We start from the raw sequence: 54375 nt of genomic DNA on the forward strand, positions 1-54375 counted from the left end.
GTAGTAGGTAGACACCACTCCCCACACACCCCCCCGTACCCGACCCGCCGTTACGGCAAGCAGCAGGGGGGTGCCGTCCCGATGGGAAGCGAGCCGGGCAGGGCGCCACAGCGCTGCGGCTTTCCTGCGCTCCGAGCGACGCCGTATACGCGCGTCGCCGTATCCGGGCGACGCGCCGTACGGAGGCGCTGCACGGATGCGCCGCACGGAGGAGCGGTACGTAATGGTGCGCGCCGTACGCGACGGCGCGCTCCGGTCGGGGGCCGCGGCCCGGGCCGGTCTACGGCTCGAACTTGTACCCCAGACCCCGCACCGTCACCAGATACCGCGGCGCGCCCGGGTCCGGCTCGATCTTCGCGCGCAGCCGCTTGACGTGGACATCGAGCGTCTTGGTGTCGCCCACATAGTCCGCGCCCCAGACCCGGTCGATGAGCTGCATGCGGGTCAGCACCCGGCCCGCGTTGCGCAGCAGCATCTCCAGCAGGTCGAACTCCTTGAGCGGCAGATCGACCTTGCCGCCGGAGACCGTCACCACATGCCGGTCCACATCCATCCGGACCGGGCCCGCCTCCAGCGCGGCCGGCGTGACCTCCTCCGGCTCGCCCCTGCGGCGCAGCACCGCGCGGATACGGGCGACCAGCTCCCGCGAGGAGAAGGGCTTGGTCACATAGTCGTCGGCCCCTATTTCCAGGCCGACGACCTTGTCGATCTCGCTGTCCTTGGCGGTGACCATGATCACCGGGACATTTGATCTGCCGCGGAGCTGGCGGCAGACCTCGGTGCCCGGCAGACCGGGCAGCATCAGGTCGAGCAGGACGAGGTCGGCGCCGTTGCGTTCGAACTCGTCGAGCCCCGCGGGCCCGGTGGTCGCGATCGCGACCTCGAAGCCTTCCTTGCGGAGCATGTAGGAAAGGGCGTCGCTGAAGGATTCCTCATCCTCGACGACGAGCACTCGGGTCACGGAAGGACCTCCGGGGCAGGAATCACGGTCGGGGGATCAGCCAGCTCAAGGCTGGGGTCGCTGTCGCTGTCGGTATCGGTGTCTGTGTCTCTGTCGTACGGAGACCGGTCGTCTTCCGGAAGCCGGTCGTGTTCCGGATCGTGCTCCGGAAGCCGGTCGTCCTCGTCCGGGCTGGTGGACCGCCTCCGGTCCCGTACGGCTCCCGCCTCGGGCAGCCGCAGGGTGAAGGTGGAGCCCTGGCCCTCCGAACTCCATACGGTGACCTCCCCGCCGTGCGAGGCGGCCACATGTTTGACGATGGCGAGGCCGAGCCCCGTACCACCGGTTGCCCGGGAGCGAGCCGGGTCGACACGGTAGAACCGTTCGAAGATCCGCTCCCGGTCCTTCTCCGAGATACCTATGCCCTGATCGGTCACGGCTATCTCGATCAGGTCCCCGCCGGTGGCGGAGACGCGGTGCGCGGCGATACCGACGCGCGTGCGGGCCGGAGAGTAGTTGACGGCGTTCTCGACGAGATTGCCGAGGGCCGCGGCGAGCTGGCCGCGATTGCCCCACACATGGAGGTGGACGGTGCCGCCCGCCGCCATGGTGATCTGTTTGGTGGACGCCGCGTGCCGGGACCGGTCGATGGCCTCGGCGACGAGTTCGTCCACACGTACGGGCTCGGCGTCCTCCAGCGGGTCGTCGTTCTGCACCCGCGAGAGGTCGATCAGCTCCTGTACGAGATTGGTGAGCCGGGTCGCCTCGATCTGCATCCGCCCGGCGAAGCGGGTGACCGCCTCGGGATCGTCGGAGGCGTCCATGACAGCCTCGGAGAGCAGCGAGAGCGCCCCGGTGGGGGTCTTCAGCTCGTGGCTGACATTCGCCACGAAATCCCGTCGTACGGCTTCGATACGACGGGCCTCGGTGAGGTCCTCGACCAGGAGCAGCACCAGCCGGGAGCCGAGCGGGGCCACCCGGGCGGAGACCGCGAGCGCCTCGCCCCGGCCCGTACCGCGCCTCGGAAGGTCCAGTTCCACTTGCCTTATCTCGCCGTCCCGCCGGGTGTCACGCGCCATGTGCAGCATGGGCTCGACGGCGAGCTTTCCGCCCCTGACCAGGCCCAGCGCGTACGCCGCCGAGCTGGCCTTGACCACGGAGTCGCTCTCGTCGAGGACAACCGCGGAGGAGCGCAGCACGGAGAGCACGGTGTCCACGCCGGGGGGCAGCACGGCGTCGGTGTGCAGGGACGTACGGGTGGGCCGTGCCTGGTCGCGTTCGCTCCAGCGAAACGCCAGCATGGCGATCACGCCGGTGCAGACACCGGCGATCGCTGCCAATGCGGCGACCGCCGCGTTCACGTCCATGCGACCAGCGTATGCGGGCCCCCGGACACTCTCCCAGCCGTCCGGGTGTCTCCTCCGACACTCGTCGCCCAGAGTTCATGGAGGGGATAGTGCCGGTTCATTTGCGGGGGAGGCGCCCGACGCGTTCCGGCCGGAGCGTGGGACCGTGGGGGCCGCGGCTTCCGGTCACAGCCCCCGGCTCAGCGGCCCCGGCTACGGGCGGGGGCGTACGGGTCGGGGGGCGCCTGGACGCCACGAATGCCGAGGCACACCGAGGCGGGGAAGGGTAGCCGAGGAACGTCAAGGCGAAGCCGGGAAAAAACACCAAGAGAGGGACAACCCCATGCGGGACGCGTACCACGAGGAACTGGATTCGATCGGCGAGGACCTGGTCGAGATGGCCCGGCTGGTCGGTTCCGCCATCGGCCGTGCCACCACGGCCATGCTCGACGCCGATCTCAAGCTCGCCGAGAGCGTGATCGCCGCCGACCAGCGCGTCGACGACCTGCAGCACGACCTTGAGGCCAGGGCGATCGCGCTGCTGGCGCGGCAGCAGCCGGTCGCGACCGATCTGCGGATCGTCGTCACCTCGCTGCGGATGAGCGCCGACCTGGAGCGCTCGGGCGACCTGGCGCAGCACGTCGCCAAGCTGGCCCGCCTCCGCTTCCCCACCTCGCCCGTGCCGCACGACCTGCACGCGACTCTGCTGGAGATGGGGCAGCTCGCGCAGCGTCTGATGGCGAAGACGGCCGAGGTCATCATCACCAAGGACGTCGATCTGGCGCTCCAGCTCGAACAGGACGACGACGAGATGGACCTGCTGCACCGGACCCTGTTCCAGCACCTGATGGACGACCGGTGGAAGCACGGCATCGAGACGGCGGTCGATGTGACGCTGCTCGGCCGCTACTACGAGCGCTTCGCGGACCACGCGGTGGCGGTCGCGAACCGGGTGGTCTACCTGGTGACGGGCGAGCACGCGGACGAGATCCAGCAGGCGGAGACTCCGGTGGAGGGGGCGTAGGCGGAGGGGCGTAGGGGGAGGGCATGGCCCGGCCGTTAGGGGAGGGCCGCGGGACGTCGCCCTTGTCGCCCTTGTCGTTTTCGCGGAGGTCGCGGAGGCGCGCACGGCGGTGTTTGCGCGCATGCGCCGGAGATGCGCCGTTGATACGCCCGCCGGGGAGGGCTTGCAATGGGCAGAGGCGTCATCCGCGCACGCCTTTGAGGAGGATCCCATGGCCGATTCCCCTACGACCGACCCCCGTCCGGAAGCCCCGGCCGGAGCCATCCACCTGCCCATGCTCGGGGCCTGCGGCTGCGGCTCGGGCTGCGGCTGCGGCTGCCAGTCGGGCGGCTCGTGCCAGTGCGGCGGCGGCTGCGGCTAGTCGCGTACGGCACGCACAGAAGAGATGGGTGAGACGAGGGGCCCTGTCCGGGAAATGCGGGCAGGGCCCTTTCGTATGCGAGGTTCGTATATGAGGCGGGGGGCCAGCGGGGGCCGCTGGCCCTGCCGCCTCGCCTCTTCGACGGCCAGACGTGCCTTGGCGATGTGCCTTGGCCGCGCGGGCTTACTTCTTCTTGCCCTGGTTCTTGACTGCCTCGATGGCGGCTGCCGCCGCGTCCGGGTCGAGGTAGGTGCCGCCCGGGGTGAGGGGGTGGAAGTCGGGGTCGAGGTCGTAGACGAGGGGGATGCCCGTGGGGATGTTCAGGGACGCGATGTCGGCGTCGGAGATGCCGTCGAGGTGCTTGACCAGGGCGCGCAGGCTGTTGCCGTGGGCGGCGATCAGGACCGTACGGCCGGTCAGCAGGTCCGGGACGATCGCGTCGTACCAGTACGGAAGCATCCGTTCGACGACGTCCTTGAGGCACTCGGTGCGCGGGCGCAGCTCGCTCGGGATCGAGGCGTAGCGCGGGTCGTCGCTCTGCGAGAACTCCGTACCGTCCTCAAGCGCGGGCGGCGGCGTGTCGTACGAGCGGCGCCACAGCATGAACTGCTCCTCGCCGAACTCGGCGAGCGTCTGCGCCTTGTCCTTGCCCTGGAGCGCGCCGTAGTGGCGCTCGTTCAGCCGCCAGGAACGGTGGACCGGGATCCAGTGACGGTCCGCGGCCTCCAGCGCGAACTGCGCGGTGCGGATGGCGCGCTTCTGGAGGGAGGTGTGCAGTACGTCGGGCAGCAGGCCGGCGTCCTTGAGCAGCTCACCGCCGCGGACTGCCTCCTTCTCGCCCTTGTCGGTGAGATTGACGTCCACCCAGCCGGTGAACAGGTTCTTGGCGTTCCATTCGCTCTCGCCGTGGCGGAGGAGGATCAGCTTGTACGGTGCGTCGGCCATGGGGCCGAGCCTAATGGACGGGCCTGGGACGGCTGGAGGCCCTGTCCACTTACCAGGCCGTATACAGCGTGTGTACGTTGTCCCTCGGCGCCGGCCTCGTCCTTGCCGCCGGGCCCTCGGCGAAGGCGCGGAGCACGTTCTCGGTGGTACGGGTGACGAACGCGCCGGTGCGTGCGTCCATACCATGGTTGCGCCCGTTCTCCCGCGTCCCCGCCATCAGCCCCTCCACCCACCGCATCGTCCCGGTGGCGAAGACGCCCGCACCGCTGGGCACGGTGTAGTACGCGGAGTCGGAGTGGCTCTTCCGGCCGTTGCAGACGAGCGGGGAGTGGGCGACGATCTCGATCGGCGCGGGCGCGGGGGCGGGGGCGGGGCCGGGGGCCTCTGGGGTGACGCGGTCGTACTCCACTCCGACGAGATGCGCGAAGGAGTCGCCGCGCCTCACCCCCGTACCGTCGAAGACCCAGTGGTCCGGACCGTGCACGACATAGGGGGCATCGGTGGGGAAGCCCTCGTACAGGACGCCGGTCAAGGAGGATTCGGGGTCGGCGCCGGGCGGCTGGCGGAAGTCGGTCGTCGCCATGGAGCGGTGGTCGACGAGGTACGGGTCGTCGCGGTAGTCGGTCTTGTAGCAGACGACGGTGCGGAGGGCGGGGCTGGGGATGGTGGCGGGGCTGGTGGCGGTGGGGGTGGGGGTGGCGGGGCTGGCTTCGGCGGCGGGGCGGGCCGTATCTTCCAGCCTGACCCTGCGGAAGCAGGTGTTCGCGCCCAGAAACGCCAGATTCGTCCCGGCGTCGCGCGCCCGGGTCACGTGCCGCCGCTGCTCGGGCGTCCAGTACTCGTCGTGGCCCAGGGCGACGACGGCCGTGGCGCCCTTCAGCGCTGAGGGGTCGGCATGGACGTCGATACCAGTGATGTACGCCATCGGCAGACCGAGCCGTTCCGCCAGGACCACCACCGCCCGCTCGTACACCATGAACTTGTCCGCGCCGTTCTTGTCGTACGGCCGATCGAAACTGACCGCGAGTGAACGGGTCCGGTACGCGCCGTCCTCGCCCTGGTAGAGGCTGCGGCCGCCCCACAGGTTGTACGCCTGCCAGGTGGCGGGGGCGTGCATCAGGACGGTTCTGCCGCGCGTGCTCGCCGAGCGGATGATCAGCGGGACGTAGCGCTGGTAGCCGTGACCGGGGCCGGGGCCGTTTTCCGCGTCGAGCCTGAGCAGGTACGCGCCCTCCGGCCAGCCGTCGGTGCGGACAGTGAGGGTACGGTCCCAGTCCGCCCGTACCGTACGGGTCGCGGCGATCACGCGCGGGCCAGGCTGGACACGGCCCGCCACCCGGTCCGAACGCCACACCCGCCGGGCCTGCGCGCCGCCGTACCAGCCGATGCGGTACGCCGAGACCCGGAAGCCGGGCGCGGTGGTCGAGACGTGCAGTCCGAACTCCTCGCCGGGCAGGACGCTGACCTTGTCGGCGAAGCCTTGGACGGCGTCGGGCGGGCCGGTGGCGTGGATACGCCAGTCGGGGGTGCCGGGGCGGTGGCGTTCGCGGTCGATGGACTCGATTGCGGAGGTGGGGGTGGAGGTGGTGTCGGGTTTGTTGCGTCGAGGGGAGTCGCAGGCGGTGAGGGTCGCGGCGGCCCCGGCGGCAGCGCCTGCCAGGAAGTGCCGGCGGCCCAGCCCGCCCGGATGCTGTGTGTCATCGTTCATCGAACGATCTTGAGTCGGCGGAGGGGCCAAGGCGACTGGTGGGGGGCCGAATGCGGGTGCGGGGCGGGTGCGAATGCGGGTGCGGGGCGGGTGCGAATGCGGGTGCGGGGCGGGTGCGAATGCGGGTGCGGGGCACGTGCGGCGTGAGCGACACTCCGGGTGTGTCCCTCACTAGATCGCTTGCGGGTAGCAGTGAGATACGTGCTTATCTCATCGACCAGTTGAACTTGGCGTTGCGCCGTCCCGGGATGTTCGGGAGGGGCGAAGGGCCGTTGCGGATGCTGATAGATCACTTGCTGTTCGTGGAGAACCAGCCCGACGCGTGGGCCGAGCAGCAACGGGCCTGGGAAGCTCGCGGGGCGATGACCAACATCGGTGTGGCAGGCGCGTTCTGCGATCTGATCCCCGGTTCGGGTCCGGGAAACCCTGACCAGCACTGCGTCGCCTCGGTCTACGCCGAGTTCGCCCACCGCCGCGGCTGGCTCGGGCCCGATCGGCTTCTGCCGGCTGACGAGCACCACGCGCTGCGGACCGGCGTACGTCGGTGGGCGGAGACGGACCGCGTATGGGCGGACGTCGTGGACGAGTTCGGCCCCCCGTCCATCCTGTTCGGAGGGACCAGCCCCCTGTACAGCAAGACGCTCGGTTACCTGAGCGAAGACCCTGCCGAACCGATGGTGTTCTTCCATCTCTGGAACGGCGGCGCCCCGGAAGCCGAGTCCTCGTGGCCACCTGAGCGTGAGGAACCCGTTCTGCTTGCTGTCCGTTTCGGAGGCGGGGCGGGTGGGGCGGAGGACGGGCCGTTCGGTGAGAGCTTTGTCTTTACGCCAGAGGGGCAGCGAAGGAAGGGGCTTCGCTGAGCCAGTACTACGAGATGGGCGACCGGACTCTATGGAACCCGTCCAGCGGTGTCTCCCGGCTGTTCCTACGCCAAGTGGCCCTGTACGAGGCCGAATTGGGCGTCCCGTCCGGCTTCGGGCCGATGGAGGCCGACGTATCCCGGATCGACCCGGCCGGCTTCACGGCCTTCGTCGACGCGTTGCTGGTACGTCACAGCAAGACGCGCAACGCCGTTATGAACACGCTGTCCGAGGGGTTTGTGGTGACGGTGCTGGTGCTGGCACAGAAGGCGGGCATTGAGATGGCCGCGCTTTCGGGGGCTGGTGGAAAGTCGTGGGCGGTTGGGTTGCTTGAGAGGGCGCGGGAGATGCAGCGGCATATGGCTGATGGGATGTGACGGTGGGGTGCGGGCTGGGGTTCGTGCCGAGGGGTAGTCGGGGTGGGCCGGGGCCGTGGGGTGCGGGTGGGGCCGCCCCTCCTGGTTTGAGTTTCGCGGGGTCGTGTCGGGTGTCAAGGGCGCTCCTGCGTCGCGTCGGCTTCGCCGATTGCGCTGCGCTTAACCCTTGACACCCGCCCCGCCCCCGCAAGTGCGAGTGAGTGGGAGGGGCGGCCCGGGGGAGGGGTCCCCGGAGGAGCACTCCGGTGGTTTTTGTTCTTTGCCGGGTGGCCGGTTGGTGGGTGGTCTGCGCGGCAGTGGAATGGGGCTTCTGGGGCTGGCTCAGCGTCCGGCCGCCGGTGGGTGGCTGAGGTGCAAGCTGGTGTCTGAGGTTCGTTGCCGGGTGGCACCCCTAGCCCTGGGCCCAGCGTATTGTGCCTGGTCAGGGCGTGGTGGGTGGCTGGGGCTCCGGGCGGGTGGCCGTCTCTTGTGCCGCATGGACGCGAGAGGGAGAGCGGTGCGCGGTCAGGGCCGGTGGGCAGTCCTAGGGCCTGCGGGGGTGACCGTGGCCATGGCTCGGGCGATGGCGTCGGCGAAGGAATCTTTCGCGCCGGAGGCCAGCCAGGAGTGCTGGGCGGCCACGAGGCAACCGAATGCCGCGGCGGTCAGGGCGCGGGGCGTCGGGTCGTCGGTGGCGTAGGGCGTGCCCGTCGTTTCGGCGCGTTCGAGCAGCTCTGTGCGGCGAGCAGCGAGCGGCCCTCTTCGTTTGCACGATCCTGCCAAGCTTGGCGGTCGCGCGAAGGCGGTGTTTGACTGGGCGGGTGGACGCGCTACGGCAGATTCGCGACGTGGTCGCTCGTCACGCCGGAGAAGGCCGGGCGGCGACGGCGTTGCCGCGGGTCGAATTGGCACGCTTCAGTACGAGCACCCCGCCGACCGGCGAGACAGTGAGCCCGAGTGTCGCCCTGATTCTGCAAGGCGACGTACGTACCGTCCTGTGCAAGCAGACCCTCTGCTACCGGGCCGGAGAGTTCGTCGTCGCCTCGGTCGACCTCCCCGTGACGTGCGCGATCCAGGCCACCTCGCGCCAGCCCTACCTCGCCTTCGAGATGCGCCTTGAACCCTCGATCATCTCGGAACTCCTCCTCGCCACGCCCCGAGCTGTGACCGAACGGACCCATGTCCCCAGCCTCGCGACCGGCACCGCCGACCCGGACCTGCTCGACGTCATAGGACGCATGGCACGCCTGCTCGACCGCCCGCAGGACGCCACAGCACTGGCGCCGCTGTACGAACGGGAGATCCTCTGGCGGCTGATCAGCAGCGACCAGGGCGCGACGGTACGCCAGATCGGCCTCCCCGACAGCGACGTCGCCCAGCTCAGCCACGCGATCAGTTGGATCCGTACCCACTACGACCAGCCACTTCGCGTAGAAGAGCTGGCCGCACGATCATCGATGAGCGTCACCTCGTTCCACCGGCACTTCAGAGCGCTCACGCAGATGACACCGCTGCAGTACCAAAAACACCTGCGCCTGCACGAGGCACGCGCCCGCCTCCTGGCCCACCCCCGCGACGTAGCCGACACCGGCTACGCCGTGGGCTACGAGAGCCCCTCACAGTTCAGCCGCGAATACCGCCGCATGTTCGGCGCACCCCCAGGCCGCCACGCAACCCAACTCCGCCACCCAGAAACCCCAACCCCCGCCCAGTAGCGCCGCTCAGGGACAGGTGACCACCCGTGGGCGCGCCTCGGTCTCCCTCTCGCGTCCCTACGACACAAGAGACGGCCACCCGCCCGGAGCCCCAGCCACCCACCCCGCCCTGACCAGGCACAATGCGGTGGGCCCAAGGCTAGGGGTGCCACCGGGCAACGAGTCTCAGACACCTGCTTGCACCCCAGCCAACAACCGGCGGTCGGACGCTAAGCCGACCCCAGAGGCCCCATTCCACTGCCGCGCAGACCACCCACCAACCGGCCACCCGGCAAAGAAACGGCCCCCACAAGCGGCCTCCTCCGGGGACCCTTCCCCCCGGGCCGCCCCTCCCACTCACTCGCACTTGCGGGGGCGGGGCGGGTGTCAAGGGTTAAGCGCAGCGCAATCGGCGAAGCCGACGCGACGAAGGAGCGCCCTTGACACCCGACACGACCCCGCGAAACTCAAACCAGAGGGGCGGCCCCCACCCGCATCCAACGGCCCCGCCCCACCCCAACTACCCCTCGGCACGAACCCGCACCCCAGCCCCCACCTCAGCCGAGCCCCCCACCTCCAGCACCCCCCGCAACACCCCAGCCACGGTCGTACGGGCCAGCTCGCCCCGTACCGTTTCCTCGATCCCCGCGTAGATGCCCTGCATCGTCGGGCGGATGCCGAAGCCCACCGGGCACTCCTGGTTCGGTGTGGCGCGGTGCATCGCGAAGAGCGTGCCGGGCTCGACGGCCTCGTACACGTCCAACAGCGTGATCGACTCCAGCTCGCGCGCCAGCATCCACCCCGCGCCCGCCCCACGCCGCGATTCGACGAGCCCCGCCCTGCGCAGCTCCGCGAGCAGGCGCCGGATGACCACGGGGTTGGTGTTCACGCTCTCAGCGATCTGTTCCGAGGTGGCGATCTCATGGCCTTGGCGCTTGTTCAGCTCCATCCACGCCAGGGCGTGGGCCGCGATGGTCAGCCTGCTGTTGGCGCTCACTCGTCTCTCATTCATCCCGCATGCTCTTAAGATTGTCGTAACGCTAGACGTTACGACAATGCGAGACAACCCTCACCCTCAGCCTCAGCCTCGACCACGGCCAACGTGAACCAGACCGCCTTCGCCACCGGCGAGCACCCCCCGTAAATCACCGATCCCCACCGGACCGAGAGACTCTCCACGAGCAGAAGCCCGCGCCCGCGCTCATGTTCGGCGTCACTCGGGGCCGCTACGGGCAGGGCGCGCGGCTCGTTGTCCCCTACGTATACGGTCACCTCCGCCCGGCAGACCGCCACATCGACCCGGATCAGCCGGGAGCGGGTGTGCCGATGGGAGTTGGTGACGACTTCGGTCACGCAGAGACGGGCGTCGTCGGCGAGACGGGGGTGACCGGTGATACGGAGTAACGACCCGACGAAGTCCCGCGCGATCCGCGGCGCGCACGCCGAGTTCGGCACAACCAGCCGATAGAACGGGTCACTTGGTTCGGCCGGAGGTGTCGGTGAGGGAGGAACCAGCGTGCTCACAGGGGTCATGTCATCGTCTCCCAACGCGGTGTGGACCCGCGATGCCCGCCAAGCGTGGCAATGGCCGCGCGTTCATGGGCACACCTCAAGGCGCGCCCCAGCGGCTGCACTTCGGTCTTACTGACGTGCGACGCGGTGCTGCGACGACCGTAGAGTAAATGCATGCACCGGTCCACCCTGGTACCTCTTTTCAGTGACGCTGGGTGGACCCATGGCACCGTTACGCGCAACACTGTGCTGAGACAGGGAAGGTGACATGCCCCCAAGGGACAATCCGACCGCACGCCAAGCGCGCCTTGGTGGAGAGCTGCGGAAGCTGCGCGACCGGGCGGGCAAAACAGCCCGCGACGCAGCCGGCCTCCTCTCGACCGACCAGGCCAGGATCAGCCACATCGAGTCGGGCCGCATCGGCATCAGCGAGGAACGAATCCGCAGGCTGGCGGTCTTCTACGCGTGCGACGACGCCGAGTTGATCGATGCGCTGTGCGCGATCGCGCGCGAACACCGGGGCCAGTACTGGTGGGACGAGTACCGCGGCGTCCTCCAACCCAGCTTCCTGGACATCGCCGAACTGGAGCACCACGCGAAATACCTGCGGTATCTACAGCCAGTCACTTTCCCAGGTGTCCTACAGACAGAGGATCATGCCCGGGCGCTGTTCGACAGCGGACGCCCCAAGCTCCCCGCCAACGAAGTGCAAGCAAGGCTGGAGCACCGCATGAGGCGGCGGTCCATCTTCGAGCGCGAGGACCCTCCAGAACTGGAAGCCATCGTGCACGAGGCCGCCCTGCGGATGCGCATCGGCGGACGAAAAGTCGCACGTCAGCAACTTGATCACCTCATCAAGATGTCCGAACGGCCGGAGGTAATGCTTCGGATCATCCCGTTCGCGAACGAAGACTTCATCGATCTCACGCAGACCGTGCTCTACGCGGGCGGAGTCATCCGGCAGCTCGACACCGTCCACATCGACTACGTCTCCGGTGGGCTGTTCCTGGACGCCGCCGCTGAACTGGAGAAGAATCGAACGTTGCTCGACTTTGCCGAGCAGGCTTCTCTAGAGCCTGATGAGTCGCGCAGCTTCATCCATCACATTGCACGAGACCTGTGAGAGACAGAGGCATGAGCACAGACATCAACTGGCAGAAGTCGTCGTTCTCCGGGAACGAAGCGGCGCAGTGCGTCGAGATCGCCGAACACAACGGCGAGATCCTCATACGCGAGAGCGACGCCCCCGACACCATCACCACCACCAGCCACGCCAAGTTCGCTGCCTTCCTCAAGGGCGTCAAAGCCGGCGAGTTCGACCACTTCGCCCTCTGAAGCGCTCGCCCCTCCCCCCGCACCCGGAGCCTCTCACCAACCAGCGAGGGGCTCCTGTTCGTGAAATCAAACAGGTGCACCCTTGCCACGCCCTCATCGTGTAACGATACCGTCGCTGTGCGTCGCAACCCCCCATGCCGGCCGCAGGCCGGGGGCAGCCCCTGCCAGGATCTACCGCTACTAGGTACGGTCCACCCGCCCCCAGCCGGAATCGAGCGCATGAGTACAACGACCACCACCACCGAACATCCGGGATGGCACGAAACCGACAACGGCGAGGCGTTCCGCGTCGTCGAGCACCAAGGTGTCATCTGGGTCGCTCATGCGAACAGCGACGGGCCGGTCATCCGTCCCTCCGGCACAAATGCCGGTACCGCCAACCACCCGGCCCCGCCCCCGATTTCGTACACCTCTCCGCTTGAACTTCCGCCCCACCCCGAAGCGGCGCCGCTTGTCCGCCGACTGGCGGAACTCGGGACCGTCGCCCGGCTCACCAATCCGTCCCTTTGGGACGCGATCACCACGGCGTTACTGCGCCAGGTCGTACGGGCCGGACAGGCGAAGAAGGTTTACCGCGACTACTGCGCCGCCTATGGTCGCAGTGTGGGGACTTCCACCGGTTCGTACGCCCTCGCCCCCGATCCCGAGACCGTTCTCTCGCTCACCGACGAACAGTTCAGCGCTGTGGGCGCGGCCTTCAACAGAACGGCCCTGCGGGCCGCGGCTCAGGCCTATCTCAACAACGGCGCACGCTGGCGCACCCTTGAACCCGATCGCCTGATGAAGGACCTCATCGCAGTCCCCCGTATCGGGCCATGGACTGCGGCAGCGGCGGCCGCCGACTACACGGGCGACTTCTCCGTATACCCGCACGGCGACCTCGCCGTACGCACCTGGGCGCGCAGCGCCGCTCCCGCCGCACTCGAACTTCCAGCGGCAGAAGGGGAGTTCGAATCCCTATGGCGCCGCTGGGCGCCCGACCCGAACGTACTTCACGTACTGACCTTGTTCACTCTCACCTGGGGGAGCCATGTCCGCACCACTCAGCACGGAGGAACCAGACACCACACCTGACCTGATCGCCGGCGCCGACCTCACCCGTCCCCTCGATGTCCTCTTCGTCAACGCCCCTTTGCGCGACTATGGGGTACGGCCCCGGCTGAACGACTACACCCTGCCCGTACTCGGCATGGCCTACATCGCGACGTACGCCCAGGAGATCGGCGGATTCAACGTCGGGTTACTGGACGCCGAGGCGCACGGCCTCGGTATCGCCCGGACAATCGCCCTCATCAACGCCGCCCGCCCCCGCTGGGTGGGTATGAATCTCCTCGCGCCCACCTACGAGATGTCGGCGCGGATTGCTGCTGGCCTTCAGCCCGACATCGACCTCATGGTTGGTGGGCACCATGCACGGGCCATGCCCGACCGCATCCTGGCCGACCCTCGTATGGCGAGCCTGCGCGCCCTCGTCATCGGAGAAGGTGAAACCCGTACGGCCGCCCTGCTCGACGACCACCGCCGCCGCGCCGATCTGCCCGGCGTGATGTGGCGCGACAGACTGCTCGAACGGAACAATGTCGGCCTCGCCCGCGCTGGAGACACCGCGAGCTGGCTCTCGCCCGGTATCGACACCCTGCCGATGGTGAACCGCGTCTTCCTGCCGCAGGACCCGTATATCGCGGACGACGGGCGGACGGAGGCGAACATCGTCGGCAGCCGGGGATGTCCGTACGACTGTGGATTCTGCGGCGCCGCGGTCTCCGCGAACCCCGATGTCACGATCCGTGCCCGCGCGCCCGAGAACATCATCGCCGAGTTGGAAGCGCTCCACAGCGCCTATGGAACAACGGCGTTCCGTTTCGTCGACGACCTGTTCCTCGGCGCCGCCAGTGTCATCCGACCGCAGATGGAAGCCTTTGCCCGCCACCGCATCGGCGACCGGTTCGTATGGGACGCGACCGGCCGTATCAATGTCCTGCACCGCGCTGACGGGAGCTTGCTCGACGCCCTCGCCCGCAACGGCCTGCGCGAGGTGGCCCTCGGCATCGAGTCGGGCAGTGACCGGGTCCTCGCCGACATGGACAAACGCATCACCGCCGCTATGACCGAGCGAGTCACCCGGCGACTGCTGGAACGTGGCATCGGCGTGAAGGGGTACTTCATTCTCGGATATCCGGGAGAGCGGCACGAGGACCTGGAAGCGACCGTGCGCCATATCCAGCGTCTGTGGGACCTGGCGGACCGCCTCGGCGGCAGCTTCCGCGCCTCCGTGTTCGAGTTCCGTCCCTACCCGGGCACTCCGGTGTGGACGACACTCACCAAGGCCGGTCACAGTCCCGACAGTCTGCTCGCGTACTCCGACGTCGACCTCACTGCGGACGGCGCCGACGAATCCATGCGCGCACGCGACGAGTTCAACTTCTCCGTCGGCATCCAGTTCGGCGGCGTGCGCCTGCCCGAGCTGCGTGCCGCCCTCGCCCGCCTGACCCGTGAGCAGCACGCACGCAACCGCGCGACGGGGGCCGCCGCATGACCGCGGCCGTACGCCGTGGGTTGTTCATCACCCTCGACGGCCCGAGCGCTGTAGGAAAGAGCACCACCCTCCACGAACTCGCCGACCTGCTACGCGGCGGTGACAACATGGTCCACACCACAACCGAACCCTCGACAAGCGACCTGGGACAGTTCATCCGCGCCAACGCGGCCCACCTTCGTGGCCGCGCCCTCGCCTGTCTTGTCGCCGCCAACCGGTACGAGCACATCGAGGCCGAGCTGCGGCCGCACCTCCGGGCCGGCGAGACCGTGGTCTGTGACCGCTATCTCGCGTCCACCCTCGTACTGCAACGTCTCGACGAGGTCCCGGTGCCGTTCCTGCTCGCGCTCAATGCCGATGTGCTGCTGCCCGATCTCTCGGTCATCCTCACCGCCGAACCCACTGTCGTTGCCGAGCGGCTTGCCCGCAGGGGCGTACGCCACCGGTTCCACCTTGATCCCGCCTTCCCCGCACGTGAGGTCGCCCTGTACGCGGAAGCGGAGCAGACACTCACGGCGATGGGTGTGCGAGTCCTGTCGCTGAACACCACCAACTCCACTCCTACGGACGTAGCACGCCGAATCGCCGACATCGTCCCCACCCTCACCGGTAGCGTCAGCAGCCACACCAGACCCGACGACCACCGGTGAGTTCATGAACGCACAGCCGCAGCCCGCCCTCGCAGTACCCGTGATCGATACGCATGTTTTCCTGCGGGACGGCGACAAGCTCCTGCTCTCGCAGCGCGGCGGATCGTACGGGTGCGGGCGGTGGCACATGCCCTCCGGAAAGCTCGACCGCGGCGAGACCTTGCGGGACGGGGCTGCTCGGGAGTTGTTCGAGGAGACCGGGGTGCGGGTCGACTCCGCGCGGCTGCGGCTTGTACACACCGTGCATCACCAGCAGTCGTCCGACGTCACCCGCATCGGGTTCTTCTTCGAGGCCACCGAGTGGGAAGGCGAGCCCGAGAACCGGGAGCCCGAGAAGTGCCTCGGACTCCGGTGGTTCTCGGTGTATGAGCTACCCGAGGACATCATCGAGTACCCCGCCGCCGGCTTGTACGGCTATCTCGACGGCCGGAGCCCCCTCACCGAGCACGGTCCCTTCGGTTACAACGGATGACCGGGCGCCCCGGGCGGGGCATATGCCCGCATACGCCCACCGAACAGGCACCGGACGTACAGTCGATTCATGACCGTTCATGTCACCTTGCTTCCGGCGGCGCTTCCGCCGGGTCTTGAGCCGGCCAATCGTGTCATCTCGTACGAGGACGAGGACGACATCCGCTATCGGTATCTGCTGCACGACAGCGGGGCGCTGGTCGTGCGGCGTACGCGGCATGAGGAGGCGACCGTTACCGAGGCCGTGTATGGGCCCGCGGCCTGGGAGGGCGTGCAGGGGGAGGGGTCCATTCAGCCTCACTCCTGATGTACGTCACTCCGCCGCACGGTCCAGCGCGCGCTGTGCCTCGTACAGGTTCCGTGGCCTGATCGCCCCCGGAGTGCCGTACGCCTCCAGCCTGGCGTGCAGTTCGCCCGTGAAGTCCGGGACGTCGATCTGGTCGAACTCGCGGACCTCGCTGATGCCCGCCGTCGCGCTGTACGGAGCGATCTCGTCGATCTTGATCAGGCCCGCGCGCTCATTGGTGACCGTGACGTTCCAGTGGGTGAACCGCGCCCCGTACAGCGGGCCCGCGATCGCGTCGCCGCCGTGGCGGCCGTCGTTGGTGACGGTGATCTCCGTGCGTACGTTGGCGAAGGGCATGCCCCGGTGCGTATCGAACGTCCCCATCTCCATCAGCCCGCGGGACCAGACGTTGTAACTGGAGAGGCCCTCCACATTGATGCCGTGGAGCTGGGTGCCCGCGGGCGGCGCCGGGACCGTACGCCGCTCGATGACGAAGTCCTCGATCAGATTGTCGTGCGAACCCTCGCGGCAGTAGTACGGGTGGTGCGAGCCGCGGCCCGCGACGCGGGTACGGCGCAGGGTGCAGGCGGACGCGGCGATCAGGCCGAAGCCGTTGTCGACGTGGCGTACGACCACGTCGTCGGCCCAGCAGTCGTACGCACACTGGAACGCGACCCCGTTGTACCCCTTGTCCAGCAGATGCGGGGACTGCGGTGTCTCGACCGCCTCCAGCGTCAGCCCCTCCACTCCCGATCTGGTCAGCGGGGTGACGAGGGTGGTAAGGCGCGGGTCCCACTCCGGGCGTACGTCCAGCGGAAGCGGGCGCTCCAGGGTGACCTTCCTGTCACGTACGGCCGTGACGCGCACCGGCCACTCGTACGGAACGTAGGACGTCAGCTTGGTCATGGCGGCCCAGTCGTACGACTGGGTGCCGGGGCCGTCGCCCGCCATGTGCTCCAGGAGGGTGTGGTCCGGGTCGTCGGCGAGCCGGAGCAGGACGAGCTGTCCGGGCCGGAGCTTCGAGGCGGCAGAGGCGTCCTGTACGGTCACGGTCCTGTCCCCGCGCCGGGCGCGGGCGACGCCGGTGAGGGTGCTCCACTCGTCCCGCTTGTTGCCGGTCCAGCCCTCGAACGGCCAGGCGCGCTCCTTGATGGCGGCGGTCAGCGAGTCCCAACGCCCTTGCGGGCAGAGCCAGATGAGGCCGCCGGCCCAGGACCAGCTCGACTTGTCGCCGCCGTAGCGGCTGCCGTACGGGCCGATCAGCTCGGTGAGGTTCTTCGTCGCGTACAGCTTGGTACGGCCGCTGCCCGCGCCCCGCAGGGTGACACCGCTGTGGGCGATACGGATGACGTCGTCGATGCGGTAGGTGCCGGGCGGGATGGTGACCGTGCCCCCGCCACGCTCTCCGGCAGCGGCGAGGGCACGGTTGATGGCGGGCGCGTCGTCCGTGGAACCGTCGCCCTTGGCGCCGTACGCGCGGACATCGGCCACGACGCGGTGGCGGGGGAAGCGGGCGGCACCGGCGCGCTGGCCGGCGCGGCCGACGTACGGGATCTGGGGGTGGGTGTACGGGGAGGCGGCGAATTCTCGCCAGAGGGTTGAGGTACGGGGTGAGGTACGGGACGAGCCGGCGGCGCGTGTCACGGCGCCTGCTGTTCCCGGTGTTCCGGTGGTCATCACCCCGGCGGCGGCCACGGCGACCGCGCTGCCCAGCAAGGTCCGCCTGCCGACCCCGACCGCACGCTGACCTTCGTACCCCTGCCCGTACCCCTGCCCGTGCCCCTGTCCGTACCCCATTGCGCGCCTCCACATATATGAACGACGTTCAGGTGTGCGTTTGAAGGTGAGCATGACATGCCCGATCGGCTACAGGGAAGAGTCGTGCCACGACTCAGGCGGTCTCAACCCGGTCTCAACCGGTCTCAACCTGCCTCAGACCGACGGCCCCCGGGTCAGATGCTCGAACGCGTCCAGATTCCGCGTCGACTCGCCCCGCGACACCCGCCACGCGTACTCCTTGCGGATCGCGCTCGCGAACCCCAGCTCCAGCAGGGTGTTGAACGAACCGTCCGCCGCCTCCAGCACCGACCCCAGCAGCCGGTCGATCTCGTCCTCGGTGACAGCGGCCAGCGGGAGTTTGCCGGTGAGGTAGATGTCGCCGAGGCGGTCGACCGCGTAACTCACCCCGTACAGCTTGAGGTTGCGCTCCAGGAGCCAGCGGTGCACGGCCTCGGCGTTCTCGTCGGGGCGGCGGACCACAAAGGCGTTGAGGGAGAGCGCGTGCCGGCCGACCAGCAGCGAGCAGGTGGTGGAGAGCTTGCGGGTGCCGGGGAGGGTGACGACGTACGAGCCGGGGCGCGGGCTCTCCCACGCCAGCTCGGCGGAGTCCAGGGCCTGTTCGACGACCAGCGCAACCTGCACGGCGCGCTCGGCGGACGCCTCCTGCGCCTGCGCGCTCCCCGCCCGCTGTCCAGCCCCGGCCCCCTGTACGTCAGCCATGGTGCGAGCGTACGTGACGGCGGTGATCGTGCAGCGCCGCCATGTACACCTCCGCCGTCGCCGCGGCCGCCGTGTCCCAGCCGAAGGACTTGGCGTGGTGGGAGGCCGCCGCGCCCATCCGGTCGACCAGTTCCGGGTGGTCGACGAACTCGCGCAGCACCCGCGCGTACGCCTCCGGATCGTGCCCGGCGACCAGAAAGCCCGTCTCCCCGTCCCGTACCGCCACCGGCAGACCGCCCACCGCCGCGGCCACCACCGGGGTGCCCGCCGCCTGGGCCTCTATCGCGACAAGGCCGAAGGACTCGCTGTACGAGGGCATGACCAGTACGGACGCCGCCCGGAACCAGTCCGCGAGCCGGTCCTGCCCCACCGGCGGCCGGAACCGCACCACATCCGCGATCCCCAGCCGCGCGGCGAGTTTCTGGAGGCCCTCCGGCTTTGCCAGCCCCGTACCGCTCGGACCGCCCACCACCGGTACGACCAGCCTCCTGCGGAGCGCGGGATCCTGGTCGAGCAGGACGGCCACCGCGCGCAGCAGCACATCAGGGGCCTTGAGCGGTTGGATACGGCCCGCGAAGAGCGGAATGAAGGCGTCCGGCGGCAGACCCAGCCGGGCGCGGGCGGCGGCGCGGCCGTCGCCGGGACAGAAACGGTCCAGGTTCACGCCGGGGTGCACGACGGCGGCCTTGGCCGGCTCGGCCTCGTAGAAACGGACGAGTTCGCCGGCCTCCTCCGCCGTATTGGCGATGAGGCGGTCGGCGGCCCGTACGACCTGTGTCTCGCCGATGACACGGGCCGCGGGCTCGGGCCGGTCGCCCTCGGCGAGCGCGGCGTTCTTGACCTTGGCCATGGTGTGCATGGCGTGGACGAGGGGGACGCCCCAGCGCTCGGAGGCGAGCCAGCCGACGTGGCCGGACAGCCAGTAGTGGGAGTGGACGAGGTCGTAGTGGCCGGGGCGGTGGCCGGCCCAGGCCTGCATCACGCCATGGGTGAAGGCGCAGAGCTGGGCGGGCAGGTCCTCCTTGGCGAGGCCTTCGTACGGGCCGGCGTCGACATGCCGTACGAGCACTCCGGGGGCCAGTTCCACGGCGGGGTCGAGGCCGCCGGTGGTGGCGCGGGTGAAGATCTCGACCTCGATGTCGATGGCGGCGAGACGTTTCGCCAGCTCGACGATATAGACGTTCATGCCGCCCGCGTCGCCGGTGCCCGGCTGATGCAGGGGCGAGGTGTGGACGCTGAGCATGGCGATGCGGCGGGGCCGGCGGGGCTGGCCGGGGAGCCGGAGCCGGGACGGACGGGCCGGTCCTGGTCGAGCCGGTCCTGCGAACGTGCCGGCGATACGGGACACGTACTGGCTCACGTCTACGGCCTCTCGCTCGGGGAGCCGCTCGGCACGCGGCCTCGGGGCACGGCAAAGAGAGGGTCTGCTCGGCCCTCCAAGGGCCGTCAACAGCGGGGCGGGCTCCTTCATTTCCACTTTCGCCGCCACTTTGCCAATTCATTACTATGGGTGGCTCAACCTTCGCGGGGTTGACGGGTGCGTCCCACATGAACACGGGTGCTGAACACGGGTGCGTCCCACATGAACATCGCTGTCGGTGCGTGTCGCTACGCTCGTTCCATGGTGCCTCCGGTGTCCCCGCCCCGCTCGTCCCGCCCGGTGGGCACCGTCCGTCCGGCAGGCACTGTCCGCCCGGTGGGCACCGTGACGCGGGGCACCACGCACCAGAACCGGCTGCGCCGTATGGACCGCTGGATCACCGCCGTGCACGGAGCCGCGCTGCGCCGGTCCGCGGCCGTGCCGGTTGTGGTGGATCTGGGGTACGGAGCGGCCCCCTGGACCGCGGTCGAGCTGCTCCTGCGGCTGCGTACGGCCGACCCTCGTACCGAGGTCGTCGGGATCGAGATCGAACCGGCGCGGGTCGCCGCCGCGCTTCCGTACGAGCGCGAGGGGCTCCGTTTCCGGCACGGCGGCTTCGAGATCCCGCTGGACGGGGGTGTACGGCCGGTGCTGGTACGGGCGGCCAATGTGCTGCGGCAGTACGAGGAGGGCGAGGTCGCCGCGGTCTGGGCGCGGCTGTGCGCGCGGCTGGCGCCGGGCGGGCTGCTGGTGGAGGGGACGTGCGACGAGATCGGGCGGCGGCACGTCTGGGTGGCGCTCGGGCCCGAGGGGCCGCGGACGGTGACGTTCGCGGCGCGGCTCGGTTCGCTGGGCCGTCCGTCGGATCTGGCGGAGCGGCTGCCCAAGGCGCTGATCCACCGGAATGTGCCGGGCGAGCCGGTCCACGCGTTTCTGCGCGACTTCGACCGGGCGTGGGCGGCGGCGGCTCCGTACGGTTCGCTGGGCGCGCGGCAGCGGTGGGTCAGGGCGGTACGGGACCTGGCGGCCGACTGGCCGCTGACGGACGACGCGCGCCGGTGGCGGCAGGGCGAGGTGACGGTGAAGTGGGGGGCGCTGGCGCCGGGTTCGGGTACGGGCAGGGGTACAGGCACAGGTACTACGGGTACGGGCGGGGATACGGGTACGGGTACGGGCGGGGCGTGACCGGCGGCGCAGGCCGGCCGGCGCCGGGCCTCAACGGGCGCGAGGTCTCAACGGGCGCGAGGTCTCAACGGGCGCGAGGTCAACCGTATGTGACCACGGGAACACCAGCGGGTGCCCGTTCGTCCACGGTGTGGTGAATGAGTCCTGTGAGGTGCAGGACCCCTCTGTCCCTTTGCTGGAGGACATGACACGATCGCGACGGACGACAGCAGTTGCTGGCGGTATGTCAGTTGGGTCCTGTAGATCCTGTTCGGCCGATGAAGGCGCGTTTCAGACCGGTTCGAGCCCAGCGGGTGGGCCTGGCCGGCTCGGAGGGGGAGCTTGTGAACCGACGTCGCAGTGCCGCTGCCGCGATCACCGTGGTGTGCGCCCTGGCCGTCCTGGCGTCGCCGGATCTGCTCAACCGCGCGTACGCGGCACCGATGCCGCCCCCCGCGCCGGTGGTTCCGCTGGCCGCGCCCGCGGTGCTCGGCGCACCGGCCGCGCCGTCGCCGCCCGCCGTCCCCCCGCCCCCGGTCGAACTCCCGCCGGGCGCCTCCTCGGTGACCAAGGACGGCAAGTCCCTGGACGACGTACGCAAAGAGATAGACCTCCTCTACCAGAAGGCCGCGTCCGCCACCGACGCGTACAACCTCGCCGACGAGCAGGCCAAGAAGCAGTCGGCCGAGGTCGTCGGGCTGGCGGAGGACCTCGTACAGGGCCAGTTGCGGATCGACGCGCTCAAGGACCAGGCGGGCGCGGCGGCCCGCGCGCAGTACCGCGGCGGCGGGCTGCCGCCCGAGGCGCAGCTCATCCTCACCGACGATCCGCAGCTCTTCCTCGACGGCGTCGGGCGAATACAGCAGGGCCAGAAGGCCACCAAGGATCTCATCGCCGAACTGACCCAGGCGCAGGAGGACTTGAAGACCTATACGGCGGACGCCAGCACCCAGTGGCAGGAGCTGGAGGCCAGCCGCGTCAAGAAGGAGCGGGCGAAGAAGGAGATCACCCGGCAGATCGCCGCCGCCAAGAAGCTCGAATCGAGCCTGGAGAAGGAGGAGCGGGCGCGGCTGGCACAACTGGAGGCCGACGCGGCGTTCCGGGCGCAGTCGGCGTGGCTCGGCTCGGGCGCGCTCACGGACATCAACCGCGCGGCGAGCGCGCCGGGCAAGAAGGCGATCACGTTCGCGACGGGCCAGATAGGCAAGCCGTACGTCTGGGGCGCCGAGGGCCCGTCCTCGTACGACTGCTCAGGGCTGACCTCCCAGGCATGGGCGGCGGCGGGCCGGCTCATCCCGCGTACGTCGCAGGAGCAGTGGCGGCTGCTGCCGAAGGTCGCGGTCAAGGACATGCGCCCGGGCGACCTGGTCATCTATTTCCAGGACGCGAGCCATGTGGGGATGTACATCGGGGACGGCGCGATCGTGCACGCGCCGAGGCCGGGTCGGAATGTGACGCTGGCGGGCGCGGGTTCGATGCCGATCCTCGGGGTCGTACGGCCGGACAAGTAACGACGCTGATCTTCGACGTCGTACGGCCGGACAAGTAGCCCGACACAGAGCACCATTGAATAAGCCGGGCAATACGGCCCACGTTGGGCCATACCGCACGCCCACCCGGTCCGGCATGTGATGCGCACAGCACCCACACAGCGCTCCACATCAGACTCACATGTGATGCAGGGCCAGTTCACGGACTTACCCCGCAGGCTCCACGTGTGACGTTGCACATGTCCAAAGTCCATAAAGGCCATGCCCGTACCCGTACGTGATGTATGTCATGGCCACCGATGCCCGAATCGCGCGGGATGCGATATGGCCAGCGGCATATGACGGTGGCTCTTCGCCAAAAGGCCATTCCGCTGGGGCGGGCGCTACCGCTATGGTCCCCGTCTGGTGGATCGTCGATCGTCGTTCCACCGCGCCCTCGGGGGGAGGGAAGGAAACCCATACCGATGCCGGCATCTGTACCCGTACCCGTACCGAGGCAGCGCACAGGTTCGAACGGTCCGACCGAGGAGACCGTGGGGAACCGGCCGGCGCCCGTGGAGAGCCAGGCCGCGACCATGGAGGACCAGACCGCCACCGCCGGGAACCACCGTGCCGAGAGCCGCGCTGAGAGCCGTGCCGAGGACCGCGCCGAGGACCGGTCCGCGGCGGAGACCGCCAAGGGCGGCGATCTCATGCTGCTGGTGATCGACGACGACCCGGCGGGCTCCTTCACCGCGCCGGAGCTGCCGGAGGGGGCCGGCACCCGCGTCCGTATCCGTACGGCCCGCAATCTCACCGAGGCGGAGCGGCTGCTCACGGACGACATCCACTGCATCCTCGTGGATCTCGCGCTGCCCGGGCAGAGCGACGGCGACGATCTGGCCCCGCTCAGGCGCGTACTGCGGCTGGCGCCCCGGCATGCCGTGCTCGCGCTGGCGGCGGAGGGCGATGTCGAGCGGGCGGCAGCGGCGGTACGGGTCGGGGCGCAGGACTATCTCTTCCGGCACGAGCTGGACGGGCGGCTGCTGAGCCGGGCCATCCGCTACGCGGTCGAGCGCAAGCGCGCGGACATCGCGCAGCGCCAGCTCACCGAGTCCACGCTGCGCGCGGAGGAGAACGCCCGGCTGGAGCGCGGTCTGCTGCCCACTCCCCTGCTCCAGGGCTCGGACCTGAGCTTCGCGGCCCACTACCGGCCGGGCCGGTCGCGGGCGCTGCTGGGCGGGGACTTCTACGACACGGTCCGTACGCCGGACGGCACGGTCCACGCGATGATCGGCGATGTCTGCGGGCACGGCCCGGACGAGGCGGCGCTCGGCGTGGAGCTGCGGATCGCCTGGCGCGCGCTGACGCTGGCGGGGCTCAGCGGGGACCGGCTGCTCTCCACGCTCCAGCAGGTGCTGGAGCACGAGCGGGAGAGCGAGGAGATCTTCGCGACGCTCTGTACGGTCGACATCACCCCGGACGGCCACCGGGCCGGACTGTGCCTGGCCGGCCACCCCTCACCGCTGGTCGCCCGGCACGGACGGGCGGCGCAGCTCCTGCCGTACGAGGAGGGCGGCCCGGCCCTGGGCCTCCTCCCGCGCGCCCGCTGGCCGCGCAGACAGGTGGAGCTGGGCCCGGCGTGGAACCTGATGATGTACACGGACGGCCTGATCGAGGGCCGGGTGGGACCGGGGGCCACGCAGCGGCTCGGCCAGGAGGGCATGGTCGAGATGATCAACAGCCAGCTCGCCCGGGGCCTGAGGGGCGACGACCTGCTGGAGGCGGCGGTGACACAGGTGAGGGAGCTGAACGGCGGGGAGCTGACGGACGATGTGGCGGTGCTGCTGCTGGGGCGGGGCGGCGACGCGTAGGCCTTTGGCTTTCGGGGCTTTTGGCTTCAGCGTCCGCGGTTGTACGGCCCGGCCTCAGCGTCCGCCGTTGTACGGACCGTAGGGGCCGTCGCTGCTGGAGCCGCCGCGGCGTCCGCCGCCACCGGAGATCTGGTGGATGGCGGGCCGTACGTCGACCATGAAGACGATCGTGGCGACGAGCCCGGCGATCTGCAGGAACAGCATCGGCACAAGGAGGTTCACGGCGACCGTGATCCCCAGAATGATCAGCCAGAACTTCTTGGTCTGCTTGTCGGCGGCGCGATAGGCGTCCTCGCGGGCCGTCGCGGAGAGGAACAGCGCGACGACGGCGAGGACGAGCATCGCCAGATTGAGCAGCCAGAGAAATGTGCCGAATCCCGAGAGCAACATGCTGACACCACCTGCCTGGTGAGTGGGTGACCCTGAAGAGGGAAGGAAACGCCGGTCGGTCGGCCCGTACGCCAAGGTACCCGGATAACGCCCGGAACACCGGGGAGGTGCCCGGGCCGTTACTTTCGGGGGCGGCCGGTGGGCGGCGGCTGGCTTGGTGGCCGGCTCGGCGGCCGACTCGGCCTCGGCGGTCGGCTCGGCGTACGGGGTCCGGCCACCGACGCCGGGCGCCCGGCGGTGGCCAGGCCCGGCCCCGGCTGCTCAGCCCCGGCTTCGGCTTCGGCTGCACAGCCCCGGCCGGGCCGGCCGGTGCCCGGCCCGGCTGCTCGGCTACTTGACTACTTGGCCGCTCGGCTACTTGGCGGAGGGCGGGGGCGTCTTCTTCGCCGTCGTCTTGCGCGGGGGGACGGTGGTGGTCTTCTTGGCTGCGGCGGCCGGCTTGGCCGCGGCCTTCGGCTCGCTCTTGGGAGCGGGCTTGGCGGCAGGCTTGGCGCCGGTCGCGGGCTTCGCGGCGGTCGCCGCGGACTTGGGCTGCGCCTTCGGCTGCGTCCTGGACTCGGTGCTGGTCCCGGTCCTGGACTCACCCTTCGGCTCGCTCTTCCGCGCCGCGGGCCGGGGCTCGACGGCGACGGCGATCTCGTTGATCTGCTCCGCGCTCTCGCCGCGCCAGGTCCGTACGGTCTGCTCGCCGCGCTCGGCGACCTTCTCGTACGTCTCCCGCGCCCTGACCGCGTACTCCGCGGCCCTGCCCAGGCTCCGCATCGCCAGGTCCTGCGCGCTCTCGCCCAGCTTCTTCAGATCGGTGTCCAGCGACCCGATCACCTCGCTGACCTTGGCCTGAACGGTCGCCTGGGCCTCCTTGGCCTGGATGGTGACCTTCTGCTGGACGGCCTTGGGGTCGGAGTTACGTACGGCCTCCAGCCGCTCCGGGGCCTCGGCCCGCAACTGCTCGATCAGGCCGGGCACCTTCCTGGCCTTCTCGACGGCGATGTCGGCGGTGCCGGCCGCGAAGTAGAGGGGGGTCGGGTCGGTGAGGGTCTTGCGCAGGTCATCCACGATGGCCATGACTGGTGTCCTCCCGGATCAGTTCAGTGTGAGGGTGGTGTGGCGGCACTGCCGCCTGTGGCGCCGGAACCGTCGTCGAAGAGGCCCTCGAAGCCCCCGCCCCCGCCGCCCGCCGCACCGGCCGCGCGCCCGGGGACATCCGTGACTTCAACGGCTTCGACGGCCTCGGCTGCTTCGGCGCCGCCGAGGGCTTCCGTGCCGGCCGCGTTCGCCGTACGTCCGGAACTCCGCGCCGTCGCGGCGTTCGCAGTGCTACCCGTGCTGTCTGTTCTCTCGGCGCCGGTGCTCTCCGTAACGGAACTCTCCGCGTCGGAACTCTCCACGTCGAGCGCGTTCTCCTTGCGGAACGACTCGTAGATCTGGAGCAGCACCTGCTTCTGCCGCTCGTTTATCGAGGGGTCGGCGAGGATGACGGCCCGCGTCTCCAGCTCGTCCCGCCCCCGCTCGTCCAACATCCCGGCCTGCACATACAGCGTCTCCGCGGAGATCCGCAGCGCCTTGGCGAGCTGCTGCAGAATGTCCGCACTCGGCTTCCGCAGCCCGCGCTCGATCTGGCTCAGATACGGATTCGACACCCCGGCGGCATCGGCGAGCTGCCGCAACGACAACTGCGCGTTACGCCGCTGCTCGCGCAGGTATCCACCGAGATTGCCGACATTGAGTGATGCCATGCCTCCATACTGCCCCCACCCCGCTAACTATTGCAAGCGCCCGCTTGCAATAGTGTCCCCCGTCCGGATGACGCAGCACGTCGGACGCCGCGCGGCACGTGGCATGCGGCACGTGCCACGTGGCCCAACCGGTCAGGAATGGAGAAGCGCCGGGTCCGAGGCGCGCCTAGCGTGACCGCCATGGACGGTCCGGTGTGGACAGACCCCGGCCGGACCCGCGACTTCACCGGACCCACGACTTCAGGAGTGACCATGACCAGCTCTTCCACCCAGGGGATCAAGACCGTGCTGCACCCCGTGTCCGACCTGGCGGCGGCCAAGGCCGTGTACGCCGCGCTGCTCGGTGTGACGCCGGTGGCCGATGAGTCCTACTACGTCGGCTTCGAGGCCGCGGGCCAGCACATCGGGCTGGTGCCGGGCGGCGGGCAGCAGGGCATGACCTCGCCGGTGGCCTACTGGCACGTACCGGACATCGAGGCGAAGCTGGCCGAGGTGACGGCGGCGGGTGCCACCGTGAAGGAGCCCGCGCACGATGTCGGCGGCGGGCGTCTGGTGGCCACCTTCACCGACCCCGACGGCAATGTCCTCGGGCTGCTTCAGGACCGGTGACCGCCGCCGGCTGCCGGCCGCCGCTCTCGCGCTCTCCTCGTGCTCGCTCGTACTCTCCTCGTACTCTCGAAGCCGGCCGGATCCAGCCACGCGACGCCGACGGGGAGCGCGAAGGCAGCCCCGCAGCCCCGCCCAGCGGACAGATACAGATACAGATGGAGACACGATGAGCACAGCCACGCGGACGGACACGCAGTCGCCTGCGCCGCACGTCGCCGACAGCCACGATCTGATCCGCGTGCAGGGTGCGCGCGAGAACAACCTCAAGGACGTCAGCATCGAGATCCCGAAGCGCCGGCTGACGGTGTTCACCGGCGTCTCCGGCTCGGGCAAGAGTTCGCTGGTGTTCGGCACGATCGCCGCGGAGTCGCAGCGCCTGATCAACGAGACGTACAGCGCCTTCGTACAGGGCTTCATGCCGACGCTGGCGCGGCCCGAGGTCGACGTACTCGAAGGTCTGACGACCGCGATCATCGTCGATCAGCAGCGGATGGGTGCCGATCCCCGTTCCACGGTCGGCACCGCCACCGACGCCAACGCGATGCTGCGCATCCTCTTCAGCCGGCTCGGGCAGCCGCACATCGGCTCGCCCAAGGCGTTCTCGTTCAATGTCGCCTCGATCAGCGGATCGGGCGCGGTCACGGTCGAGCGCGCCGGACAGACCGTGAAGGAGCGGCGCAGCTTCAGCATCACCGGTGGCATGTGTCCGCGCTGCGAGGGCCGGGGCTCGGTCACCGACATCGATCTGTCCCAGCTCTTCGACGACAGCAAGTCGCTCAACGAGGACGCGCTCACGATCCCCGGGTACAAGGCGGGCGGCTGGAACTACCGGCTCTACAGCGAGTCGGGCTTCTTCGACCCGGACAAGCCGATCCGTACGTACACGAAGCAGGAGCTGTACGACTTCCTCCACCGCGAGCCGACCAGGATGAAGATCGCGGGCATCAACATGACGTACGAGGGGCTGGTCCCGCGGATCCAGAAGTCGATGCTCGCCAAGGACCGGGAGGCGATGCAGCCGCACATCCGGGCGTTCGTGGACCGGGCGGTGACGTTCACCTCCTGTCCCGAGTGCGGCGGGACTCGGCTCAGTGAGACGGCCCGGTCGTCGCGGATCGGCGGGGTCAACATCGCCGACGCCTGCGCGATGCAGATCAGCGATCTGGCCGGGTGGGTGCGGGGGCTGGACGAACCGTCCGTCGCACCGCTGCTGGCGGCGCTGGGGCACACGCTCGACTCGTTCGTCGAGATCGGGCTCGGCTATCTGTCGCTCGACCGCCCGTCGGGCACACTGTCGGGCGGCGAGGCGCAGCGCGTCAAGATGATCCGCCATCTCGGCTCCTCGCTCACCGACACGACGTACGTCTTCGACGAGCCCACGGTGGGCCTGCACCCCCATGACATCCAGCGGATGAACAGCCTGCTGCTGCGGCTGCGGGACAAGGGCAACACGGTGCTCGTCGTGGAGCACAAGCCGGAGACGATCGTGATCGCCGACCATGTCGTCGATCTCGGCCCCGGCGCCGGTATGGGAGGAGGCACCGTCTGCTTCGAGGGCACCGTCGAGGGGCTGCGGGCCGCCGGCACCATCACGGGCCGCCACTTCGACGACCGGGCCACCCTCAAGGAGACGGTACGGAAGCCCACCGGCGCGCTGGAGATACGCGGCGCGACGGCGCACAACCTGCGGAACGTCGATGTCGACATCCCGCTCGGGGTGCTGTGCGTGGTCACCGGGGTCGCGGGCTCCGGCAAGAGTTCGCTCGTGCACGGATCGATCCCTGCTGGTGAGGGTGTGGTGTCGGTCGACCAGGGCGCGATCCGCGGCTCGCGGCGGAGCAACCCGGCGACGTACACCGGACTGCTCGAACCGATCCGTAAGGCGTTCGCGAAGGCCAACGGCGTGAAGCCGGCGCTGTTCAGCGCCAACTCCGAGGGCGCCTGCCCGAACTGCAACGGCGCCGGCGTCGTCTACACCGACCTGGCGATGATGGCCGGTGTCGCCACGACCTGCGAGGAGTGCGAGGGGAAGCGGTTCGAGGCATCGGTGCTCGACCACCACCTCGGCGGCCGCGACATCAGCGAGGTGCTCGCGATGTCGGTGACCGAGGCCGAGGAGTTCTTCGGCGCGGGCGAGGCGAGCACGCCGGCCGCGCACCGCATCCTCGGCCGGCTCGCCGACGTCGGGCTCGGCTATCTCAGCCTCGGCCAGCCGCTCACCACGCTGTCCGGCGGCGAGCGGCAGCGGCTCAAGCTGGCCACGCACATGGCGGAGAAGGCCGGCGTCTACGTACTCGACGAGCCGACCACCGGTCTGCATCTCGCCGACGTCGAGCAGTTGCTCGGCCTGCTCGACCGGCTCGTCGACTCCGGCAAGTCGGTCATCGTCGTCGAGCACCACCAGGCGGTCATGGCGCACGCCGACTGGATCATCGACCTCGGCCCGGGCGCGGGCCACGACGGCGGCCGGATCGTCTTCGAGGGCACCCCCGCCGATCTGGTCGCGGCACGCTCCACGCTCACGGGGGAGCACCTTGCGGCGTACGTCGGTACGACCGGTACCTGAGCGGTGGGTTTGCGGGTTCGCGGGTTCGCGGACTCGTGGGTTCGCGGGCTCGCGCACTCGCGGACCGATCGCTACGGGTGCCGGCTCAGGCGTCGAGTGCCCTGGCCGAGTGCCATGGCCATGGCGCTGAGGTCGCCAGCTCCGTGAGCCGGCACCTACCCGGCATCCGAACGTATGCACGTCTAAGCCTTTCCTTATATAAGCGAGTGATGGCATAGTCGCTACGTGCACGCCTTCGACGTTCTGGGAGATCCGGTCAGGCGCCGGATATTGGAGTTGCTCGCGTCCGGCGAGCAGGCGTCGGGCGAGATCAGCGCCGTGATCCGGAACGAGTTCGGAATCTCTCAGCCCGCTGTGTCGCAGCACCTTCGGGTACTGCGGGAGGCCGGCTTCGCGTCCGTACGAGCGGAGGGGACCCGGCGGTTGTACGCGGTCGAGGCCGCGCCGCTGCGCGAGGTGGACGCGTGGCTGGAGAGGTTCCGGGGGTTCTGGGAACAACGGCTCGACGCACTGGGGACGGAGCTCGCACGAGGAAAGCGCGAGCGCAGGCTGAGGGAGGACGAGAACGGCAATGAGGAACGGCAATGAGTGAGATCGTCGACGAGATCAACCGTCTGCACCGCGAGGTCGGCGCACGACAGGTGAAGGCGGGCGAGGCCCGTACGGTGCTGTTGCGGCGTACGTACGACGCCGAGGTCGCCGACGTATGGAACGCGGTGACCTCGTCCGAGCGACTCGGGCGGTGGTTCATGCCGGTCAGCGGTGAGCTGAAGCTCGGCGGCCGATACCAGCTGGAGGGCAACGCCGGCGGCGAGATCCTGGAGTGCGTGGAGCCGACGCGGCTGCGCGTGAGCTGGCTGATGGGCCCGGATCCGGGCTTCAGCGAGGTCGAGGTACGGCTCGCGCCGGAGGGCGACGGACGCACGGTGTTCGAGCTGGAGCACGTGGCCGTGGTACCGGACGAGTTCTGGGGCCAGTTCGGACCAGGAGCGGTCGGCGTCGGCTGGGACATGATGTTCTTCGGGCTCAGGAAGCACCTCGCGGGCGGCGAAATCACCAAGGAGGACGCCGCGACCTGGCACACGACGCCCGAGGGGAAGGAATTCATCACGCGCTGGGGCGAGGCCTGGGGCGCCGCGTACACCGCCTCCGGCGCGGACGCGGAGGCCGTAGCGGCGACGACGGCGGCCACGATCGGGTTCTACACGGGAACGTAGCCGGGGGGCGGACTGCCAGGCCGACCGGTCGGCACCAACCCGAGTGACGGCAGGCATGGCGGCGGCCTGGCGTTTAGCGCATGACCTCCCTGGACGTCGGCGCCGACGAGCACGCCGTCGTATCCGTACGTACCGTCCCGCTGCCAGGACGACCACGGCCCAGCGCGCGGCGATGGCAGATCAGGTTCCGGTCGGTCCGGGTCGGTACGGGGCAGTCCGCGTCGATCCGCCGGAGAAAACCGATGGAGGACCGGCGGGCTCCGTGCTGAGATGGCGCGATGCGGCATGATGCGTCGGTGGTCGTGGACCGGGGGCGGTACCAGGATGCGGGGACGCCCTGGGAGCAAGAGGCCTGGCGAGACGCGGCTCTTGGCTGGGCCGAGCGCGGACTCGCCGCTCACGGTCTGCGCGAGACAGGGCAACGGAGCGTCCGGCTGCGCCCGTGGTCCGTCCTCGTGCGTATGCCCGTGGAAGGTCACAGCGCCGTCTGGTTCAAGGCCAATCCGCCCGCCAGCGCCTTCGAGGCGGCGCTCACCTCCGCACTCGCGCACTGGGTGCCCGAGCACGTACTGCAACCGCTCGCCGTCGACGTCGACCACGGCTGGTCGCTGCTCCCCGACGGCGGTGATCTCTTCAGGGACGTACTCAACCGTGGCCCCGCCGATCCCCGTGCGTGGGAAGAGCCGCTGCGCCAGTACGCGGGAATGCAGCTCGCGCTCGTTCCGTACGCCGAGGAGATCGAACGGCTCGGTGTCCCCGGCACACGGACGACTGCGCTTCCCGGCGTCTTCGACCAAGTCGTCGCCAAGGTCGTCGCCCAGCCTGTCGCCACGCCCGTCGCCCGGCCTGTCGCCGAGGTCGTCGGTCGGACCGTCGGCCAGGCCACCGCCGAGAATTCCGTACTGCGGCCGGACGATCTCACAAGGCTGCGCGAACTCCGGCCACGCCTGGTGGACTGGTGCGCGGAGCTTGCCGACATGGGCATCGCGGACTCGCTCGATCACGCCGACCTGCACGACGGTCAGTTCTTCAACCCTGAACCGGGCCGGTTCACGTTCTTCGACTGGGGCGACGCCGCCGTCTCCCATCCCTTCTGCAGCTTCCTCGTCCCTGCCCGCAGAGCGCGCGAACTGTACGGTCCCGAAGTGCTGCCCCGGCTGCGCGACGCCTACCTGGAACCCTGGACGGGAGACGGCCGTACGACAGCGGAACTACGCCGCGCGGTGACCCTGGCAGGGCGACTCGGCGCGATCGGCCGCGCGGGTTCCTGGGGCCGCCTCTTCCCCAGGGCGTCCGACGCCGCGGACGCCACAAAGACCACAGGTGCCGCGGAAAGCGCCAAGTGGCTGCTGGAACTCTTCAGCGAGCCACCGATCTAGCCCCGCCCATGCGCGAGGTGCGCGAGCGGATGGCGTACGCGCGGCGGACCGGGGAACCCGTCCGCCCGGGACCTCGTGCGCGTCGAACTGCCCTGACCGGCGCTCCGGACCGCGACTAGCCTGCGCGCAGCCACTTCGCGAGTGCGGCGAAGTCCGTGTCGGTGAGGCCCTGTCGGGGATCGACGCGGTGGAGAAGCGCTCGACCCTGGTGGCGTGCGGTCACCCAGGCGCGGTCCGTGTCGGTGATCTCGTCGTCCACCCAGACGAAGGGGCGCCCGTCCGCCCGGTCGAGGAGGGGTCGGGTCTTCCAGTGGAGGCCGGCTCGCTCGTCCTCGTCGGAGGGGTCCGGCCAAGACACCACGGGCAGTTCGGGCAGGCCGAGCCAGGGGGCAACGGCGTCGTTCGCGTCGCCCATCCATGTGGTGGCCCAAACCAGATCGCACGGCAGTGCCATCAGCCGGGGCCCGAAATCGGGATTGATCCTCGCCAGCAGCGGATTCGCGTCCGCCGCCGCGGCCCCGGCGCTCGTCCGGTAGGTCGGATACCCGTCCGGTCGTTCCCGCGGTGTCGCCCCGAACGGGATGAGCGGTCCGTCGACATCAAGGAAGAGGAGCGGGCGCTGCGCGGAAGCGGAGGCGGAGGCGGAGGCGGAAGCCGAGCCGGTCACCAGCGCACGATAGCGCGTACCACCCCATCACCCACGGTGGAGCGGGGGTACGCGGTCTCCTCCCTCCACCCGCCATGTTCAGATGTTTACAGCTCCTTGTCCCCTTGCCAGGTGACCGACGTCAGCGCGCCCAGGCCGCCATGTGCCAGTCCTTTGTAGGTCACTGTCCGCGCGGGGCCGAGTTCGTGTGCCGTCTGTTCCGCCAGCTCCGCTCCCTCCCGGAACAGCCGCTGCCACTCGGCGTCGTACTTGCCGTCCTCCCTGTCCCGCAGATCCAGGTTCAGCGTGGTGTTGATGCCCTCCGCCCAGGTGTACAGAGCGGCGACGAGGTCGGCGGACAGGGACAGGGAGGCGGCGGGATCATCCGGCAAGAAGTCCCCGAATCCCTCCGAGCGCAGCGGACCGAATCCGTACTCGCCCTCGACCGTGATGTCGAGCGGGTGCGGGGGCGTGCCGTGGGCGGCGCGCTCCCGGTGAAAGCGATCGCAGCCCCAGCACAGCCACTTCGCCGTCCCGTGGCCCTCGTCCCAGTAGTGCACCGTCCATGACGGCCCGAGATGCCTGGCAAGTCGCTGGGCGGTCGCCAGCCCCTGCTTGACGTGCTTGCGCAGGTCCGGGCGGGAGTCGAAGCCCTCTGGTGGGTGGGCGAGCGACCAGGCTCGCAGCGCGTCCGCCAGATCTGCCGGGAGGTTCAGCCCGGAATCGTCCAGCGGGATGTTACGGGTGAAGGCGCCGAGGTCCTCGAAGGCTCCGGGATCCTCCGGCTCGTACAGCGGGGACGGCTCGTCCCGGGGCCGTACGAGCACGTGCCGCAGTTCGTCGAAGGTCATACGGGATTTGCTCCGCTCACGGATCCGTTGTCGCCCACGCCAATGGTGACCTGCTGGATCTTGCCGTTGAAGACGACCTCGTAGATCGGCCTCCCGGTCCCCTGGGTGCCGACCCTCCTGCCTTCGCCAGGGCCTTCTTCACGAGGGCCGGGATGTCCGCCCCGTCCCGCCGAACCGTGGGCCCGGGAGTTATCCACAGGGCATTCCGCGGGTGCCTCCGCGTCATCCACAGGGCGCTCCCGGATCCGACAGGGGATGCGATGCTGAGCAGGTGAATCCAGAAGACCTCATCAGACTGCGCCGGGCGCGGGACACCATGGACCGCGAGTACGCGCGCCCCCTTGATGTCCCCGCGCTCGCCCGGGCTGCCTTGATGTCGCCCGGCCACTTCTCCCGGAGCTTCCGGGCCGCCTTCGGCGAGACGCCGTACAGCTATCTCATGACGCGCCGAATAGAGCGGGCGAAGGCACTGCTGCGCCGGGGCGATCTCACGGTGACGGAGGTCTGCTTCGCGGTCGGGTGTTCGTCGCTGGGGTCGTTCAGCTCACGCTTCACCGAGCTGGTCGGGGAGAGCCCGAGTGTGTACCGGGCGCGGAGCCATGAGCAGGGCGCCGGTATACCCGCGTGCTTCGCCATGATCCTCACGCGGCCGGTCAGAAACGGGGGGCCGGTCACGAATGGAGAAGCGAAACCGGCTATGGGCTCGTAGCGTGACGGACATGGACCTCAAGCTCTCCCACTGCTTCCTGACGGTGCACGACCATGAGAAGGCGCTCGCTTTCTACCGTGACGTCCTCGGCCTGACCGTACGGAACGACGTCTCGTTCGAGGGCATGCGCTGGGTCACGGTCACCCCGCCGTCACAGCCGGACATCGAGATCGTGCTCGAACCGCCGGGCGCGAGCCCGAACATCTCGAAGGACGACCGGCGGGCGCTCACGGACCTGATGGCCAAGGGTCTGCTGAGCAGGGCCGTGTTCGTGACCGACGACTGCGATGCGACGTTCGAGCACATCCGGGCGTCGGGAGCCGAGGTGATCCAGGAGCCGATAGATCAGCCGTACGGCGTACGGGACTGCGCCTTCCGCGATCCGTCCGGCAATCTGCTGCGCTTCAACCAGCCCAACAGGCAGCAGTAGCCGCCGACACGCGTAGCGGCCCTACCGGCCCGCCTCCCGCAGCGGTTCCGGTAGCGGTCGGCTGTGGACGATGTCCAGGCGCGACACCGCGCGGGTCAGCGCCACATACAGCCGGTGGGCGCCCTTCGCCTCCGCCTCCGCGATCGCGGCGGGCTCGGCCAGTACGACATGGTCGTACTCCAGGCCCTTCGCCTCCGTCGCCGCCAGCACCGTCACTGTCCCGCCCGTCCCGCCCGTCCCGCCCGTCACCCCACCGGCCGCCACGGCGATCTCGTCCGCCGTCGCCGTGGCGATACCGACCGCCCGGAGAGCCGTACGAAGGAGGTCCGTACCCGTGTCGGCCGCGATCACGCCGACCGATCCCTCGCGGGTGAGGGCTGCCCGTACCGCCTCGACCACTCCCGCAGCCAGCTCATCCGGCCCGGCCAGCCCGCGTACCTGACGGATCGTCAACTCGCCGTCCCGGCGCAGGGAACGGGCTGGTGGTACGTCGACATCCAGCGCCGTCAGCAGCCGGTTGGCGAGCGCCACCACGGCCCCCGGCACCCGGAAGCCGGTGGTCAGCGGGATCACGGGCGCCTCGGGCCGGCCCAGGTGGGCGAGGAGTACGGGCCAGGAGCGGGCGGCCCAGGGGGTGGTGCCCTGCGCGAGATCGCCCAGGACCGTCAGCGAACCGAACACCGCGCGCCGGGCGATCGCGCGGCACTCCATCGGCGAGAGGTCCTGGGCCTCGTCGACGACGACGTGTCCGTACCCCTCGGGGTGTTCGATCAGCCCGGCCAGTTCGTCCAGCAGCACCAGATCCGCCGCCGACCACGGCAGGGAGCGCGCCACCCGAGCGGACATCGGCCCGCGCCCGAGTCCACTCCCGAGTCCACTCCCACGCCCGCTCCCCTGCCCGCGCCCCCGCGCCGGCCGGTGGATCGCGCGCTGTTCCTCCGCCGTGAGGATGCCCTCGCACGCCTCCGCCGGATCGGCGAGCAGCCCCGCCAGCACTTCCTCGGGACGGGTCCTCGGCCAGACCGCGTCCAGATACTCCCGTACCGCCCGCGAGCCGCCGATCCGCCGCACCCAGTTCGCGGACTTCGGCCCGGCCCGCCGTTCCGCCTGGAGCTGTACGGCCCGTACGGTACGGCTGCGCACCCGCTCCCGGCCGACGGCGTACGGCGGCGCCTCGGCCCGTACCTCGTCGACGATCCGTACCAGCGTGCCGTGCCCGAGCCGCCAACTGTACGAACCATCCGCGTCCGGCACGGTCAGCGGTCCCGCGGGCGCCGCGACCCGCCCGTACAGCGCCCGGCGCAGCACCTCCGCCATCCGGGCGTCGTGCTTGACGACCGCCGCGGCCTCCGGGTCCTCCGTACGCACCGGATGGCGCGCGATCTCGTCCCCGACCGTCGACTGGCGCACCCCGGTCTCGCCGAGGGCGGGCAGCACCTCGGAGATGTACGAGAGGAAGGTGCGGTTGGGGCCGAGGATGAGCAGGCCGGCGCGCTGGATCCGCTGCGGGTAGGTGTAGAGGAGGTACGCGGCGCGGTGCAGGCCGACCGCGGTCTTGCCGGTGCCGGGGGCGCCCTGGACACAGAGGGACAGACCGAGTCCGGACCGTACGAGATCGTCCTGCTCGGGCTGGATGGTGGCCGCGATGTCGCGCATCGGGCCGACGCGGGGGCGCTCGATCTCACGGGTGAGGATCGCGCTGCCGGTACCACTACCGGCATCCTCCTGCGCACCCGCACCCGCACCCACGCCCGCACCCGTACCCACGCCCGTACCCGCGCCCCCACCCCCGCCCGGGGCCAGGTGCTCGTCCTCCAGGCCGGTCAGCTCGTCCTGCTTGCCGGTGCTCCGGGGCGCCCAGCCGAAGCGACGGCGTACGGCCACGCCTTGCGGATCGCGCGCGCTCGCCCGGTAGAAGGCGCGCGAGACGGGCGCACGCCAGTCGACCACCAGGGGCGGGGCGGCGGGATGCTCGGTGATCCGGCGGCGGCCGATGTGGTAGCTCTGGCCGCGGTGATCGCCGCCCTGGCCCGCGTCCTGACCGCCGCTCTGGTGACCGGGCGACTCGGCGAAGTCGAGGCGGCCGAAGAACAGCGGGCCGTCCGGCTCCTGCCCCAACTCCTTTGCGTAGCTGCGCAGATGGCGGCCGAGGACCTCGGCGTCCGCGCCGGAGGCAAAGGCGTTCTCACCGATGACGACCTGCTCCCGGGCGTCGTCCACCATGCCGGTCAGCGCGGCCCGGCAGGTCTCGTGGTAGGCGCGTTCCCGGTCGAGTTCACCGACGAGATCAACGGGGTCAAGGCCGGATTGCGGAGGGAGTGCCGTCATGGCGGCGAGAATAACGCAACCCGGTTAAAAACATTACCGAGTATCACCCAGCCCTTCGGTCAAGCATCACCACTCATTGAGTCCCGTACGCAGCCGCTCGAAGGCCAGCTCCGCCGCCGCCACCGCGTCCGGGTACACCGCCTCCACGCTCTCGCCCGCCGCGATCCGCCGCCAGTTCTCCAGCGCGAGGATCCGCTGTACGGCGATGATCTGGCCGGCGCCGAGCGCGCCCTCGATACCGCCGCCCAGGGCCGCGGCCAGCGCTTCTTCGGAGCGGCTCTGATACCCGTACATCCTGGCCACCAGACTCGGCGTGCCGTACAGCAGCCGGTGGTACGCGAGCACCGCGGGGTGGTCGTTGAGACCGGTCACCGGGTCGCGCCCGGCGAGCCCCGCCAGGAAGTGGCCGCAGAGGGCGTCGAGCGGCCGTACGCCGTCGGACCGGCCGGCCAGCACCACTCGGGCCGCCTCGTCCTCGTGGTCGGCGAAACGGTACAGCGCCAGGTCCTCCTTGGTCGGGAAGTACCGGAAGAGCGTCGGCTTGGAGATCTCGGCCGCGGCGGCGACCTCCGCGACGGACACGCTGTCGAAGCCCTTCGCGAGGAAGAGGGAGATCGCGGCGTCGGAGATGGCCTGGTAGCGCTGCTGTTTCTTGCGCTCCCGCAGACCGCGGACGGCGGCCGGATCGGGGCCGGGGCCAGGACCGGTGGTCGGATCGGGGCTGGGGCCGGCGGTCGGATCGGGGCCGGGACCGGTGGTCGGATCGGGGCTGGGGCCCGGATCGGCGTCGTTCATGGCCACGAGCGTACGCAGCAGTTGACCTCAACCGGACTTGACGTTCAAGACTCTCCAGCACAACCGCGAGGACACAACCGCGAGCGGAAGGCGTGATCGGTATGCGTGTGGCGAGGGTGACCGCGTTCGGCGGTCCCGAGGTGCTGGTGACGGACGTGGCTCCCGACCCGGTGGCGGGCCCCGGCGAGGTGCTGATCGCCGTCTCCGCGGTGGACACGCTCTTCGTGGAGACCCAGATCCGGACGGGCTGGGGCCGGGAGTTCTTCTCCGTACGGCCGCCGTACGTCCTCGGCGGCGGAATCGCCGGTACGGTACGTGCCGCCGGCGACGGCGTCGATCCCGCCTGGCTCGGCCGCCGGGTCGTGGCCGCGCTCGGCGAGAACGGGGGCGCGGCGGAGCTGGCGGTGGCGGCGGTGGGCGCGCTCGTACCCGTACCGGACGGAGTCCCGCTCACCACCGCCGCCGCGCTGATCCACGACGGTGTCACCGCGCTCGCCCTCATGAAGAACACCGGCCTCATGAAGAACACGGGCCTCACGGAGAACACCGGCGTGGCCGCGCGCGAACGGGTCCTGATCACCGGCGCGTCGGGCGGCATGGGCACGCTGCTCGTACAACTCGCCAAGTCCCGGGGCGCGTTCGTCGTCGGCGTCGCACGTGGTGAGCGGAAGGCCGCGCTGGTACGGGAGTTGGGCGCGGACGCGGTCGTGGACGGCGGGCTCGACGGATGGCAGGACCGGGCCCGCGAGGCGCTCGGCCCGGCGGGCGCCGATGTCGTCCTGGACGGAGTGGGCGGCGAACTGGGCCTGGCCGCCTACCGGTTGACCGCGAAGGACGGTCGCTTCTCGGCCCATGGCGCCCCGACCGGCGGCTTCGCGCCGGTGGACGCCCGCGACGCGGCGGACCGGGAGGTCACCCTGCTGGGCATCATGGACGTACAGCTCACCGAGGAGGAACGGGTACGGCTCTCCGCGCAGGCCCTGCGGGAAGCGGCGGCGGGCCGCCTGCGCCCGGTGATCGGCGAAACGTTCCCGCTGGAGCGGGCTGCGGAGGCACACCGCGCGATCGAGGCCCGCGGCCTGGTGGGCAAGGTCGTACTCACGGTCTGAACTCCCGCCGGCCCCCACCAACACCCGCCGACCCCCACCAACACCCGCCAACACCCTCCGCCCCCCACCGACACCCGTCGGCCCTGGCCAACACCCTCCGCCCCCGCCAACACCCGTCGCCCCCCGCCGGCCCCCGCGGCACGCGCCCAACCCCGCCTCAGTGCTCCCGGTAATAGTCGCCGAGGGCGTGGAACGCGGCCTTCGGTTCCCACGGCAGGCCGGGGTACGTCTCTCCGAGGCGGCCGTCCAGGACCTTGACGATGCCGTAGCTGGCCAGGTCCAGGTCCTCGCGGGGGTCGCCGTCGGGGCGGTGCACATGGTCGTTCAGCGCGAAGGTGAACACAAAAGCGCTGTCGACGCCCCCGGCGTCAAAGGCCTCCAGCAGCTCACGCAGATACGCCGCCTGACCGGCCTCGTCGCGGACATACTCACCGTTCAGCCGGAGCGGTGCGCCGGTCTCCTTGTCGTACTCGACGATCTCCAGGCCTTCGGCGCCCCTGTCCCCCGCACCCCGATAGCCGGCCGCGCCGAACTCGGTGATGGCGACGGGCTTTCCCTGCGCCACGAGGTCACGGACGCCTTCGGCGAACTGGTCGGCGATCCCGGCCGACCGGTAGAGATCCATGGACACGATGTCGAAGGGGGTCCAGTCCACGCGCTCAAGCGGTACGGCGGCGTAGGTGACCTTGCCGCCGAAGCGCTCCCGGACGAGTACCGCGGCTTTGCCGAGGAAGTCGTTGACGCGCGCGCCGACCTCGGCGATCCGCTCGCGCAGGCGATGTGGCTGCCGCAGCAGTTCGACCCGCTGCTCGGTGCTCTCACCGGGCAGGAATCCCTTGTTCATCAGGCTCAGCTCGGCGCCGGCGACGAACACGACGTCGGCTCCGCGCCGCCGGAGCCGCTCCGCGCGGGCGGCGCAGTCGGCGAACAGCGACAGCGTCTCGTCGGTGGTCAGTTCAAGGGGGTAGGGCGAGAACCAGACCTCAAGGCCGAGGTCGGCCGCGTACGACGCCGCGAACTCCAGCCGCTCCGGATCGCCGCCGATGACACGGACCGCGTTGCAGTGCAGATCGTCACGGATGACGCGCAGCTCACGCCTGACCACCTCCGGGTCGAAGTGTGTACGGGAGTTCGCTCCGTAGCGGACGAAGCCGGTGTCGTAGCTGATGCCTTTGGACCGCATGCGTCGCGTCCTTTCATGGCAGGAAGATTCACGGCAAAAAGATTTACGGTACGCAACGTACCCTAGTTGCCTCTAACCAGGGACGGCAATCAGAATGGGAAGGTACGATCCGTACCGCTCGCGGGAAGGCGCCAGAAGACACCATGCGGGAAGAGGCCACGGAGGGCGCGGAGGCCACGTCAGGGGACGCGGCGAGACAGCCGGGCGCCGACGGGCGGACGCGGCGACGCGGAGCCGTCCTGGAGGAGGCGATCCTGCGCGCCGCGGTGGACGAGATCACCGAATCCGGATACGCCGGGCTCACCATGGACAAGGTCGCCACCCGCGCCGGCACCAACAAGAACGCCGTCTACCGCCGCTGGCCGAACCGCCTCGCGCTCGGCATCGCCGCGTACCGGCAACTGGCCACGACAGTCCAGCCGCCCGACACCGGCGATCTGCGCGGCGACGTCCTGGAACTGCTGCGCCGGGCGAACCGCCACTGGGGCTCCCCCCTCGGCACGGTCTTGCGCGACCTGATGTCCGCGGCCGGCGGCGCGGCGGAACTCCTGGCGCAGCTACAGGATCAGTCCGGCGACGCCGCGGCCGCCCCCTGGCTGACGGTCCTGGGGCGCGCGGTCGCACGCGGCGAAGCGTCCCCCGAGGCGCTCCATCCACGGGTCGCCACGGTGGCCGTCGTCCTGCTGCGCAACGAATTCGTCGTACGCGGGGTCCCGCACGCGCCCGACGACGTACTCGTCGAGATCACCGACGAGGTGTACCTGCCCCTGGTGCGGCGGCGCGGTCGGTAGACACCGGGTCCGTAGACACCGAGTCAGAAGACACCGGGTCAGAAGATGTCCGGGCACCAAGGGCGCCTCGGCGTACGGAACAGCCGGTCCGCCACCGTCGCCGCGCCCGGGCGTTCCTCGCTGACCGAGCCCAGCGCGACCAGCCGCAGCGCCGATTCGTCGCCCAGATACAGCGCGCCCAACTCCCGTACGTCCAGCACCAGATCGGGCGAGTCGGTGGTGGGGACGCAGGTCGCGCCCTCCGGCGAGGCGTCCAGCCGGAACCGGCCGGCCGCCAGCTCCGCCCTGTCGTGGATGTCCAGCACGACCGTGCCGGGCACAGCGTACGTACGCGCCTCCAGCGCCCGTATCGTGTCGAGGATCCGCACCCACAGGAAGTCCGCCTGCGTCACGATCCGCGCGGCGCGCGGGTCGGGCAGGAACAGGGGCAGCAGATCGTCCGGGGCGCGGAGCCCCGTCCTGACCTTGGTGATCCAGTCGACCGAACACAGGAACTGCCACAGGGCCCGTTCCGCGCGCGGCGACACCGCGATCAGCTTCCGCACGGACGCGGTGTTCTTCGGCTGCTTGGAGTCGCCCCACAGATCGTCGGCGCTGTACTCGGCGAGGCCCTCGACGTCGCCGGCCGCCGAGCGGTAGACCGCGTAGAACGGCTCGGTCCAGGGCTGGCCGTTGGGCACCTCGCCGGTGTTGACCTGCCACCAGCGCTCGTCGCGGTCGACGGCGCCGGGCTGGCGCGGCCGGAAGCGTTCGTGCAGCTCGGGGCCGAGCTTCCGTACGTCGGCGGCGTCGGCCAGATCGATCCTGCCGCCGTCGACCGGGCCCGACCAGCGCGGGTCGAGGCCGGTACGCGCCACGTCGATCTCCCACTCTGCGGTGGAGGCGGCGGGTCCGAAACCGTACCGCCCGTAGATCGGGTACTCCGCGGAGACCAGCGTGGCGACGGCGTCCCCGCGCTCCTTCGCGGCGGCGAGGTCGGCGGCCATCATCCGGCCGAGCAACCCGCGCCTGCGGTGGGTGGGAGAGACGGTCACATTGGTGACGGCGTCGGCGGGCAGGGCGGCACCGCCGACCACGGTCAGCTCCTGTGCGAAGGACCGGAAGGTCGCGACGCAGCGGCCGTTGTCGAAGGCGCCGCGCGTACGCTCAAGATCGCTGTTCGCGAACCGGGCCGCGATCACGTCGTCCGGGCTGACCGGCGGCCGGAGGAACCCGATGTTCAGGGCGCGATGCCAGTCGGGAAACTCGGACGCGGCGACAGTACGGACCTCAAGGCTCATGATCCACACGCTAGGCGCTGGTACGGGTCGCCCGCATCCGGATTTTCCACCCGGCGGGCCGACAGGCGAGCGGAGCAGCGCACACGCGCCGGAGCAGTGCCCGCCAACCGGAGCGCCGCTCTCGTTTCGGAGCGGCGCTACCACTTCGGGGCGCTGCCGCCACCCCGGAGCAGCGCCCATGTTCCGGAGCAGTGCTCGTACTCCGGACTAGCGCTCGTGCTCCGGATCATCGCTCTCGTACGAGAGCACCGCCCCGATACCAGAGCACCGCTCCCAACACTCCCGCGTCCCAACGCTCCCGCGCCGCTCCCCGCTCCCCCTCAGAACGCCGCCCGCACCGCCCCCACCTCGGCGCCGCCGCCCAGCAGTGGCGCCCGGCCGATGCGGCCGACCACCTCCGACTCCACGCCCAGCAGTTCGAGCGCGCGGGCCAGGACCGGGCCCATCGCACGCATCGCGCCGTCGTCGATTTTGAAGGCCAGCGCGCGGCCGTCCGGCAGGGCCACCGCCTGGACCGCCTCCGCGCCCATCTTCGACAGCGTCCCCGGCACCTCGCGCATCAGCCAGGTGTCCGAACGGCGCGTGCCCGCCACATACTCCGGGTGGGCCCGCATCGCGTCCGCCACCCGCCGCTCGGCCGTCCCCGGCTCGGCGCGTACGAAGTGCCGGAAGGCCCGCGCCAGCCCGGTGAGGCTGATCGCCATCAGCGGGGCTCCGCAGCCGTCCGTACCGACCGCGTCCACCGGCTCCTCCGCCGTCTCCTCGATCACCGTACGGACCAGCCGCTGGAGCGGATGCTCCGGATCCAGATAGCTGTCCTTGGGCCAGCCGTTCAGGGCGCTGGCCGCCAGCATGGCGGTGTGCTTGCCGGAACAGTTCATGACGACCCGGTCCCGCACCCCGCCCGCCGCCAGATACGCCTCCGCCTCGTCCCGGTCCACCGGCAGGTCCGGCGGGGTCAGCAGATCGTCCGGCGTCAGCCCGTGCTCAGCGAGCATGGTGCGGACGAGGTCGAGATGGAAGGCCTCGCCGGAGTGGCTGGCCGCGGCCAGCGCCAGCCGTTCGCCCGACAGATCGAGACCGGCCCGCAGGACGGCGGCGGCCTGCATCGGCTTGTTGCTGGAGCGCGGGAAGACCGGGGCGTCCGGGTCGCCGAGCGCCAGTTCCACCTGCCCGTCCACCCCGAGCAGCACCAGCGTGCCGCGGTGCCGTCCCTCGGTGAAGCCGGACCGTACGACCTCCGCGAGCACGGGCGGCGCGGCGTCCGCCGACGGAACAGCGGCAGGCTCCGGTACGGGCGCCACCGTCTGCGACGGTACGGGTACGGGTACGGCCGGCGGTATGGCGGGGGTGCTGGATGTCATCGTCGGCCTTCCGGTACAGGTGCGTGTGCAAGTGCGGGTGCGGGTACGAGGCGGTGACCCCCTCGGTGACCCCCTCGGCGACCCCTTCGGTGCCCGACTCGGTGCCCGACTCGGTGCCCCACTCGGCGACCCGCTCGGAAAAGCCGGCGGCCACAAGGGCGCCGCCGGCGGTCTCGGTGAGCGGGTCAGCAGGTCGAACAGGCCATGGAGCAGGTCATCAAGCAGGTCATCGACCAGGCGATCGATCAGGCGAATCGACTACGTGAGCAGGTCATCCACCTGTGCCTCACCTTCACGGTACCTGCGCGCGATCTCGGCACTGCAGTCGTTCGCCGTCTGTTGGAGCTGGTGACGGCGGCGCGAGAGCTGCTGTTCGTTCCTGATCAGCCTGCCCATCGCGGAGTGCAGCTCCTCGTCCGTACGGGCCTCCAGGTCCGACAGTTCCACCTCCGCGAGCGTTTCCGCGGCCAGCGCGCGGTACTCCTCGCTGCGCGGCACGGAGAGCGTGACATGGCGGGCGGAGGTGCGGTGCTGCGAAGGGGCGTCGGTGAGGATCTCGGAGAGCCGGTCGACCACCGGTGTCTCGGGCGCGGTACGGCGGGCCAGCTCGGCCCGCAGGATGTCGATACGGCCCTGGAGGAGCCTGCGCAGATAGCTGAGATCGGCTTCGTCGCGCTGCGAGTCCCGGCGCAGCGCGCGCAGTTCGGGCAGCCGCAGCACCCGGAAGTCGTACGGCCGGGCCGCGGGCAGCGAACCCTCGGCGCCGGTCCGCTGTACGGGCGGCCGCAGCCCTCCGGAACCAGCACCGCTCCCCTTCGCCTTGCCGGTCCCGCCCGCCCTGCCGCTCCCGCCCGCCTTGCCGTTCCCGGCACTCGGACCAGTATTCAGACCGGCATTCAGACCGGTGTTCAAGGGACTCATGGAACCGATCCCGGTACCCGAACCGGTGCCGACCCCGGGCCCCAGATCCGCACCCCTCAGATCCGTACTCCCCAAGTCCGTACGCCCCAGATCCGCCCGCCCCGGATCTGCCCGCCCGAGATCCGCCCGCCCCAGCTCCGTACCGGAACTGCCGGTCCCGCTGGTCGTGCACGTCGTACAGGCCGTCGGTACGGGACCGGGCGGCTGCCCGCCACCAGATGCGCTCATAACACGTACTTCCCCTCACTCCGCTGGGGAGACCCGCCCTCGCTCCGCTGGGAACCCCCCATCCCTCGACCGGCGCGCCCACCGACGCGCCGCCTTTGTGCATGGTGCCACTCCTGGCCAGGCGCATGCGGGCACTCTGCACCCGTTCGGCCCCCGATAGGTTGGTCCGCATGCGAGCGGTGGTGCAGAGAGTCGACGGCGCGAGTGTCGACGTGGTGACGGAGTCGGGGACCGAGACGGTCGGCGGGTTCACGGGCGAGGGCTTGTGTGTGCTGGTGGGAGTGACCCATGAGGACACAAAAGAGCAGGCTGAACGGCTCGCCAGGAAGCTCTGGTCGATACGGATGCTTGAAGACGAGAAATCCTGCTCCGAAGTGAATGCCCCACTGCTGGTGATCTCGCAGTTCACCCTCTATGGGGACGCCCGGAAGGGCCGCCGCCCCACGTGGAACGCCGCGGCGCCGGGCCCGGTGGCCGAACCGCTGGTCGACGCGGTGGTGACGAGTCTGCGGGCACTGGGTGCGCGGGTGGAGACGGGCCGCTTCGGAGCGGACATGAGGGTGTCCCTGACGAACCACGGCCCGTTCACGGTACTGCTGGACATGTAGGCCCCCGGCCACCCCCGGACAACCAACGCCCCGGCCCCCGGACGGCAACGCCGCGGCCCCGGCCGGGGCGCCCGAAGCCCCCCTTACGCCTACGCCTCCACCACCGCTTCCTGCGCCGCCGCCGTGTCCCCCGCCATCAGCTCCGCGTCCAGCGGCACATTCCGCTTCACCAGGGCCAGCGCGATCGGTCCCAGCTCGTGGTGGCGCCCCGACGTGGTGATGAAGCCGAGCTGGCGCCCGTCCGCGCCGTCCGCCGCGAGGCGTACGGGCGTACCGTGCCCCGGCAGATGCACCTCGCTGCCGTCCAGGTGCAGAAAGACCAGCCTGCGCGGCGGCTTCCCCAGGTTCTGGACGCGCGCCACGGTCTCCTGGCCGCGGTAGCACCCCTTGTGCAGATGGACCGCGCTGCCGATCCAGCCCAGTTCGTGCGGGATGGTCCGGTGGTCGGTCTCGAAGCCGAGGCGCGGCCGGTGGCCCTCGATCCGCAGGGCCTCGTACGCGAGGATCCCGGCCAGCGGCCCGTTCGCCGCCGCGTACACCTCCAGGTCCGCCCGGGGCAGGAAGAGATCACGGCCGTACGGAGTCTCCCGTACGGCCACGCCTTCGGGCGCCTCCGCGATGGAGCCCGCGGGGAGGTGGACGATCGCGATGTCGTCCGTACGGTCGGCGACCTCGACCCGGTAGAAGAACTTCATCGACTCCAGGTACGCGATCAGCGCGCCCTGCGTACCGGGTTCGACATGCGCCCACAGCGTCTCGCCGTCGTCCACGAGATACAGCGCGTGTTCGATATGACCGTGCGCCGAGAGGATCAGCGCTTCCGTGGCCTGCCCCGCCGGCAGCTCGCTCACATGCTGGGTGAGCAGCAGATGCAGCCAGCTCAGCCGGTCGTCCCCGGTCACGGTCACAACCCCGCGGTGCGAGAGGTCGACCAGACCGGTGCCATCGGCGAGAGAGCGCTGCTCACGGAACAGATCACCGTAATGCGCGGCGACGCCTTCGTCCTGGCCTTCGGCGGGAACGGCTCCGGACAGGGACAGCAGAGGGCTCTTCATGCTTATCAGCCTACGACTTGGCGGCGGCAGCGCCCCGGGCGTGCCCGGGAACCGACCCGGCTTTACGAACCGGCTTTACGAACCGGCGCCCGCCGCGCGCAGCGAGCAGGCCCGGCAGCGGCCGAAGATCGCGAAGTGCTTCATGTCCGTCGTGAAGTCGTACGTCGCGCTCAGCTTGGCGGTGAACTCCGCCGCGACCTCGATATCCGCCTCGATCACTTCCGTACAGTCCCGGCAGACCATATGGATGTGGTGATGGCGGTCGGCCAGGTGGTACGTCGGGGAGCCGTGCCCGAGATGGGCGTGCGAGACCAGCCCCAGCTCCTCCAGCAGCTCCAGGGTCCGGTACACGGTGGAGATGTTCACCCCGGAGGCGGTCTTGCGCACTTCGCAGAGGATGTCGTCGGGCGTCGCGTGTTCGAGGGAGTCGACGGCTTCGAGCACAAGCTGACGCTGCGGCGTCAGCCGGTAGCCGCGTTGCCGGAGATCGCTCTTCCAGTCGGTGCTCACCACGCTCCCCAGTGTATGCAGCAGCGGGGGCGGTGCGGGCGGATCGTAACGGACTGCCCCAAGAAGGCGAGACCGATGGCGCAAACTCGAAGCGACGGCGACTACTTGAAGAACGCGATGCCGTCGTCCGGGAGATCCCCGAGGTCCTTGGCCCACGCCTCGACCTGGTCCGGCGTCACGACCTTCTTCAGATGCGCCGACATGTACGGGCGCAGCGCGATCCCGGGTGTCGACTTCTCGCCGACCCACATCAGATCGCCCTTGACATAGCCGTACAGCCGCTTGCCCCCGCTGTACGGGCCGGAGGCGGCGGTACGGGCCACCGCGTCCGTGACCAGGTCGATCTGCGGCTTCTGGTCGGCCAGCTCGCCGTACCAGACCTCCACCACGCCCTGGTCCCTGACCATCACGACCTCGACCTTGCGGTCCTTGTCGATCCGCCAGAAGCCGGACTCGGACTCGATCGGCCGGAGCTTCTTGCCCTCGGCGTCGAGCGCCCAGGTGTGCGAGACGTACTCGATGAAGTCCCGGCCGTCATGGCTGAAAGTGACTTCCTGGCCGAAGTTGGCCTTCTCGTCGCCGGGGAAGTCGAAGACGCCGACGCCTTCCCAGTTCCCGAGGAGGAAGACGAGGGGAACGAGGTCGGGGTGCAGGTCGGACGGAATCTCGATCATGAGCGGCTCAGTCGATCTGTAGAGGCGGGGGGTGTGGCGGGGGAGGTGGCCCCGGAGACTAGCGCTGGCCCTGGTACAGCTTCTTCACGGCCAGTCCGGCGAACGCGAGCGTGCCGAGGCAGACGAGGACCAGCAGGGAAGTGAAGAAAGCCTCAAGCACGGGGTGCTCCTCGGGTGCGCGGTAAGGGCAGAGCTGGGGCCGGTGGGGCCGGGCCCCAGCCTAATGGGTGATGACCCGGCCCTCACGATGAGGTGCGCCCCGCTCCGGAGCCGCGGTGCGACACCGCTACGGAGCCACGATGCAACGCGCTCCGGAGCCGCCGGTTCAGCCCAGGATTACAGTTCGGCATATGCCTTCCGCGAAGAAGCTCGTGATCAAAGTGACCGCCGGGGCCGATGCCCCCGAGCGCTGCTCCCAGGCCTTCACCGTCGCGGCCGTCGCCGTGGCCAGCGGGATCGAGGTCTCGCTGTGGCTGACGGGCGAGTCCGCGTGGTTCTCGCTGCCGGGCCGGGCGGCCGAGTTCGAACTGCCGCACTCCGCGCCGCTGCCCGAACTCATCGAGTCGGTCCAGGCCGGGGGACAGATCACCCTCTGCACGCAGTGCGCGGCCCGGCGCGACATCTCGGAGAAGGATGTGATCGAGGGGGTACGGATCGCCGGCGCGCAGGTCTTCGTCAGCGAGATCATGGCGGACGACGTCCAGGCCCTCGTCTACTGACGCCCGTACGGGGTCCCGGCGCGGGTTCCGGGTGAGTCCCGGGCTGGGTCCGGGGTGGGTCCCGGCAGCGGTTTCGGTCGTACGCTGGAGACATGTACACGCGACGCCGTCGTCGGTACTTCCTGTTGATGGGCGGATGCCTGATCCTCTTCGTCTCCGCCTGGGGATTCGTACGATTCTGGTCGGTCCCGGCCGCCGTCGCCCTGTGCATCGTCGCCATGGTCATTCCACCGATCGCGGCCATGGTGGGGAACGCGCGGGGCAAGGACGACCGCTGGTGGGACGACCCGACCGGGGACCCTCAGTCCGATGAGTGGTGGGACGAACTGGACGGCAAGACGCCCCCGAAGTCCCAGAAGAGAGACAGCAGGAAGTAGCCGGGCAGAGCAGTGAGCGGGCGGGAAGCGGCGCGAGAGGCGCGGTGCCCGCCGAGGGTGGGGGTATCTGCCTGCTTTTCGCGCCGGAACCCGCGCCGGAACCCCCGCCGGAACCCGCGCGTAAACCCCGCCGGGACCCGCGCGTGAACCACGCGAAGAGGGCCGCACCCCTCACAGGTGCGGCCCTCCAGTCACATGCGGGCTCAGACCGCGATCGCGACCTCCGCGAGGCCCCCGGTCTGCGCGACGACCGTACGGTCCGCCGTGGCACCCGGTACGAGCGCCCGCACCGTCCACGTCCCCTCGGCCGCGTAGAAGCGGAACTGCCCGGTCGCCGAGGTCGGGACCTCCGCGGTGAACTCACCGGTCGAGTCCAGCAGGCGTACGTAGCCGGTGACGGGCTCGCCGTCACGCGTCACGGAACCCTGGATGGTCGTCTCGCCGGGCTTGATCGTCGAAGCGTCGGGGCCGCCGGCCTGTGCTCCACACATACTGTTCAGTCCTCCAGGTCGGGGCGTGATTACTTGTTGGCGCCGAGCTCGATCGGCACACCGACGAGCGAGCCGTACTCGGTCCACGAGCCGTCGTAGTTCTTGACGTTCTCGACGCCGAGCAGCTCGTGCAGCACGAACCAGGTGAGCGCGGAACGCTCACCGATACGGCAGTACGCGATGGTGTCCTTGCTGAGGTCCACCTGCTCCTCGGCGTACAGCTCCTTCAGCTCGTCGTCCGACTTGAAGGTGCCGTCGTCGTTGGCGTTCTTGGACCACGGGATGTTGCGCGCGGACGGGATGTGACCCGGGCGCTGCGACTGCTCCTGCGGGAGGTGCGCCGGCGCGAGCAGCTTGCCGCTGAACTCGTCGGGCGACCGTACGTCGACCAGGTTCTGCGTGCCGATCGCGGCGACGGCGTCGTCGCGGAAGGCGCGGATCGCGGTGTTCTGGGCCTGCGCCTGATACGTGGTGGCCGCGCGCTCGGGGACGGCCTCGACCAGGTCGCGGGAGTCCAGCTCCCACTTCTTGCGGCCGCCGTCGAGGAGCTTGACGGAGTCGTGGCCGTACAGCTTGAAGTACCAGTACGCGTAGGACGCGAACCAGTTGTTGTTGCCGCCGTAGAGGACGACCGTGTCGTCGTTGGCGATGCCCTTGGCCGACAGGAGCTTCTCGAAGCCCTCCTGGTCGACGAAGTCACGGCGGACCGGGTCCTGGAGGTCCTTCTTCCAGTCGATCCTGACGGCGTTCTTGATGTGGTTCTTGTCGTACGCCGAGGTGTCCTCGTCGACCTCGACGATGACCACCTTCGGGTCGTCGATGTGGGCCTCGACCCAGTCGGCGTCTACCAGGACGTCGCTGCGGCTCATGCTGTTCTCCTCCGGGGCAGTGTGCGGCGGGATGGTGCTGGTGCCGGGTGGTGCTGGTGCGTACGGGTACGGCGTCGGCTTCCGGGCATGGCACACGAGGGACGGAAGCCGGCATACGGCGCGGTGCTGGCCCTGAGACACTCGAAGGGCCGGAGAAAAAAACGGGACGCGGAAATCCCGTTCAGACAGCGCAACAGAGCATGGCGGCGACGCGGCACAGGTCGACTGCCCGCCGCTTCGTGAAGTCCGCCTGCTGCCTCATACGTCCGATCGTAGGGACGTTCCGGCGGACATGTCACCGGTGTGTCGTATGGCGAGACACGATCGTCCACAGAACGAGACGATGTGCGGCCGGCGCGGGGAAGGCGCTACCGGGCGGGCTGGAGCGGCCGGTTCCGCCCGCGGGGCTTCTGCGGAGCGGACACCGGCGTCTCACCATCCGATCACCCGGCCGGAGGTCCCCCGGTCGGCGGCCTCCGGTCGGCGCGCCTCGCCGTGTCCGGCCCGCGCCCAGGGCCTAGCCCGCGAGCGAGACGTTCGTTCCCGTACCGGAGAACTGGAGGCCGGTCTCCGAGGCGGTGACCTTGTCGAGCTTGATGGTCGACGGCAGTCCGTCGATCTTGAGGTCGTAGTTGACGACGTCCCTGACCTGGTCGTTCAGGCCCGGCACCGGCAGCTCTGGCAGCGTCTCGGCCCGCAGCCGTACGGTGTCGCCGCCCGTCAGCGAGACCGTGCTGTACGCAGTGACCTCGCGGCCCTCCAGCAGCGCCCGTACCGAGGACGGCATATCGATGCCCGCGCCCTCCAGCACCTCGGCCAGCGGGCCCGACACCTTGACCTGTCCCTTGGCGGCGCGGTCGGGACCCGCGTACCCGACGGTGGCGCCCTTCGGCGCGGACTTGGCGAGATCGGCGTACGAGATGTGCGCCGAGCCGGTGGCCTGGCCGGCGGTGGCCGACGAGAAGCTGCTGTCGATCTCGACGTTCTTCAGCTCGGCGCTGACCTCGGTCACCTGGACCTGGTGGCCGTCCGCGGTGGCGCTGACACCGTCGAGGCTGATGTCGACCTGGTCCAGCGAGGAGCCCAGGACCTGGGTGAGGAAGGGGAAGCCCTTGATGGAGACCTGGGGCTGGGAGTCGAGCCCCTGGCTCGACCTGATCCGGTCGGCGACCTGGCCCTCGGCGAAGTACACCGCGGCCCGGTCCGCGGCGACGAACAGTCCGCCGAAGATCACGACGAGAATCAGCAGTATTCGCAGTGCGCGCATTGCTCGGTTTCCCCCACCCTGTCGGTGCCGGTGTTCCGGTGTCTCCGGTCGCTTCGATGCCGGCCCTGGGTTGCCGGCCCCACTGATCGCCGCTGACCGATTTCGATCGATCCCGCCCCGTCGGCGACCGACTGAGACTAACCGGTCAGCCCAGCACCCGGCCCAGCAGGTAGACGGCCGGGGCCGCGGCCGTAAGGGGCAGAGCCACTCCGGCGGTCATATGGACGAAGCGGGACGGGTAGTCGTAGCTCGCCGCCCGCAGTCCGATCAGCGCGCAGATCCCGGCGCCCAGCCCCAGCAGCGCGCCCGGGCCGCCGCCCAGGTCCGTCATCGGGCCGACCACCGCTCCGGCGCCGAGACCGGCGAGCAGCGCCACCACGACCGAGGCGATCCCCGGCAGCGGCAGGGCCCGGACCACGGTGGTCGCGGCGACCGCCACCCCGCCCACGACCACCGCGTCCGGCAGGGCCGCGAGATGTCCGGTGGCGATGATGGTGAGCGCGGCCGAGGCGACGGTGGCCATCAGGCCCTCCATCCGCTCGTCGGCGCCCGCGCGGCTGCGGAGCTGGAGGACGACCGTCAGCAGGACCCACACCCCGAGCGTGCCGACGATCGCGGCCACGGCGTACTTGTCGTCGACCGCGAGCAGCGCGACATCGGCGGTCAGCCCGCCGAGGAAGGCGAGCGCGATGCCCTGTCTGGCCGGCCACATGCCGTTCAGCCGGAACCAGCCGGCCGCGGTGACCGCCTGGAGGAGCACCAGCGGGACGAGCAGCGCGTACGGTCCGACCGCCGCGCCTCCCGCCAGCAGCAGGCCGAGTACGGCGGTCAGCCCGGCCGGCTGCATGCCCGGCGGGATGATCGGCGACCGGCCCTCGGCGCGGGCGCGCTGGGCGTCGGTGATACGGGCGTTGCCCATGGTGGTGGGGGCGTTGTAACCGTCGGCGCCGGGCGCGGGCCCTGAGGCGGCGGACGGTACGGAGGCCTGCGGGCCGGGCTGGGGGTCGTACGGGGCCGGGGCGGGGTTCGGCATCTCGGGCGGCAGCGGATACGAGTTCTGCACGGGCAGATACGCGGTCTCGGCGGCGGCGTGCTGCGGCTGCCCCTGTGGCTGCTGCTGCGGCTGTCCTTGATACGGCGACTGCTGGCCGTGCTGCCCCTGTTGGGCCTGGGCCTGCTGCCAGTGGAGGCGCGGCTGGTACTGGGTGTCCCAGGTCTGCCCCTCCCAGGTCTGCGCGGCGCCCGGATCCTGCTGGGGGTGCGGCTGCTGCTGGGGCTCGGCCCAGCCCTGGGAGGCGGGGGCGGCCGGGTCCTGGTACGAGGGCTGCGGGGGCTGCTGGTGGGAGTGCTGGGGGTTGCCGTACTGGTCGTACTGCCCGTACGGAACCTGCTCGCCCTGCACCTGCCCCTGACTCTGGCCCTGGCCCTGTGGCGGCTGCCCCTGGCCGTACTGCCCGCTCTGCCCGTTCCCGTACTGCCCGTGCTGCCCGTACGGATGCTGCTGATCGTTGCTCATGCTGTGCGGTTCACCCTCCTGCGAACGGCGGGAGCACCTCGACCGTGCCGCCCTCGGCAAGCCGTACGGTCTCATGGCCGCGAGTCCCGACGGGGTCACCGTCGACGAGGAACGAGCACCTCTGGAGTACGCGCGTCAGCTCGCCCGGGTGCCGCGACCGCACCGCGGCGAGCGCCTCGGCCAGGGTCTCGGCTGTATACGACTCCTCGGCGATTCCCGCGGCGGCCTTGGCCGCTGCCCAGTAGCGGATGGTGCCCGCTGCCATAGCGGCACTCCTTTCGTCGGCCTCCATGATGGCCGACGCCGGGAGCCCGCCCGGTTCCGGGCCCTCTGCCCGGGCCGCTGCCCCCGCGCCGCCCCCGTTCCGTGACCCAGCAGGCGCGGACGCCCGTACGCGCCCCCCGCCCCCGCGATCCCGCCCGTACCACCCCCCGTACCACCGCCGGATTTGCTCACCTGCTCACCGCATTTGCTGCGCCGGCCGCTTCTCCCCGCTCAGCCGCCGCCCGGGCCCTGGACCTGCGCCTCCTCCTGCGCCCCCTCGGGCCTCTCCGGCTCCGCACCCGCCGGACCCCGGCCCCGCTCCGTCAGCCACTCCGCGATCCGCCGCAGCAGCGCCTCGTCCGCCGCGTTCTCCGCGTGCCCCATGCCGGGTTCCAGCCAAAGTTCCGCAGGTCCCGCCCCTCGTACCCCTTCCGTCCGCGCCGCGGCCGCCAGCATCCGCGGGTGGTCCAGCGGGAAGTACGGGTCGCGGTCGCCATGGACGACCAGCAGCGGGGTCGGGGCGATCAGCGGGACCGCCTCGACCGGTGACAGCGGCACCGGATCCCACTCCCGGTGGTGGATACGCGTATGCAATCCAAAGCGTCCGATGAGCCGTCCGGCGGGCCGGGTGACCACCCAGTGCAGCCGCCGCATGGGTGCCGTCCCCCGGTAGTACCAGCGCGCGGGAGCGCTCACGGAGACCACCGCGTCGGTCCGCGCATCCGTGCGCCCCCTGTGCAACGCGGCGTGCCGAAGCGCCACCGAGCCGCCCATCGAGAACCCCACCGTCACCACCCGACGGTGCCCGAGCGAGCGCGCCCACTCCACCGCCGCCGCCAGATCCAGCACCTCCCGGTCGCCCACCGTGGAGCGCCCGCCGGAGCCTCCATGGCCCCGGAACGAGAAGGTCACCACCGCCGTACGCTGGGCAAAGACCCGCGCGACCCGCCGTACCGCGGGCCGTTCGACCGAACCTGTGAAGCCGTGCGCGACCACGATCGCGGTCCCTCCAACGGCCCCCTGCCCGTCGCCGGAATCCGGGGCGATACTTGCCGTACACGGCTCGTACACCGACTCGATGGGGACCCCGTCCGCGGTCCTGA

57 protein-coding genes (1 of these 57 only partly in view) are annotated in these 54375 nt (G+C 70.2%); 27 read left to right on the forward strand and 30 right to left on the reverse strand.

The features are described 5' to 3' along the window. Window positions 1–280 precede the first annotated feature (280 nt). Entirely contained in the window at window positions 281–961 is a 681-nt protein-coding gene (locus ACFU9P_RS26315; protein ID WP_046498012.1) for a response regulator transcription factor, read from the reverse strand. After that, window positions 958–2307 (reverse strand): sensor histidine kinase, encoded by a 1350-nt coding sequence (locus ACFU9P_RS26320; RefSeq protein ID WP_384085175.1) that lies wholly within the window; start codon window positions 2305–2307, stop codon window positions 958–960. Before ACFU9P_RS26320 ends, ACFU9P_RS26315 begins: the two co-directional genes overlap by 4 nt. 322 nt (window positions 2308–2629) lie before the next feature. Between ACFU9P_RS26320 and phoU the strand changes: the two genes are divergently transcribed. Together phoU and ACFU9P_RS26330 are read left to right on the forward strand one after the other, a co-directional pair. Further along, complete coding sequence (phoU, locus tag ACFU9P_RS26325) at window positions 2630–3310, forward strand: phosphate signaling complex protein PhoU (RefSeq protein ID WP_376381690.1); 681 nt, start codon at window positions 2630–2632, stop codon at window positions 3308–3310. 211 nt (window positions 3311–3521) lie between these two features. Further along, window positions 3522–3671 (forward strand): hypothetical protein, encoded by a 150-nt coding sequence (locus tag ACFU9P_RS26330; RefSeq protein WP_217307982.1) that lies wholly within the window; start codon window positions 3522–3524, stop codon window positions 3669–3671. Between the two features lie 183 nt (window positions 3672–3854). On the opposite strand, the gene ACFU9P_RS26335 is transcribed toward ACFU9P_RS26330, so the two are convergent. Beyond that, a complete protein-coding gene (locus ACFU9P_RS26335) occupies window positions 3855–4616 on the reverse strand; it encodes a phosphoglyceromutase (protein ID WP_384085179.1) in 762 nt (253 codons plus the stop codon). A 49-nt stretch (window positions 4617–4665) separates the two neighbouring features. Next, window positions 4666–6324 (reverse strand): N,N-dimethylformamidase beta subunit family domain-containing protein, encoded by a 1659-nt coding sequence (locus ACFU9P_RS26340; RefSeq protein ID WP_384085182.1) that lies wholly within the window; start codon window positions 6322–6324, stop codon window positions 4666–4668. Window positions 6325–6626: 302 nt separating this feature from the next. Here ACFU9P_RS26340 and ACFU9P_RS26345 point away from each other — a divergent pair, with 302 nt between their 5' ends. From ACFU9P_RS26345 to ACFU9P_RS26355, 3 genes are all read left to right on the forward strand, one after another. Beyond that, complete coding sequence (locus tag ACFU9P_RS26345; RefSeq protein WP_384085430.1) at window positions 6627–7184, forward strand: hypothetical protein; 558 nt, start codon at window positions 6627–6629, stop codon at window positions 7182–7184. Window positions 7185–7198: 14 nt separating this feature from the next. Next, window positions 7199–7561, forward strand: coding sequence for a DUF6086 family protein (locus tag ACFU9P_RS26350; RefSeq protein WP_384085184.1), 363 nt, complete (start codon window positions 7199–7201; stop codon window positions 7559–7561). Between the two features lie 827 nt (window positions 7562–8388). After that, entirely contained in the window at window positions 8389–9255 is an 867-nt protein-coding gene (locus tag ACFU9P_RS26355; RefSeq protein WP_384085187.1) for an AraC family transcriptional regulator N-terminal domain-containing protein, read from the forward strand. A gap of 499 nt (window positions 9256–9754) precedes the next feature. Here ACFU9P_RS26355 and ACFU9P_RS26360 read toward each other — a convergent pair whose 3' ends face one another. Next, a complete protein-coding gene (locus tag ACFU9P_RS26360) occupies window positions 9755–10231 on the reverse strand; it encodes an Rrf2 family transcriptional regulator (RefSeq protein ID WP_384085190.1) in 477 nt (158 codons plus the stop codon). Between the two features lie 50 nt (window positions 10232–10281). Then, the gene (locus ACFU9P_RS26365; protein WP_384085193.1) at window positions 10282–10767 is read right to left on the reverse strand and encodes an ATP-binding protein; all 486 of its coding nucleotides are present in this window, start codon (window positions 10765–10767) and stop codon (window positions 10282–10284) included. A 247-nt stretch (window positions 10768–11014) separates the two neighbouring features. On the opposite strand from ACFU9P_RS26365, the gene ACFU9P_RS26370 reads away from it, so the two are divergent. The 7 genes from ACFU9P_RS26370 to ACFU9P_RS26400 all read left to right on the forward strand — a co-directional run bounded on the left by ACFU9P_RS26370 (window position 11015) and on the right by ACFU9P_RS26400 (window position 16045). Further along, window positions 11015–11869 (forward strand): helix-turn-helix domain-containing protein, encoded by an 855-nt coding sequence (locus ACFU9P_RS26370; protein ID WP_384085196.1) that lies wholly within the window; start codon window positions 11015–11017, stop codon window positions 11867–11869. Between the two features lie 11 nt (window positions 11870–11880). Next, window positions 11881–12081: a DUF397 domain-containing protein gene (locus ACFU9P_RS26375; RefSeq protein ID WP_384085199.1), complete on the forward strand. Its 201-nt coding sequence runs from the start codon at window positions 11881–11883 to the stop codon at window positions 12079–12081. Between the two features lie 219 nt (window positions 12082–12300). Beyond that, on the forward strand, window positions 12301–13155 hold the full coding sequence (locus ACFU9P_RS26380; protein ID WP_384085202.1) for a hypothetical protein: 855 nt from the start codon (window positions 12301–12303) through the stop codon (window positions 13153–13155). Beyond that, entirely contained in the window at window positions 13112–14617 is a 1506-nt protein-coding gene (locus tag ACFU9P_RS26385) for a B12-binding domain-containing radical SAM protein (protein WP_384085205.1), read from the forward strand. Before ACFU9P_RS26380 ends, ACFU9P_RS26385 begins: the two co-directional genes overlap by 44 nt. Then, the gene (gene tmk, locus ACFU9P_RS26390) at window positions 14614–15267 is read left to right on the forward strand and encodes a dTMP kinase (RefSeq protein ID WP_384085208.1); all 654 of its coding nucleotides are present in this window, start codon (window positions 14614–14616) and stop codon (window positions 15265–15267) included. Before ACFU9P_RS26385 ends, tmk begins: the two co-directional genes overlap by 4 nt. Before the next feature lie 4 nt (window positions 15268–15271). Continuing rightward, complete coding sequence (locus ACFU9P_RS26395; protein ID WP_384085211.1) at window positions 15272–15739, forward strand: NUDIX domain-containing protein; 468 nt, start codon at window positions 15272–15274, stop codon at window positions 15737–15739. 69 nt (window positions 15740–15808) lie between these two features. Then, window positions 15809–16045: a hypothetical protein gene (locus ACFU9P_RS26400; RefSeq protein ID WP_376386886.1), complete on the forward strand. Its 237-nt coding sequence runs from the start codon at window positions 15809–15811 to the stop codon at window positions 16043–16045. 6 nt (window positions 16046–16051) lie between these two features. Here ACFU9P_RS26400 and ACFU9P_RS26405 read toward each other — a convergent pair whose 3' ends face one another. From ACFU9P_RS26405 to mshA, 3 genes are all read right to left on the reverse strand, one after another. Then, the gene (locus tag ACFU9P_RS26405; protein WP_384085215.1) at window positions 16052–17821 is read right to left on the reverse strand and encodes a glycoside hydrolase family 55 protein; all 1770 of its coding nucleotides are present in this window, start codon (window positions 17819–17821) and stop codon (window positions 16052–16054) included. A gap of 135 nt (window positions 17822–17956) precedes the next feature. Further along, window positions 17957–18523 (reverse strand): YbjN domain-containing protein, encoded by a 567-nt coding sequence (locus ACFU9P_RS26410; protein WP_384085218.1) that lies wholly within the window; start codon window positions 18521–18523, stop codon window positions 17957–17959. Further along, window positions 18516–19883, reverse strand: coding sequence for a D-inositol-3-phosphate glycosyltransferase (gene mshA, locus ACFU9P_RS26415; RefSeq protein WP_384085221.1), 1368 nt, complete (start codon window positions 19881–19883; stop codon window positions 18516–18518). The genes ACFU9P_RS26410 and mshA overlap by 8 nt, the downstream gene beginning before the upstream one ends. 384 nt (window positions 19884–20267) lie before the next feature. On the opposite strand from mshA, the gene ACFU9P_RS26420 reads away from it, so the two are divergent. The 3 genes from ACFU9P_RS26420 to ACFU9P_RS26430 all read left to right on the forward strand — a co-directional run bounded on the left by ACFU9P_RS26420 (window position 20268) and on the right by ACFU9P_RS26430 (window position 24390). After that, window positions 20268–21068 (forward strand): class I SAM-dependent methyltransferase, encoded by an 801-nt coding sequence (locus tag ACFU9P_RS26420; protein WP_384085433.1) that lies wholly within the window; start codon window positions 20268–20270, stop codon window positions 21066–21068. Between the two features lie 323 nt (window positions 21069–21391). Further along, entirely contained in the window at window positions 21392–22558 is a 1167-nt protein-coding gene (locus ACFU9P_RS26425; RefSeq protein WP_384085224.1) for an NlpC/P60 family protein, read from the forward strand. 317 nt (window positions 22559–22875) lie between these two features. After that, a complete protein-coding gene (locus ACFU9P_RS26430) occupies window positions 22876–24390 on the forward strand; it encodes a PP2C family protein-serine/threonine phosphatase (RefSeq protein WP_384085227.1) in 1515 nt (504 codons plus the stop codon). Window positions 24391–24444: 54 nt separating this feature from the next. Here the strand turns inward: ACFU9P_RS26430 and ACFU9P_RS26435 are convergent, their stop codons facing one another. The 3 genes from ACFU9P_RS26435 to ACFU9P_RS26445 form a co-directional block, all read right to left on the reverse strand. Continuing rightward, a complete protein-coding gene (locus tag ACFU9P_RS26435; protein WP_384085231.1) occupies window positions 24445–24780 on the reverse strand; it encodes a DUF2516 family protein in 336 nt (111 codons plus the stop codon). Between the two features lie 354 nt (window positions 24781–25134). Continuing rightward, window positions 25135–25845, reverse strand: a complete 711-nt coding sequence (locus tag ACFU9P_RS26440) for a hypothetical protein (RefSeq protein WP_384085234.1) — start codon at window positions 25843–25845, stop codon at window positions 25135–25137. Between the two features lie 23 nt (window positions 25846–25868). Continuing rightward, window positions 25869–26516, reverse strand: a complete 648-nt coding sequence (locus tag ACFU9P_RS26445; protein ID WP_384085237.1) for a helix-turn-helix domain-containing protein — start codon at window positions 26514–26516, stop codon at window positions 25869–25871. A gap of 252 nt (window positions 26517–26768) precedes the next feature. Between ACFU9P_RS26445 and ACFU9P_RS26450 the strand changes: the two genes are divergently transcribed. The 5 genes from ACFU9P_RS26450 (at window position 26769) to ACFU9P_RS26470 (ending at window position 32287) form a co-directional block, all read left to right on the forward strand. Beyond that, a complete protein-coding gene (locus tag ACFU9P_RS26450; RefSeq protein ID WP_376385703.1) occupies window positions 26769–27125 on the forward strand; it encodes a VOC family protein in 357 nt (118 codons plus the stop codon). Window positions 27126–27291: 166 nt separating this feature from the next. After that, entirely contained in the window at window positions 27292–29691 is a 2400-nt protein-coding gene (locus ACFU9P_RS26455) for an ATP-binding cassette domain-containing protein (RefSeq protein WP_384085241.1), read from the forward strand. A gap of 225 nt (window positions 29692–29916) precedes the next feature. Continuing rightward, window positions 29917–30279, forward strand: a complete 363-nt coding sequence (locus ACFU9P_RS26460; RefSeq protein ID WP_376385699.1) for an ArsR/SmtB family transcription factor — start codon at window positions 29917–29919, stop codon at window positions 30277–30279. Next, the gene (locus tag ACFU9P_RS26465; protein ID WP_384085244.1) at window positions 30276–30908 is read left to right on the forward strand and encodes an SRPBCC family protein; all 633 of its coding nucleotides are present in this window, start codon (window positions 30276–30278) and stop codon (window positions 30906–30908) included. Before ACFU9P_RS26460 ends, ACFU9P_RS26465 begins: the two co-directional genes overlap by 4 nt. A gap of 278 nt (window positions 30909–31186) precedes the next feature. Beyond that, the gene (locus tag ACFU9P_RS26470; RefSeq protein WP_384085247.1) at window positions 31187–32287 is read left to right on the forward strand and encodes an aminoglycoside phosphotransferase family protein; all 1101 of its coding nucleotides are present in this window, start codon (window positions 31187–31189) and stop codon (window positions 32285–32287) included. 115 nt (window positions 32288–32402) lie between these two features. On the opposite strand, the gene ACFU9P_RS26475 is transcribed toward ACFU9P_RS26470, so the two are convergent. Together ACFU9P_RS26475 and ACFU9P_RS26480 are read right to left on the reverse strand one after the other, a co-directional pair. Then, a complete protein-coding gene (locus ACFU9P_RS26475; protein ID WP_384085250.1) occupies window positions 32403–32954 on the reverse strand; it encodes an HAD domain-containing protein in 552 nt (183 codons plus the stop codon). 86 nt (window positions 32955–33040) lie between these two features. Next, window positions 33041–33784: a hypothetical protein gene (locus tag ACFU9P_RS26480; protein ID WP_384085253.1), complete on the reverse strand. Its 744-nt coding sequence runs from the start codon at window positions 33782–33784 to the stop codon at window positions 33041–33043. A gap of 271 nt (window positions 33785–34055) precedes the next feature. On the opposite strand from ACFU9P_RS26480, the gene ACFU9P_RS26485 reads away from it, so the two are divergent. Together ACFU9P_RS26485 and ACFU9P_RS26490 are read left to right on the forward strand one after the other, a co-directional pair. After that, window positions 34056–34493 (forward strand): helix-turn-helix transcriptional regulator, encoded by a 438-nt coding sequence (locus tag ACFU9P_RS26485; protein ID WP_384085256.1) that lies wholly within the window; start codon window positions 34056–34058, stop codon window positions 34491–34493. A gap of 10 nt (window positions 34494–34503) precedes the next feature. After that, window positions 34504–34923, forward strand: a complete 420-nt coding sequence (locus tag ACFU9P_RS26490) for a VOC family protein (RefSeq protein ID WP_376385688.1) — start codon at window positions 34504–34506, stop codon at window positions 34921–34923. Between the two features lie 21 nt (window positions 34924–34944). Here the strand turns inward: ACFU9P_RS26490 and ACFU9P_RS26495 are convergent, their stop codons facing one another. After that, a complete protein-coding gene (locus tag ACFU9P_RS26495) occupies window positions 34945–37251 on the reverse strand; it encodes a HelD family protein (protein WP_384085260.1) in 2307 nt (768 codons plus the stop codon). Between the two features lie 66 nt (window positions 37252–37317). Continuing rightward, complete coding sequence (locus ACFU9P_RS26500) at window positions 37318–38046, reverse strand: TetR family transcriptional regulator (RefSeq protein WP_384085263.1); 729 nt, start codon at window positions 38044–38046, stop codon at window positions 37318–37320. A 101-nt stretch (window positions 38047–38147) separates the two neighbouring features. On the opposite strand from ACFU9P_RS26500, the gene ACFU9P_RS26505 reads away from it, so the two are divergent. Further along, entirely contained in the window at window positions 38148–39155 is a 1008-nt protein-coding gene (locus ACFU9P_RS26505) for a zinc-binding dehydrogenase (protein ID WP_384085266.1), read from the forward strand. A gap of 157 nt (window positions 39156–39312) precedes the next feature. On the opposite strand, the gene ACFU9P_RS26510 is transcribed toward ACFU9P_RS26505, so the two are convergent. Continuing rightward, the gene (locus ACFU9P_RS26510) at window positions 39313–40338 is read right to left on the reverse strand and encodes a hypothetical protein (protein WP_384085269.1); all 1026 of its coding nucleotides are present in this window, start codon (window positions 40336–40338) and stop codon (window positions 39313–39315) included. A 143-nt stretch (window positions 40339–40481) separates the two neighbouring features. On the opposite strand from ACFU9P_RS26510, the gene ACFU9P_RS26515 reads away from it, so the two are divergent. Further along, window positions 40482–41129: a TetR/AcrR family transcriptional regulator gene (locus ACFU9P_RS26515; protein ID WP_384085272.1), complete on the forward strand. Its 648-nt coding sequence runs from the start codon at window positions 40482–40484 to the stop codon at window positions 41127–41129. 38 nt (window positions 41130–41167) lie between these two features. Here the strand turns inward: ACFU9P_RS26515 and ACFU9P_RS26520 are convergent, their stop codons facing one another. From ACFU9P_RS26520 to ACFU9P_RS26530, 3 genes are all read right to left on the reverse strand, one after another. Next, entirely contained in the window at window positions 41168–42409 is a 1242-nt protein-coding gene (locus ACFU9P_RS26520) for a GNAT family N-acetyltransferase (RefSeq protein ID WP_384085275.1), read from the reverse strand. A 320-nt stretch (window positions 42410–42729) separates the two neighbouring features. Then, window positions 42730–43773 carry an asparaginase gene (locus ACFU9P_RS26525; RefSeq protein WP_384085279.1) on the reverse strand — a complete coding sequence of 348 codons (1044 nt, stop codon included), beginning with the start codon at window positions 43771–43773 and terminating at the stop codon, window positions 42730–42732. Window positions 43774–44031: 258 nt separating this feature from the next. Next, complete coding sequence (locus ACFU9P_RS26530) at window positions 44032–44694, reverse strand: ABC transporter substrate-binding protein (RefSeq protein WP_384085436.1); 663 nt, start codon at window positions 44692–44694, stop codon at window positions 44032–44034. 398 nt (window positions 44695–45092) lie between these two features. Between ACFU9P_RS26530 and dtd the strand changes: the two genes are divergently transcribed. Beyond that, entirely contained in the window at window positions 45093–45530 is a 438-nt protein-coding gene (gene dtd, locus ACFU9P_RS26535) for a D-aminoacyl-tRNA deacylase (RefSeq protein ID WP_376385670.1), read from the forward strand. A gap of 89 nt (window positions 45531–45619) precedes the next feature. On the opposite strand, the gene ACFU9P_RS26540 is transcribed toward dtd, so the two are convergent. The 3 genes from ACFU9P_RS26540 to ACFU9P_RS26550 form a co-directional block, all read right to left on the reverse strand. Next, window positions 45620–46585: a YgfZ/GcvT domain-containing protein gene (locus tag ACFU9P_RS26540; protein WP_384085283.1), complete on the reverse strand. Its 966-nt coding sequence runs from the start codon at window positions 46583–46585 to the stop codon at window positions 45620–45622. 75 nt (window positions 46586–46660) lie between these two features. Beyond that, complete coding sequence (locus tag ACFU9P_RS26545) at window positions 46661–47098, reverse strand: Fur family transcriptional regulator (protein ID WP_376385666.1); 438 nt, start codon at window positions 47096–47098, stop codon at window positions 46661–46663. Between the two features lie 98 nt (window positions 47099–47196). After that, the gene (locus ACFU9P_RS26550) at window positions 47197–47769 is read right to left on the reverse strand and encodes an FABP family protein (RefSeq protein WP_384085287.1); all 573 of its coding nucleotides are present in this window, start codon (window positions 47767–47769) and stop codon (window positions 47197–47199) included. 350 nt (window positions 47770–48119) lie between these two features. On the opposite strand from ACFU9P_RS26550, the gene ACFU9P_RS26555 reads away from it, so the two are divergent. Together ACFU9P_RS26555 and ACFU9P_RS26560 are read left to right on the forward strand one after the other, a co-directional pair. Then, window positions 48120–48488, forward strand: coding sequence for a DsrE family protein (locus ACFU9P_RS26555; protein WP_376385662.1), 369 nt, complete (start codon window positions 48120–48122; stop codon window positions 48486–48488). A gap of 92 nt (window positions 48489–48580) precedes the next feature. Continuing rightward, complete coding sequence (locus ACFU9P_RS26560) at window positions 48581–48865, forward strand: DUF3099 domain-containing protein (protein ID WP_046498163.1); 285 nt, start codon at window positions 48581–48583, stop codon at window positions 48863–48865. A 203-nt stretch (window positions 48866–49068) separates the two neighbouring features. On the opposite strand, the gene ACFU9P_RS26565 is transcribed toward ACFU9P_RS26560, so the two are convergent. The 7 genes from ACFU9P_RS26565 to ACFU9P_RS26595 all read right to left on the reverse strand — a co-directional run. Further along, complete coding sequence (locus tag ACFU9P_RS26565; protein WP_046498161.1) at window positions 49069–49356, reverse strand: DUF1416 domain-containing protein; 288 nt, start codon at window positions 49354–49356, stop codon at window positions 49069–49071. A gap of 29 nt (window positions 49357–49385) precedes the next feature. Next, a complete protein-coding gene (locus ACFU9P_RS26570; protein ID WP_384085291.1) occupies window positions 49386–50225 on the reverse strand; it encodes a sulfurtransferase in 840 nt (279 codons plus the stop codon). Between the two features lie 181 nt (window positions 50226–50406). Continuing rightward, on the reverse strand, window positions 50407–50487 hold the full coding sequence (locus ACFU9P_RS26575; protein WP_376385708.1) for a putative leader peptide: 81 nt from the start codon (window positions 50485–50487) through the stop codon (window positions 50407–50409). A 255-nt stretch (window positions 50488–50742) separates the two neighbouring features. After that, complete coding sequence (locus ACFU9P_RS26580; protein WP_376385657.1) at window positions 50743–51492, reverse strand: DUF2993 domain-containing protein; 750 nt, start codon at window positions 51490–51492, stop codon at window positions 50743–50745. A gap of 145 nt (window positions 51493–51637) precedes the next feature. Then, a complete protein-coding gene (locus tag ACFU9P_RS26585) occupies window positions 51638–53008 on the reverse strand; it encodes a hypothetical protein (protein WP_384085294.1) in 1371 nt (456 codons plus the stop codon). 10 nt (window positions 53009–53018) lie between these two features. Continuing rightward, window positions 53019–53273 (reverse strand): MoaD/ThiS family protein, encoded by a 255-nt coding sequence (locus tag ACFU9P_RS26590; RefSeq protein WP_376385653.1) that lies wholly within the window; start codon window positions 53271–53273, stop codon window positions 53019–53021. Window positions 53274–53503: 230 nt separating this feature from the next. Continuing rightward, window positions 53504–54375, reverse strand: the 3' portion of a protein-coding gene (locus tag ACFU9P_RS26595; RefSeq protein WP_384085297.1) for an alpha/beta hydrolase family protein. It continues 76 nt past the right edge of the window; 872 of the gene's 948 nt are visible here — the last part of the coding sequence; its start codon lies beyond the right edge, outside the window; the stop codon is at window positions 53504–53506.

Source organism: Streptomyces sp. NPDC057617, assembly GCF_042800555.1.
Classification (GTDB): Bacteria; Actinomycetota; Actinomycetes; order Streptomycetales; family Streptomycetaceae; genus Streptomyces.

What these genes read in the sequence shown, in the direction of transcription:
- ACFU9P_RS26455 (WP_384085241.1), top strand. Translation starts at nt 27,292, where the DNA reads ATGAGCACAGCCACGCGGACGGACACGCAGTCGCCTGCGCCGCACGTC.
- ACFU9P_RS26365 (WP_384085193.1), bottom strand. Translation starts at nt 10,767, where the DNA reads ATGACCCCTGTGAGCACGCTGGTTCCTCCCTCACCGACACCTCCGGCC.
- ACFU9P_RS26590 (WP_376385653.1), bottom strand. Translation starts at nt 53,273, where the DNA reads ATGGCAGCGGGCACCATCCGCTACTGGGCAGCGGCCAAGGCCGCCGCG.
- ACFU9P_RS26585 (WP_384085294.1), bottom strand. Translation starts at nt 53,008, where the DNA reads ATGAGCAACGATCAGCAGCATCCGTACGGGCAGCACGGGCAGTACGGG.
- ACFU9P_RS26575 (WP_376385708.1), bottom strand. Translation starts at nt 50,487, where the DNA reads ATGAGGCAGCAGGCGGACTTCACGAAGCGGCGGGCAGTCGACCTGTGC.
- ACFU9P_RS26435 (WP_384085231.1), bottom strand. Translation starts at nt 24,780, where the DNA reads ATGTTGCTCTCGGGATTCGGCACATTTCTCTGGCTGCTCAATCTGGCG.
- ACFU9P_RS26450 (WP_376385703.1), top strand. Translation starts at nt 26,769, where the DNA reads ATGACCAGCTCTTCCACCCAGGGGATCAAGACCGTGCTGCACCCCGTG.
- ACFU9P_RS26375 (WP_384085199.1), top strand. Translation starts at nt 11,881, where the DNA reads ATGAGCACAGACATCAACTGGCAGAAGTCGTCGTTCTCCGGGAACGAA.
- dtd (WP_376385670.1), top strand. Translation starts at nt 45,093, where the DNA reads ATGCGAGCGGTGGTGCAGAGAGTCGACGGCGCGAGTGTCGACGTGGTG.
- ACFU9P_RS26500 (WP_384085263.1), bottom strand. Translation starts at nt 38,046, where the DNA reads ATGAACGACGCCGATCCGGGCCCCAGCCCCGATCCGACCACCGGTCCC.
- ACFU9P_RS26550 (WP_384085287.1), bottom strand. Translation starts at nt 47,769, where the DNA reads ATGATCGAGATTCCGTCCGACCTGCACCCCGACCTCGTTCCCCTCGTC.
- ACFU9P_RS26495 (WP_384085260.1), bottom strand. Translation starts at nt 37,251, where the DNA reads ATGACGGCACTCCCTCCGCAATCCGGCCTTGACCCCGTTGATCTCGTC.
- ACFU9P_RS26465 (WP_384085244.1), top strand. Translation starts at nt 30,276, where the DNA reads ATGAGTGAGATCGTCGACGAGATCAACCGTCTGCACCGCGAGGTCGGC.
- ACFU9P_RS26405 (WP_384085215.1), bottom strand. Translation starts at nt 17,821, where the DNA reads ATGGGGTACGGACAGGGGCACGGGCAGGGGTACGGGCAGGGGTACGAA.
- ACFU9P_RS26530 (WP_384085436.1), bottom strand. Translation starts at nt 44,694, where the DNA reads ATGAGTCCCTTGAACACCGGTCTGAATGCCGGTCTGAATACTGGTCCG.
- ACFU9P_RS26330 (WP_217307982.1), top strand. Translation starts at nt 3,522, where the DNA reads ATGGCCGATTCCCCTACGACCGACCCCCGTCCGGAAGCCCCGGCCGGA.
- ACFU9P_RS26570 (WP_384085291.1), bottom strand. Translation starts at nt 50,225, where the DNA reads ATGAGCCGCAGCGACGTCCTGGTAGACGCCGACTGGGTCGAGGCCCAC.
- ACFU9P_RS26430 (WP_384085227.1), top strand. Translation starts at nt 22,876, where the DNA reads ATGACGGTGGCTCTTCGCCAAAAGGCCATTCCGCTGGGGCGGGCGCTA.
- ACFU9P_RS26410 (WP_384085218.1), bottom strand. Translation starts at nt 18,523, where the DNA reads ATGGCTGACGTACAGGGGGCCGGGGCTGGACAGCGGGCGGGGAGCGCG.
- ACFU9P_RS26560 (WP_046498163.1), top strand. Translation starts at nt 48,581, where the DNA reads ATGTACACGCGACGCCGTCGTCGGTACTTCCTGTTGATGGGCGGATGC.
- phoU (WP_376381690.1), top strand. Translation starts at nt 2,630, where the DNA reads ATGCGGGACGCGTACCACGAGGAACTGGATTCGATCGGCGAGGACCTG.
- ACFU9P_RS26490 (WP_376385688.1), top strand. Translation starts at nt 34,504, where the DNA reads ATGGACCTCAAGCTCTCCCACTGCTTCCTGACGGTGCACGACCATGAG.
- tmk (WP_384085208.1), top strand. Translation starts at nt 14,614, where the DNA reads ATGACCGCGGCCGTACGCCGTGGGTTGTTCATCACCCTCGACGGCCCG.
- ACFU9P_RS26555 (WP_376385662.1), top strand. Translation starts at nt 48,120, where the DNA reads ATGCCTTCCGCGAAGAAGCTCGTGATCAAAGTGACCGCCGGGGCCGAT.
- ACFU9P_RS26335 (WP_384085179.1), bottom strand. Translation starts at nt 4,616, where the DNA reads ATGGCCGACGCACCGTACAAGCTGATCCTCCTCCGCCACGGCGAGAGC.
- ACFU9P_RS26385 (WP_384085205.1), top strand. Translation starts at nt 13,112, where the DNA reads ATGTCCGCACCACTCAGCACGGAGGAACCAGACACCACACCTGACCTG.
- ACFU9P_RS26515 (WP_384085272.1), top strand. Translation starts at nt 40,482, where the DNA reads ATGCGGGAAGAGGCCACGGAGGGCGCGGAGGCCACGTCAGGGGACGCG.
- ACFU9P_RS26540 (WP_384085283.1), bottom strand. Translation starts at nt 46,585, where the DNA reads ATGAAGAGCCCTCTGCTGTCCCTGTCCGGAGCCGTTCCCGCCGAAGGC.
- ACFU9P_RS26380 (WP_384085202.1), top strand. Translation starts at nt 12,301, where the DNA reads ATGAGTACAACGACCACCACCACCGAACATCCGGGATGGCACGAAACC.
- ACFU9P_RS26565 (WP_046498161.1), bottom strand. Translation starts at nt 49,356, where the DNA reads ATGTGTGGAGCACAGGCCGGCGGCCCCGACGCTTCGACGATCAAGCCC.
- ACFU9P_RS26320 (WP_384085175.1), bottom strand. Translation starts at nt 2,307, where the DNA reads ATGGACGTGAACGCGGCGGTCGCCGCATTGGCAGCGATCGCCGGTGTC.
- ACFU9P_RS26470 (WP_384085247.1), top strand. Translation starts at nt 31,187, where the DNA reads ATGCGGCATGATGCGTCGGTGGTCGTGGACCGGGGGCGGTACCAGGAT.
- ACFU9P_RS26580 (WP_376385657.1), bottom strand. Translation starts at nt 51,492, where the DNA reads ATGCGCGCACTGCGAATACTGCTGATTCTCGTCGTGATCTTCGGCGGA.
- ACFU9P_RS26350 (WP_384085184.1), top strand. Translation starts at nt 7,199, where the DNA reads ATGGGCGACCGGACTCTATGGAACCCGTCCAGCGGTGTCTCCCGGCTG.
- ACFU9P_RS26340 (WP_384085182.1), bottom strand. Translation starts at nt 6,324, where the DNA reads ATGAACGATGACACACAGCATCCGGGCGGGCTGGGCCGCCGGCACTTC.
- ACFU9P_RS26520 (WP_384085275.1), bottom strand. Translation starts at nt 42,409, where the DNA reads ATGAGCCTTGAGGTCCGTACTGTCGCCGCGTCCGAGTTTCCCGACTGG.
- ACFU9P_RS26445 (WP_384085237.1), bottom strand. Translation starts at nt 26,516, where the DNA reads ATGGCATCACTCAATGTCGGCAATCTCGGTGGATACCTGCGCGAGCAG.
- ACFU9P_RS26395 (WP_384085211.1), top strand. Translation starts at nt 15,272, where the DNA reads ATGAACGCACAGCCGCAGCCCGCCCTCGCAGTACCCGTGATCGATACG.
- ACFU9P_RS26420 (WP_384085433.1), top strand. Translation starts at nt 20,268, where the DNA reads ATGGACCGCTGGATCACCGCCGTGCACGGAGCCGCGCTGCGCCGGTCC.
- ACFU9P_RS26480 (WP_384085253.1), bottom strand. Translation starts at nt 33,784, where the DNA reads ATGACCTTCGACGAACTGCGGCACGTGCTCGTACGGCCCCGGGACGAG.
- ACFU9P_RS26400 (WP_376386886.1), top strand. Translation starts at nt 15,809, where the DNA reads ATGACCGTTCATGTCACCTTGCTTCCGGCGGCGCTTCCGCCGGGTCTT.
- ACFU9P_RS26370 (WP_384085196.1), top strand. Translation starts at nt 11,015, where the DNA reads ATGCCCCCAAGGGACAATCCGACCGCACGCCAAGCGCGCCTTGGTGGA.
- ACFU9P_RS26440 (WP_384085234.1), bottom strand. Translation starts at nt 25,845, where the DNA reads ATGGCCATCGTGGATGACCTGCGCAAGACCCTCACCGACCCGACCCCC.
- ACFU9P_RS26510 (WP_384085269.1), bottom strand. Translation starts at nt 40,338, where the DNA reads ATGCGGTCCAAAGGCATCAGCTACGACACCGGCTTCGTCCGCTACGGA.
- ACFU9P_RS26525 (WP_384085279.1), bottom strand. Translation starts at nt 43,773, where the DNA reads ATGACATCCAGCACCCCCGCCATACCGCCGGCCGTACCCGTACCCGTA.
- ACFU9P_RS26505 (WP_384085266.1), top strand. Translation starts at nt 38,148, where the DNA reads ATGCGTGTGGCGAGGGTGACCGCGTTCGGCGGTCCCGAGGTGCTGGTG.